The sequence below is a fragment of the Paraglaciecola sp. genome (assembly GCF_051252315.1).
Lineage (GTDB): Bacteria > Pseudomonadota > Gammaproteobacteria > Enterobacterales > Alteromonadaceae > Paraglaciecola.
The window spans coordinates 1-57,671 of record NZ_JBPOFP010000002.1 but is presented as its reverse complement, the minus strand read 5'-3'; the positions used below and the strand labels follow the sequence as shown (position 1 = coordinate 57,671).

General features: G+C 39.1%; 48 protein-coding genes (1 of these 48 running past the window's edge). 27 read left to right on the top strand and 21 right to left on the bottom strand.

The genetic code is table 11. The features are described 5' to 3' along the window. On the bottom strand, nucleotides 1-2,246 hold the 5' portion of the coding sequence (locus ACSHXM_RS00695) for a CRTAC1 family protein (RefSeq protein ID WP_435686781.1). The gene continues 49 nt to the left of window position 1, outside the view; 2,246 of the gene's 2,295 nt are visible here — the first part of the coding sequence; its start codon is at nucleotides 2,244-2,246; its stop codon lies beyond the left edge, outside the window. 172 nt (nucleotides 2,247-2,418) lie between these two features. Here ACSHXM_RS00695 and ACSHXM_RS00690 point away from each other — a divergent pair, with 172 nt between their 5' ends. From ACSHXM_RS00690 to ACSHXM_RS00680, 3 genes are all read left to right on the top strand, one after another. Next, nucleotides 2,419-4,287 (top strand): sulfatase-like hydrolase/transferase, encoded by a 1,869-nt coding sequence (locus ACSHXM_RS00690; protein ID WP_435686780.1) that lies wholly within the window; start codon nucleotides 2,419-2,421, stop codon nucleotides 4,285-4,287. Between the two features lie 15 nt (nucleotides 4,288-4,302). Then, a complete protein-coding gene (locus ACSHXM_RS00685; RefSeq protein ID WP_435686779.1) occupies nucleotides 4,303-5,007 on the top strand; it encodes an SDR family NAD(P)-dependent oxidoreductase in 705 nt (234 codons plus the stop codon). A gap of 307 nt (nucleotides 5,008-5,314) precedes the next feature. Next, a complete protein-coding gene (locus tag ACSHXM_RS00680) occupies nucleotides 5,315-7,132 on the top strand; it encodes a putative bifunctional diguanylate cyclase/phosphodiesterase (protein WP_435686778.1) in 1,818 nt (605 codons plus the stop codon). Nucleotides 7,133-7,327: 195 nt separating this feature from the next. Here ACSHXM_RS00680 and ACSHXM_RS00675 read toward each other — a convergent pair whose 3' ends face one another. Next, complete coding sequence (locus ACSHXM_RS00675) at nucleotides 7,328-10,219, bottom strand: TonB-dependent receptor (RefSeq protein ID WP_435686777.1); 2,892 nt, start codon at nucleotides 10,217-10,219, stop codon at nucleotides 7,328-7,330. 334 nt (nucleotides 10,220-10,553) lie between these two features. On the opposite strand from ACSHXM_RS00675, the gene ACSHXM_RS00670 reads away from it, so the two are divergent. Then, nucleotides 10,554-11,429, top strand: a complete 876-nt coding sequence (locus ACSHXM_RS00670) for an EamA family transporter (RefSeq protein ID WP_435686776.1) — start codon at nucleotides 10,554-10,556, stop codon at nucleotides 11,427-11,429. Between the two features lie 59 nt (nucleotides 11,430-11,488). After that, complete coding sequence (locus ACSHXM_RS00665; protein ID WP_435686774.1) at nucleotides 11,489-12,124, top strand: YigZ family protein; 636 nt, start codon at nucleotides 11,489-11,491, stop codon at nucleotides 12,122-12,124. Nucleotides 12,125-12,204: 80 nt separating this feature from the next. Here the strand turns inward: ACSHXM_RS00665 and ACSHXM_RS00660 are convergent, their stop codons facing one another. Continuing rightward, nucleotides 12,205-15,393 (bottom strand): efflux RND transporter permease subunit, encoded by a 3,189-nt coding sequence (locus tag ACSHXM_RS00660; protein ID WP_435686773.1) that lies wholly within the window; start codon nucleotides 15,391-15,393, stop codon nucleotides 12,205-12,207. A 15-nt stretch (nucleotides 15,394-15,408) separates the two neighbouring features. After that, a complete protein-coding gene (locus ACSHXM_RS00655; protein ID WP_435686772.1) occupies nucleotides 15,409-16,560 on the bottom strand; it encodes an efflux RND transporter periplasmic adaptor subunit in 1,152 nt (383 codons plus the stop codon). Between the two features lie 176 nt (nucleotides 16,561-16,736). On the opposite strand from ACSHXM_RS00655, the gene ACSHXM_RS00650 reads away from it, so the two are divergent. From ACSHXM_RS00650 to ACSHXM_RS00640, 3 genes are all read left to right on the top strand, one after another. Beyond that, complete coding sequence (locus ACSHXM_RS00650; RefSeq protein ID WP_435686771.1) at nucleotides 16,737-17,606, top strand: ATP-grasp domain-containing protein; 870 nt, start codon at nucleotides 16,737-16,739, stop codon at nucleotides 17,604-17,606. 166 nt (nucleotides 17,607-17,772) lie between these two features. Further along, nucleotides 17,773-21,303: an Ig-like domain-containing protein gene (locus ACSHXM_RS00645; RefSeq protein ID WP_435686770.1), complete on the top strand. Its 3,531-nt coding sequence runs from the start codon at nucleotides 17,773-17,775 to the stop codon at nucleotides 21,301-21,303. Nucleotides 21,304-21,321: 18 nt separating this feature from the next. Then, on the top strand, nucleotides 21,322-21,840 hold the full coding sequence (locus tag ACSHXM_RS00640) for a cohesin domain-containing protein (RefSeq protein ID WP_435686769.1): 519 nt from the start codon (nucleotides 21,322-21,324) through the stop codon (nucleotides 21,838-21,840). A gap of 63 nt (nucleotides 21,841-21,903) precedes the next feature. On the opposite strand, the gene ACSHXM_RS00635 is transcribed toward ACSHXM_RS00640, so the two are convergent. The 7 genes from ACSHXM_RS00635 to ACSHXM_RS00605 form a co-directional block, all read right to left on the bottom strand. Continuing rightward, entirely contained in the window at nucleotides 21,904-22,221 is a 318-nt protein-coding gene (locus ACSHXM_RS00635; protein WP_435686768.1) for a DUF4870 domain-containing protein, read from the bottom strand. A gap of 60 nt (nucleotides 22,222-22,281) precedes the next feature. Continuing rightward, nucleotides 22,282-23,010, bottom strand: coding sequence for a GGDEF domain-containing protein (locus ACSHXM_RS00630; RefSeq protein ID WP_435686767.1), 729 nt, complete (start codon nucleotides 23,008-23,010; stop codon nucleotides 22,282-22,284). A gap of 73 nt (nucleotides 23,011-23,083) precedes the next feature. Then, on the bottom strand, nucleotides 23,084-24,472 hold the full coding sequence (cysG, locus tag ACSHXM_RS00625) for a siroheme synthase CysG (protein ID WP_435686766.1): 1,389 nt from the start codon (nucleotides 24,470-24,472) through the stop codon (nucleotides 23,084-23,086). A gap of 163 nt (nucleotides 24,473-24,635) precedes the next feature. Then, nucleotides 24,636-25,349, bottom strand: a complete 714-nt coding sequence (locus ACSHXM_RS00620; RefSeq protein ID WP_435686765.1) for a LytR/AlgR family response regulator transcription factor — start codon at nucleotides 25,347-25,349, stop codon at nucleotides 24,636-24,638. A gap of 2 nt (nucleotides 25,350-25,351) precedes the next feature. Continuing rightward, nucleotides 25,352-26,395: a sensor histidine kinase gene (locus tag ACSHXM_RS00615; protein ID WP_435686764.1), complete on the bottom strand. Its 1,044-nt coding sequence runs from the start codon at nucleotides 26,393-26,395 to the stop codon at nucleotides 25,352-25,354. 4 nt (nucleotides 26,396-26,399) lie between these two features. Continuing rightward, nucleotides 26,400-27,797 (bottom strand): alpha/beta hydrolase family protein, encoded by a 1,398-nt coding sequence (locus ACSHXM_RS00610; protein WP_435686762.1) that lies wholly within the window; start codon nucleotides 27,795-27,797, stop codon nucleotides 26,400-26,402. Nucleotides 27,798-27,965: 168 nt separating this feature from the next. Continuing rightward, the gene (locus ACSHXM_RS00605; protein ID WP_435686761.1) at nucleotides 27,966-29,702 is read right to left on the bottom strand and encodes a DEAD/DEAH box helicase; all 1,737 of its coding nucleotides are present in this window, start codon (nucleotides 29,700-29,702) and stop codon (nucleotides 27,966-27,968) included. Nucleotides 29,703-30,027: 325 nt separating this feature from the next. Between ACSHXM_RS00605 and ACSHXM_RS00600 the strand changes: the two genes are divergently transcribed. The 3 genes from ACSHXM_RS00600 (at nucleotide 30,028) to ACSHXM_RS00590 (ending at nucleotide 34,890) form a co-directional block, all read left to right on the top strand. Beyond that, entirely contained in the window at nucleotides 30,028-31,278 is a 1,251-nt protein-coding gene (locus tag ACSHXM_RS00600) for a TMEM143 family protein (RefSeq protein ID WP_435686759.1), read from the top strand. Nucleotides 31,279-31,320: 42 nt separating this feature from the next. Next, on the top strand, nucleotides 31,321-34,089 hold the full coding sequence (gene prsT, locus ACSHXM_RS00595; protein WP_435686758.1) for an XrtA/PEP-CTERM system TPR-repeat protein PrsT: 2,769 nt from the start codon (nucleotides 31,321-31,323) through the stop codon (nucleotides 34,087-34,089). Nucleotides 34,090-34,212: 123 nt separating this feature from the next. Continuing rightward, nucleotides 34,213-34,890, top strand: a complete 678-nt coding sequence (locus ACSHXM_RS00590) for a hypothetical protein (protein ID WP_435686757.1) — start codon at nucleotides 34,213-34,215, stop codon at nucleotides 34,888-34,890. Between the two features lie 41 nt (nucleotides 34,891-34,931). Here ACSHXM_RS00590 and ACSHXM_RS00585 read toward each other — a convergent pair whose 3' ends face one another. Both ACSHXM_RS00585 and tolC read right to left on the bottom strand, forming a co-directional pair. Continuing rightward, complete coding sequence (locus ACSHXM_RS00585; protein WP_435686756.1) at nucleotides 34,932-35,741, bottom strand: ion transporter; 810 nt, start codon at nucleotides 35,739-35,741, stop codon at nucleotides 34,932-34,934. Between the two features lie 124 nt (nucleotides 35,742-35,865). Next, entirely contained in the window at nucleotides 35,866-37,143 is a 1,278-nt protein-coding gene (gene tolC / locus ACSHXM_RS00580) for an outer membrane channel protein TolC (RefSeq protein WP_435686755.1), read from the bottom strand. A gap of 276 nt (nucleotides 37,144-37,419) precedes the next feature. Here tolC and nudF point away from each other — a divergent pair, with 276 nt between their 5' ends. From nudF to ACSHXM_RS00540, 8 genes are all read left to right on the top strand, one after another. Beyond that, the gene (gene nudF / locus ACSHXM_RS00575) at nucleotides 37,420-38,055 is read left to right on the top strand and encodes an ADP-ribose diphosphatase (protein WP_435686754.1); all 636 of its coding nucleotides are present in this window, start codon (nucleotides 37,420-37,422) and stop codon (nucleotides 38,053-38,055) included. After that, entirely contained in the window at nucleotides 38,048-38,491 is a 444-nt protein-coding gene (locus ACSHXM_RS00570; protein ID WP_435686752.1) for a DUF1249 domain-containing protein, read from the top strand. The genes nudF and ACSHXM_RS00570 overlap by 8 nt, the downstream gene beginning before the upstream one ends. 5 nt (nucleotides 38,492-38,496) lie before the next feature. Further along, nucleotides 38,497-39,240, top strand: a complete 744-nt coding sequence (locus ACSHXM_RS00565) for a metallophosphoesterase family protein (protein ID WP_435686751.1) — start codon at nucleotides 38,497-38,499, stop codon at nucleotides 39,238-39,240. 7 nt (nucleotides 39,241-39,247) lie between these two features. After that, on the top strand, nucleotides 39,248-39,829 hold the full coding sequence (locus ACSHXM_RS00560; protein ID WP_435686825.1) for a YqiA/YcfP family alpha/beta fold hydrolase: 582 nt from the start codon (nucleotides 39,248-39,250) through the stop codon (nucleotides 39,827-39,829). Between the two features lie 92 nt (nucleotides 39,830-39,921). Further along, entirely contained in the window at nucleotides 39,922-41,811 is a 1,890-nt protein-coding gene (gene parE, locus ACSHXM_RS00555; protein WP_435686750.1) for a DNA topoisomerase IV subunit B, read from the top strand. A gap of 43 nt (nucleotides 41,812-41,854) precedes the next feature. Then, a complete protein-coding gene (locus tag ACSHXM_RS00550; RefSeq protein ID WP_435686749.1) occupies nucleotides 41,855-42,109 on the top strand; it encodes a hypothetical protein in 255 nt (84 codons plus the stop codon). A 96-nt stretch (nucleotides 42,110-42,205) separates the two neighbouring features. Then, a complete protein-coding gene (locus tag ACSHXM_RS00545) occupies nucleotides 42,206-42,346 on the top strand; it encodes a hypothetical protein (RefSeq protein WP_435686748.1) in 141 nt (46 codons plus the stop codon). A gap of 149 nt (nucleotides 42,347-42,495) precedes the next feature. Next, nucleotides 42,496-43,788 carry a hypothetical protein gene (locus ACSHXM_RS00540; protein WP_435686747.1) on the top strand — a complete coding sequence of 431 codons (1,293 nt, stop codon included), beginning with the start codon at nucleotides 42,496-42,498 and terminating at the stop codon, nucleotides 43,786-43,788. Nucleotides 43,789-43,800: 12 nt separating this feature from the next. Here the strand turns inward: ACSHXM_RS00540 and ACSHXM_RS00535 are convergent, their stop codons facing one another. Continuing rightward, complete coding sequence (locus tag ACSHXM_RS00535; RefSeq protein ID WP_435686746.1) at nucleotides 43,801-44,112, bottom strand: hypothetical protein; 312 nt, start codon at nucleotides 44,110-44,112, stop codon at nucleotides 43,801-43,803. Nucleotides 44,113-44,197: 85 nt separating this feature from the next. On the opposite strand from ACSHXM_RS00535, the gene ACSHXM_RS00530 reads away from it, so the two are divergent. Beyond that, complete coding sequence (locus tag ACSHXM_RS00530) at nucleotides 44,198-44,389, top strand: hypothetical protein (RefSeq protein ID WP_435686745.1); 192 nt, start codon at nucleotides 44,198-44,200, stop codon at nucleotides 44,387-44,389. A gap of 166 nt (nucleotides 44,390-44,555) precedes the next feature. On the opposite strand, the gene epmB is transcribed toward ACSHXM_RS00530, so the two are convergent. After that, complete coding sequence (gene epmB, locus ACSHXM_RS00525; RefSeq protein ID WP_435686743.1) at nucleotides 44,556-45,581, bottom strand: EF-P beta-lysylation protein EpmB; 1,026 nt, start codon at nucleotides 45,579-45,581, stop codon at nucleotides 44,556-44,558. Nucleotides 45,582-45,616: 35 nt separating this feature from the next. On the opposite strand from epmB, the gene efp reads away from it, so the two are divergent. The 7 genes from efp to ACSHXM_RS00490 all read left to right on the top strand — a co-directional run bounded on the left by efp (nucleotide 45,617) and on the right by ACSHXM_RS00490 (nucleotide 52,571). Then, the gene (efp, locus tag ACSHXM_RS00520) at nucleotides 45,617-46,186 is read left to right on the top strand and encodes an elongation factor P (protein WP_435686742.1); all 570 of its coding nucleotides are present in this window, start codon (nucleotides 45,617-45,619) and stop codon (nucleotides 46,184-46,186) included. A gap of 82 nt (nucleotides 46,187-46,268) precedes the next feature. Beyond that, nucleotides 46,269-47,243 (top strand): elongation factor P--(R)-beta-lysine ligase, encoded by a 975-nt coding sequence (gene epmA / locus ACSHXM_RS00515; protein ID WP_435686741.1) that lies wholly within the window; start codon nucleotides 46,269-46,271, stop codon nucleotides 47,241-47,243. Nucleotides 47,244-47,377: 134 nt separating this feature from the next. Continuing rightward, on the top strand, nucleotides 47,378-48,520 hold the full coding sequence (locus ACSHXM_RS00510) for a tyrosine-type recombinase/integrase (protein WP_435686740.1): 1,143 nt from the start codon (nucleotides 47,378-47,380) through the stop codon (nucleotides 48,518-48,520). A 78-nt stretch (nucleotides 48,521-48,598) separates the two neighbouring features. Further along, nucleotides 48,599-50,170 carry a hypothetical protein gene (locus ACSHXM_RS00505; protein WP_435686739.1) on the top strand — a complete coding sequence of 524 codons (1,572 nt, stop codon included), beginning with the start codon at nucleotides 48,599-48,601 and terminating at the stop codon, nucleotides 50,168-50,170. Beyond that, the gene (locus ACSHXM_RS00500; protein ID WP_435686738.1) at nucleotides 50,167-51,954 is read left to right on the top strand and encodes a site-specific integrase; all 1,788 of its coding nucleotides are present in this window, start codon (nucleotides 50,167-50,169) and stop codon (nucleotides 51,952-51,954) included. The genes ACSHXM_RS00505 and ACSHXM_RS00500 overlap by 4 nt, the downstream gene beginning before the upstream one ends. 12 nt (nucleotides 51,955-51,966) lie before the next feature. After that, nucleotides 51,967-52,173: a hypothetical protein gene (locus tag ACSHXM_RS00495; RefSeq protein WP_435686737.1), complete on the top strand. Its 207-nt coding sequence runs from the start codon at nucleotides 51,967-51,969 to the stop codon at nucleotides 52,171-52,173. Next, nucleotides 52,170-52,571, top strand: coding sequence for a TetR family transcriptional regulator (locus ACSHXM_RS00490; protein WP_435686736.1), 402 nt, complete (start codon nucleotides 52,170-52,172; stop codon nucleotides 52,569-52,571). Before ACSHXM_RS00495 ends, ACSHXM_RS00490 begins: the two co-directional genes overlap by 4 nt. A 298-nt stretch (nucleotides 52,572-52,869) precedes the next feature. On the opposite strand, the gene ACSHXM_RS00485 is transcribed toward ACSHXM_RS00490, so the two are convergent. The 6 genes from ACSHXM_RS00485 to ACSHXM_RS00460 all read right to left on the bottom strand — a co-directional run. Beyond that, the gene (locus ACSHXM_RS00485; protein ID WP_435686734.1) at nucleotides 52,870-53,223 is read right to left on the bottom strand and encodes a cupredoxin domain-containing protein; all 354 of its coding nucleotides are present in this window, start codon (nucleotides 53,221-53,223) and stop codon (nucleotides 52,870-52,872) included. A gap of 11 nt (nucleotides 53,224-53,234) precedes the next feature. After that, nucleotides 53,235-55,478, bottom strand: coding sequence for a heavy metal translocating P-type ATPase (locus tag ACSHXM_RS00480; protein WP_435686733.1), 2,244 nt, complete (start codon nucleotides 55,476-55,478; stop codon nucleotides 53,235-53,237). Beyond that, a complete protein-coding gene (locus tag ACSHXM_RS00475) occupies nucleotides 55,471-55,899 on the bottom strand; it encodes a MerR family transcriptional regulator (protein ID WP_235312859.1) in 429 nt (142 codons plus the stop codon). Before ACSHXM_RS00475 ends, ACSHXM_RS00480 begins: the two co-directional genes overlap by 8 nt. A gap of 290 nt (nucleotides 55,900-56,189) precedes the next feature. Continuing rightward, nucleotides 56,190-56,420 carry a hypothetical protein gene (locus tag ACSHXM_RS00470; RefSeq protein WP_435686732.1) on the bottom strand — a complete coding sequence of 77 codons (231 nt, stop codon included), beginning with the start codon at nucleotides 56,418-56,420 and terminating at the stop codon, nucleotides 56,190-56,192. A gap of 53 nt (nucleotides 56,421-56,473) precedes the next feature. Then, on the bottom strand, nucleotides 56,474-57,256 hold the full coding sequence (locus ACSHXM_RS00465; RefSeq protein ID WP_435686731.1) for a copper resistance D family protein: 783 nt from the start codon (nucleotides 57,254-57,256) through the stop codon (nucleotides 56,474-56,476). Between the two features lie 128 nt (nucleotides 57,257-57,384). Next, a partial coding sequence (locus tag ACSHXM_RS00460; RefSeq protein ID WP_435686730.1) for a copper resistance CopC family protein occupies nucleotides 57,385-57,671 on the bottom strand: 287 nt, incomplete at its 5' end.

Below are 57,671 nucleotides of genomic sequence, written 5' to 3'. Positions count from 1 at the left end.
ATGGTTTCACCGTTACGCCACTGTACATCGATGTTGTCTATTTTTGTTTCATCACCCAAACCAAAGTGCACAATACTCAGTTGTGATTGGGCATGAATTGCCCCTGCTGAACTCACATGTTTCAAGTACTGCTTGCCAGATTTAGTGGTGACTTTTACTTTGGCAAAGTAGGAATCAATCCCTTGTTTAGGACTGTAACCCACATCAATCAACACATAATTCCCTGTTGATTGGTTGGTATTCTTGAAGAGATACCAATGACCTTCTTCTTCACTACCATTTAACATGTCTACACGACCATCTAAATCAAAATCAAATGCTTGGCCCATGTCGCCATGACCTGGATCAGCTGCAACTCTGGCTCCATGCTCAGTGCTGATTTCAAAACTTCCGTTGCCTGTATTCATAAGTAACAAGTCATTGACTCGCTCTTTTAAAAAGCCATAACGATAAACGAAAAGATCTGTCCAACCATCATTGTTAAAGTCACCGTGTGTAACACCCGCATGGTTGCCACCTTGTGGAATGTTCCAGTCTTTCGATACGTCTATATAATGATCGCCTTGATTCAACAATAGTACGTCTTGTTCGTTACGATTGTTGGGTATCCAGTCATAGTTTAGGGTATTGACGCCGGTTAATGAAAAGGTCACTTGCCAATAGATATTGCCATTTCGTACCCATTCTGCTCGCCAGTGGTCATCGCTAATATGTCCAATATAAAGGCCATTAACATCACGTTTTTCTGGCCAACCTTGTGCCTCTTGTTTATTGATATCTAAAAAGTCTGCCGCAGTTTTCATTTCTTCGGGTAACTGAGTAACTTGGAAACCTTTTGCTTTTACGATCTTTCTAGTTTTTTGTTCACCTAAAAATACCGCAAACCCGTCCCAGTATTGTCTGAAGGTTAACTCCATATGGGATAAACGAACGGTATCTTGTGCAGTAAAATCGATAGCCGTTGTACCTTTTTCACCGTCGTCTCGTACATCAATCCGCTTGGTTTGTGGGTTAAAGTCGATACTTTTACGAGACAGCTGGTAAGCCGTTTTTCCTCGGGCGAAGTATAAATCTTGTAAGCCATCATTGTTGATATCTACATCAGTTGCTCCAACCACATTAGATAAATCTTGGACCGACTCTGGGAACATATCTGTGACATTAGTGAATTTAAAATCTCCATCGTTACGCCACAACGACACTGGAAAATATAACAATATGTCTGTTTTACCATCGTTGTTAAAGTCATGTAGCGCTACTCTTTCTCCGGGAGCATGGCCTAAATCAGGAATGTCTACTAACTCAAAGGTACCATCACCTTTGTTACGGAAAAACACCTGTTGAGCACCGTCATAATTAGGACGTTTGGCATTGAAAAAGCCAATATCTAAATCACCATCTTGATCAAAATCAATCCAGCGAGGTGATCGGCCGCGAGTAGGAATATTGATACCTACTTCACTGGTCACGTTAGTTAATTGACCATCATTGTTTTGCATCAACGCATAAGAGGTTGGGTTGGTGCCATTGCCACCACCAAAGGCCACCATTAAATCTAAGTCGCCATCTAAATCATAATCACCAAAAGACGAACCGTGATAATCCATTGGGCCGGGAAACAACTTAGTGATGGAAACTTTTTTTCCATCAAAATTTTCTACCAACTGGGTAGGAATAAAATTATGGTTATTTAAAGCAAAATCATAGTCGCCATCATTACCAAAATCAGCAATAGCTGGGCCGCCGTATTTATAAGTTTCTTCAGTGACTAGGCCTATTTCCGCTGAAATATCTTTGAATTGACTAATCTCAATATTACTTGGAAGTAACTCTGCTGAAAGTAAGTTTATCGTGGCGCCTCTGGCAATAAGGGATAGGGTCTGTTTTCCTATTTTCTCAAATTCTAAAATAAGGTTAAGTGTGTTCACTCCTTCACTAGCAATATTGATGTTATTCGCCAACATCTTGTTGCCGCTCAATATGCTCAGTGTTGCGTAAGGGGCGTCTAATTTAACCACAAATTTAAATTTTTGGCTTAGGCTGCTTGGGTTGACTTCCACTTTTATTGGGCTACCTACTCTAATTTCAGAAGAAGGAAGTGATAGTCTGTGCTCTATACTTGCGGCAAGCTGTCTATCATGACTGTTATTTGATGTGGAATGTTTGTCTGCACACCCAGAAACGCTAATTAGTAGGCAGCTTAAAAGAGCGGATAGCGCTCTAGATTGACTTGGCATTAATTTCATTAGTAACCCATTGTTCATGGTTTATTGTTGACAATATTCTACACTAAGTCGGCATATTATCAATTTCCCCTATATACAAAATTTCCATATGAATACTGTTAATTGTATACAAAGTGGTCTGGCGTGGACTATTATATCGCTGTCAGATGATAGAGAGATAGAAATAACAACCATGAGAGTATTTTTAAAATTCGGCTATGCAAGTCTAATTCTTTGCCTGTTTGCGGTAATAGACGTTCCTAAGGTGGTTGCTAAAACTAAACAACCTAATGTGCTTTGGATAATTACTGATGATCAACGGCCAGATTCTGTGTCTGCTTATAATCAGGCTGTTTATGGCACAAAACATAGCCCTCTTGGATATGTAGAATCGCCTAACGTTGATAAGTTAGCGGCTGAAGGCGTGTTGTTTACTAAGGCATTTAACAACTCTCCAGTGTGCGGGCCTTCAAGGGGCTCAATGCACTCTGGTCGTTATCCTTTTAGAAACGGTCATTATGCTTTCGAATTAACTCATCAAGAGCCTGATTTTATTAAACCGACTGTATCGCAAACCATGCGAGATAATGGTTATGCTACTTCTTCTTATGGGAAAGTAGATAGCTACATATATAAGTGGGGGCCAGGGCAAGGTTTCCATGATTCGAAATTGTTTGATTATAAGGTTCACTTTAAACATGACATTCAGAAAAATGGTTTAGGCGATATTTTTACTAAAGCTGGCTACGACAGCAATAACGCGATGGTTGGTTTAACTGAACATGTTTTATATCCGAATGGTACAAAAAGAAAGTATTACTTAAAGCGTAACGGCGAACCACTAACCCAAGATGATATTGCAGCTAAAGCCTATACAGATAAAGAGTTTGATATTATCCGTTCATATACGCGAGGTGGAAATAAAAACTTAATTCTGTCTGGCGTTAACCCAAAACCTGTAGGTGAAACTGTTGACGATTATATTGTCAAAGAGATGAAAAATTATCTACAAAGTCCAAATAAAGACTTTAAAACAAGTTGGGGGCAAGCGGCCCAAGGTGCAGATACCTCAAAACCACAGTTTATCAATTTAGGTTTTCGTTTACCTCACACGCCAGTGTTACCGCCCAAATCATTTCGCGACCGTTTTAAAGATAAAGTCTATGATATTCCTGACTTTGATAAAAAAGCAGAGCTAGGAAAACTCCCTGCACAGTTAGTTAAGTTGTATAACGTAATGAAAGTGGATACATATACCCATGAAGAAAAGCAGCAAGCAATCCGAGATTATTATGCTTTTTGTGCATATGGAGACCACTTAATTGGTGATGCTGTTCAAGCGTTTAAAAAATATAGTGCTGAAAATAATCAAGAGTACTTAATTATCTTTACGGTTGGCGATCATGGTTGGCATTTGGGCGAACAAGGTATAGAAGCTAAATTTGGCCCTTGGCAACAATCCGTTAATAATGCGGCTATCGTAGTTTCTTCTGATAAAAAACGTATTCCAGAAAACAAGATTAATCATGACTTAGTAGAGTTTGTTGATTTTTCACCAACGATTTTAAATGCTGCCGGCGTCGATATCGATGATAAACAGTTCGATTATTTAGACGGTGTCGACCTAGTTGAGGTTATGAATGGCAAAGTGAAAAGAGACTATATTTTAGGTGAGATCAATCTTGTTTATGGCCCTAGAGCATACCTTCACACTGAGCGTTTCCGTTTCTCTATGCGCACACGTCCGTTTAGTAATAACCTGCTTAAACCAGACCAATTAGGTCAAGATATTAAATGGGGCTTAACCGCGCCAGTAGAGAATGTTGAATTGGTTTTATACGATTTGAAACATGACCCACTAGAGCGAAACAATGTAGCTAACGCTCCAAAGTATGTGGCTTTAGCTGAGTGGTTTAGGCAAAAACTAGGCAATATTGTATTAGGTGACAAACGAGTTGAGGTAGATTGGAGCAAAGCAAACACTTACTATCAAAGTGATTTTGCTTTAGGAGCCGACGATAAAAAATTAGATATCCCAACAAAATTCATTCCAAATACTTAAGTGAGTCAGTTATATATGAACAATACACAGTTAGTGGTTGTAACAGGCGCCAATCGCGGCATAGGTTTAGGGTTATGCCAGCGCTACTTGCAGTTAGGTTGGCAAGTCATCGCGACACATAGATTGGGAGCTGATGTTACTCAGTTAAAAAACTTGTCTGTTCAATATGTTGGTCAACTTACTTTAGCTGAGTTAGATGTATGTGATGAACAATCTATTCAAGGTTTTGCACAGTTCCTCATTAATAAAGTCGATCATATTTCGGTGTTGATAAACAATGCCGGCGTATCGATAGATAGTCAATTTGGAGAATGGAGCCAGCAGGTTTTTGTTAAGAATTTCAATGCTAATTTAGTTGGGCCGGCTTTGGTTATTCAAGCTTTATCAGGCTTATTTAATGAGCATACTAAGGTTATTCAAATATCTACAGGGCTTGCTTCTTTGCAAGAGAACATAGGTTCAAACGAACCATTTGATGCTTATGCGGTAAGTAAGATAGCGCTTAATCTATTAACCAATAGATTAGCTAACAAGAAGCAAACGGATTCTTCTGTATTTTGTGCCATTAGCCCAGGTTGGGTAAATACTGACATGGGGGGAGCTGAAGCACCAACAAGTGTGGCAGAAGTGGCAGAACAAATTAGCCAAACTATAGACAATTTAACACACAAAAATTCCGGATCTTTTGTTGATAGCCTTGGTGTGCCCATTGCGTGGTAAAAAATATCTAAAGTTGGATTTACAATTGCCTTGTTCTTTATTTATGATTAATGTGGTTGATAGTTGGAACACAATATTCACTTTGAATTCTTTGAAATTTATTACGCACCGCTGAAACAATAAGTAGGGACAAATTATTAAGGATATTTTATCCACATCCGAGCAGAGCATTAAACGAGATTCACTTGAACTTCTTCATGGGAATAACCCAGGTAGTTTACTCGTTAGTTTGTGCGTTTGTTTAGCCTTAGTTTTTTGTTTTCCTGACAACCCAGATAAAACGCTTAAAATATACTGGTTGATGTTTATGTGCGTCTTGCTGGTTTGTCGCTTAGTCGATATGTTTTACTGGCAAGCTAAGTTGAGAGGAAGGCAATATGACGTAGATGGGCCTTTGTTCAGGTTTGTTATTGTTCGGTTTTTAACGGCAATTTCGTTAGGGGTCTATTCGGTTTTATTTTTTAGCTCGATGGATATTGTCGAGCTGGCTGCCACCATAGTGATCATGTCAGCAATGGCTGGTGGTTCTGCCACTATCTTAGCTGCAAACAAGGCTTTGTCGCTAAGTTACGCTGCAATATTATTGGTTCCCTTATCCTTAATGTGTTTGGTATCTACTGAATATTATCAAAATGTATTTGGTGTATTAGGCCTCATCTTTGTATTTGTCATGTTTTCCTCTGCAAAAGTATCCTCTCAATTTGTTCTTGATTCTATTTTTATCAAGAACCAACATGCAGATTTATTAGATGAATTAGAAAAAAAGAATGCTGAAATAGCCGCTTCTAATGTGAATTTAGAAGAAAAAGTGAAGCGACGCACTCAAGAAATACTAACCATTTCTCGGTTAGATCCATTGACCAAATTATTTAATCGTAATGCATTTTCAGAAAGTTTGAAAAGCTTGATTGCGACAGCCGAAAAAGAACAAAAGCCACTTGCTTTGTTGTTTATTGACTTAGATGGTTTTAAAGGAATAAATGATGCGCATGGTCATGCAACCGGTGATGATGTATTAACTTCTGTTGCCCATAGGTTGTATGTACAAGCACAAAATCATGAATATTTGTGCCGTTGGGGTGGAGATGAATTTTTAATTGCCTTGCATCATAGAACTGCGATTGAAGCCAAAGAGTTTGCTACTAAATTGATTCACTTATTGTCACAGCCAATTAGAGTGAATACAAATTCATTGCAAGTGGGGGCTACTGTTGGTATCGCAATGTATCCGCAACATTCAACCAATGAGCGAGAATTAATTGAACTGGCAGATACCGCTATGTACGCCCAAAAACAAACTGCTAAGTCTGATGTATGTATTTTTAACCAACAAATGCGAGAGTCAATTCTTCGGGAGCAAAGGTTAAAAGATGGTTTGTCTCACGCACTTGAGAATAAAGAAATGTTTGTTACGTACCAACCTGTTATTGACAGCCAAACAGGCAAAGTGTGTTTCTGTGAGGCATTGTTGCGCTGGAATTTAGACGGCGAACTGATTTCTCCTGAAGAGTTTATTCCCATTGCAGAACAAAATGGTTATATCCACTCCATCGGCAGCTGGGTATTACAACAAGCTTGTAAAGAAGCCACTCATTGGACGTTTGATAGTACGGTGAATTTGTCGGTGAATGTTTCGGTAGCACAACTAATGCATAATAATATGGTAGGAGTTGTCGAATCTGTATTGAAGGAATCACAGTTTCCTGCAGAAAACCTACACTTAGAAATTACAGAGTCCATATTTGTCGAAGATATTGACCTCGCTATTCAAAAGATAAAGGCACTACAAAAATTAAATATTAAAGTGTCGGTGGATGATTTTGGTACAGGTTTTTCTTCTCTTTCATTACTGCAATTAATTGCTGCAGATGTCGTCAAAATTGATAAAAACTTTATTGCTACTATGGATAAAGGTGGTGAAGCCATTATTCAAGCGACACAACATATGGCGAAAGAGTTAGGTTATAGCGTAGTGGCTGAAGGTGTTGAGACTAAAGTTCAAGCTGATGCTTTAACTTCAATGGGTATTCAAAGTCTGCAGGGATTCTATTTTAGCAAACCTATGCCACAAGAAGAGTTAGTGCAATGGCATCAAACTTATTTACAATTACATAAGACAGGTTAACGGTTTTATTTTTAAGTATGTACATTTATGTGCTAAGACTCGAACGCAGGAATGCACACTTGTTTAACGTTTGGGGTTCTCCACAATCACCATTTCTACTTTACTCGATACAAAAAACTCGCAGTTAGGGTGCGGCCTAACCACGAGCTCCTGGTACCTAGCTATCCCAATTAGGGTTAACTAAATTTTCGAAAGTTACATGCGATACTTTAAGCCTAAGAAGAAACGAGGTCCTGAATGTTCTATACGGTTGTACGCTTCGTGTGCTACACGTTGTTCAACATAAGGTTCGCCAGTTAAATTAAGGATCTGAAAACGAGCGGTAACGTTTTTGTTGATATCGTACTTAAAATCAACATCAAACGATGAGGTGTCATCAACAAATCGATTGGTTTGGGCTAAGCTGCTACCAAAAGGTTTTAAATATTCAGAGCGATACTTGTAGGAAAGACGCGCTGAAAAGTCGTCATTTTCCCAGTAAATTTGTCCGCTAAAAGTATTCTTTGATAAACCTGCGATATCAGATGGCGTTACCATATCACGGACGTCTTGTGTGATGCTTCCACCATTTTCTGGTGTCTCAAAGTCAGAGTCAGCATAGTTATAGTTAAGTGATGTACCTAAACCATTAAAAGGTGCCGGTAAGCTCGAAAACTGATGCATGACAGTTAATTCTACACCTTGAATTTTTGAGTCTTCATCAACAATTGTCGGTCGACCTTGCACTTCAACATTGTAGGCAACACCGTCTACGACCACATCTTCAAATCCACTCAGTGAATCAAATCGAGCGTTAAACGTTTTGTAATATAAGGCTGCGGATAACATAGTGTCTGTGCCTAGGTAGTAGCTTAGACTGACATCGTAGTTATTGGATTCAAGCGCTTCCAAATATGGATTTCCGCGAGCAGTCACGTTGCCATTTAGAGCTGCTTCAACACTGGTGAATTCATCTTCTTCTGAGGCTCCTCTAATGTTTCGAGCCGATCCGTAATACCACATGTCTGGTCTAGAAAGACCACCGTAGGCCGCCAATCTTAGTTGCAATTCATCAGTTAAACCAAAAGACAAGTTGAGACTGGGCAAAACATTGTTGTAACTATTTTCTAAATTACTGAATTCGTTTATGCCAGTGTTTTCAGTAAAAGAGATGAAGCCACTGTCATTAGTGTTTACTGAGTAAGATGTACGAATACCAAGAGATGATATATCGGTTGTAACATGGCGAAGACCCAGATTACCATCAACTGAAATATCTCCCCACTCTGTAGAAAAATCAAGCATGGCATAGAATGACGTTATGTCTTCACTCATACGCACATCATTTTCACTTGGAGACATTGGGTCGACACTCATGTCGGTATCACCTACCAACACGTCGTATCCGCATTGAGTATTAAAAGTTCCCCAACTATTCACCGGGAAGTTTGCATCTTCGCCAAAGTCTGACTGAGGGAAGTCAATCGCACAGCTACTCGCTGCAGCGGCAATTTTTTCAGGTCTTAAACTTGAAGGCGTAGATAGACTTTTTCTTTCTTCACCAAAGTTATCATGATCATGAAACGACATAGCGCTACCAAATCTCACGGCATAGAAAATATCGCCATCTAACGCATATTCAAAGTCTAGGCGGTAACTTTTAATGGTGTCTTCGATATCAAATCGGTAGTTTCTTGCTTCGCTGTCTGCATCAAAGTAAGCAAGATCTTGGATATCTTGTTGCCAATTCGATGCGCTTCCAGCGGGATCATTGAAATCAGTATAAACAGCATTGATTGTTGGGAAGTCTTCGCCGTTACTATTTTGCCAATCGTAAAAGCTTCTATCCCCTCTAAAACGAGCCCACGTGCGTGTTTGGTAACGTTCGGTGCCAGAATAAGCCGCATCAAAAGCCACATGTAAATCATTGGTAGCTTGCCAGTCAATATTTAAGCCTACGCCACTGTATTCTTCTTCACGTACTCGGTACTCGCCGTAAGAGCTGATCCTAGAATTTCCTGTGTATGACAGCAGAGCGTGTTCGTCATTGGTCGTCCAATTAGCAATACGTCTGCGGCCATCATCAAACATTAAATCATGACGGTCTTCGTAGTAGTGTCTATTTGACCATTGGCCATCTAAGTTAATATCTAGATCTGAATTGGGTTGCCATTGCAGGGCGTAAATCACCCCATCTCTTTCTTCTTCTGATTCCATTTGGCGGTAATAAAATTGATTCGGAATAAAGTAATAGTCGCCATCTTTCGCTGCTCCACCATTGGCTCCCGCTTTTGAATCGCTAAAACTACAATTGCTGCCGCCATCGACGCCATAGTCTGAATTACAGTTACGAAGTGTTGAACTGGTATTGTAACTTTCTTCTGGAGAGGAGATGCGTGCGCCAGCATAACCAATGGCAAACCCGAATTTACCACCGTCGTCTAAATCAAAGCTGTTGGTGTATGACGCTGATGGGCGATAGCCTAAACCATTGTCATCATTAAATTTAGCTTGGTAAGGGTTATAATTTAAGCGTACTTCTGTTTGAAAACGTTCTTTGCCGTAATCAACAGGCTTAATGGTTTTTAAGTCGATTAAACCCGATACCCCACCTTCTAACAGGTCAGCTTTTTGTGCTTTGAATACGGTTACGCCGTTAACTAATTCTGATGGAAATTGGCTGAAAGCAACAGAGCGGTTGCCACTGCCTGACGAAATTGCTCTGCCATTAACCGTAGAAAAACCTAGAAATGGCCCTAAACCGCGAATAGAAATTTCGCTGGCGTTGCCTTTAAAGCGGTCTCCACTTACACCAGTAATTCTTTCTAACGTTTCAGCAACTGACAGGTCGGGTAATGCGCCAATATCTGACGAAGACAAGGCATCGACTATGGTTGCCGAACTTCTTTTTTCCGCAATGGCGTTGCGGTAAGCGTCAGCAATACCGCGTACTTCAATTATTTCGGCAGTTTCTTCAGATGCTGCATCTGTCTCAGCTGATTGTGCAAACACGCTGGTGGTGTGTAATTGACAAGCGGCGATAACAGCTAGTGCTGTCAGGCTTTTTTTCATTCTCTGTTGAAAATCTATAGGCGAATTTAAGAGCATAGGTGCTTCCATTTTGTGTGTGTGAATACTTATATCTTGTCATCGTATAATATGTCCTGCAATTAGATTGTCAAGCGGCCTTACCAATTTATTTTTACAAGATGTTTACATAATCACAATCGTTAAGTAGCAATAATTCTGGAAGATAAGCACCAGCAAAGCGCTTCAGCCTGAAGCGAAGTGCCTGTATTTTATTTTGAAAAGGAAAGACAAAAAGATTAACGCATCGAAATTTATAGGCAGGCTGATTGCTATTTTAATAACCAAAAGGCTTAAAAAAGAGTAAAATGCCTTTTTATGTAATATGTCCAAGCTGGATCGTTAAGGTGTAATAGTGAGTTGGGTCTTTTTTACTTTAGGTGCTGTGATTATGCAGACCTTTCGCAATGCTTTACAAAGTCAATTGAGTGCGAGCGTTAATACGTCTGGCGTAACGCTGGCTCGATTCCTATTTGCCCCGCCTATTGCTCTTATTTATCTTGTTCTGCTTTATCAGTTTTCTGAACAAATTATTCCGCAATTTAGCGGCCACTTTATGTTTGTTATTTTTTTAGCTTCGGTATTACAGATTGCTGCCACCTCTTTGATGGTGGTGTTATTTAAGCAAAAGAATTTCGCCGTTGGTGCAGGTTTGGCAAAAAGCGAAGCGTTAGTAGCTGGGGTAGTGGGTACTCTGTTTTTTGGAAGTCAGTTAAGTTTATTCGGTTGGATAGGTATTTTTGTTGGTGCTGCAGCTGTTTTTGTATTGAGCGGAGGGGGCAAAAAAGGCGAATTAAGTTTTAAAACTGTGTTGATTGGTTTAGCTTGCGGAACGTGTTTTGCTCTTACCTCGTTATATGTTAGAGAGGCTGCCCACTTGTTAGATGTGCCTTTCCCCCATAGTGCGGCTTGGGTGTTGTTATGGGTGTTATGTATTCAAACAAGTTTACTGGTGATTTATATTGGTGTGAAAACGCCACAAACGTTTGGTTTGCTTAAACAAAACGCGAAAATGACCTTTAGTACCAGTCTAACCAGTTGTTTGGGATCGATTTGTTGGTTTAGTGCTATGGCATTACATCATGTGGCTTATGTGAAAACCTTAGGTCAAATTGAAGTGTTATTCACGATTTTGATTGCCGTATTTTGGTTAAAAAATGCAGTAAAAAAACACGAGATAATCGGTTTATTGTTAATCGCCTTTGCTGCCATACTAGTTATGTGGGCCTAAATTAGCATGCGGGCTTAATTTAGCTATGGGCACAATTTAGCATGTGGAATTAAAACAGTATGCCAAAAGAAGATGACTCAAATTCAGCAAGCTACCTAGTCCCAGCAGAGTTATGGCAGATAGAACTTGAGGTGAAGCGCAGCAAATTTTTAACTTTGGCTGATAACGCTAGTTCGAGACAAGAAGCTGATGGATTTGTTCGTGCCTTGCGTGCCCAACATCCCCAAGCTAACCATGTATGTTGGGCGTACATTGCAGGTGCACCCAATACCACGATTCGTTCCATGAGTGATGACGGTGAGCCAAGTGGCACTGCAGGTATGCCAATGCTAAAGGTACTGGAACACAGTGGTTACGGAGACATAGTGGTTGCTGTGGTGCGCTATTTTGGTGGCACTAAGTTAGGTACCGGAGGATTACAAAGAGCTTATTCAGATGCTGTTGCTCAAGTGCTTGCCGACCTACCCACTAAAATTAAGGTCAGTCGCTCTAAGCTTGATTTGAGTTATGAATATGAGTTTGAAGGTGCAGTGTCGAGGTTATTAGCGCGATACGATGTTGAAAATATCCAAGCAACTTATGCTGAAAATGTCATGACATATTTAGAGGTAGCATCGTCAGAGTTAATAGATCTGACAGCCGAACTTATTAATATTACTAGTGGCAAAATAACCATTGCTGATAATGACAACTAATTGTTTTAGTTTGATTCAATAGAATTGATATGAACCATTAAAAAAGCGCCTTTTGGCGCTTTTTTATTTTTAATTCTCAATTAAGAAGGTTTAGCAGATTTTCTACCGAAATAATTTATCGGCCACGCTAGCAGCTTAAATAATCCCCCAAAACGTTTCCTTAGGTCTTCCAATATCATGTATAAACATGGCACTAATATGAGTGTCACCATAGTGGCATATAACACTGCAAAGCCTAAACCTACAGCCATCGGGATTACAAATTGAGCTTGTAAACTCGTTTCGAACATAATGGGCAATACACCAGCAAAGGTAGTGATAGAAGTTAGCGTAATGGCCCTGAACCTTGCACAACCAGCTTCAGTTACAGCTTCAAGTACAGAGTATCCTTCTTTACGCCTTTGGTTGACAAAGTCAGTCATGACTAGGCTGTCGTTGATAACCACCCCAGCTGCGGCAATTAAGCCAAACGCTGACATCATGCTTAAATCTATACCAAACAAGTAATGGCCCCAAATTGCTCCGGTAAAACTAAATGGGATAACCGACATGATGATGATAGGTTGACCATAACTTTTAAGTGGTACGGCTAATAAAATGTATACCAATAACATACCAGCAATAAAGAATGCGACCTGTTCATCTTGTTGGGCTTGTTGCTCTTCGATTGCACCGCCTAATTCAGATTTCACTCCCGGGAAGTTTGATTGAAGTTTCGGTAGAAGGTTTTTCTTCACCTCTTTAATGACTTCGTTAGGTTCAACAACTTCTTCATCAATAGAGCCGTAAACATAAACGCTGCGATAACCGCCTTCTCTACGAATATGGTTAATACCTGGCTTTTCTGTCAGTGTTACTACGTCCCCTAACATTACTTCTTGGCCGCTCGGAGTTGTGATAACGGCATATTTTAATTCAGCAAAACGCTCACGGGTGAGTTTAGGGTAACGCACCATGACCCGCACTTCTTCTCCATCGCGAATAACGCGTTGGGCTTCACCACCAAAGAAACTGGCTCCAACTTGATTGGCTATCGAAGCTAAATCTAGGCCTAGGTCAAAAGCGACAGGTAACAAATCGATTTGAATTTCTTTACTTGCAGGGTCAATAGAAGAGCTAATATCAAATAAGCCCTTTTGTTGCTGTAACATGGCAATAAATTCGCGCCCAGCGGCATTTAACATGTCGATATCAGCACCAAACAACATGTAACCAAATTCGCCATTACCATTACCACCGCCATTAATGCTGTCTTGAATGGTGATAGATTTCATGCCAGGAATAATGGGTAAAGCTTCTCGCCATCTTCTGGCTAATTCTAGGGCATCAAAATGTCGCTCTTCTTCAATAACCAGTGGTGCAATAAGTCTGGCTCTAGTGCGCCCTTGGTTAAACACCATAGTGTCTTGTAACATAGGGCTACCGAACTCTTCGATGACTTTTTTCTCTATATCCAACACCATTTTTTCAATAGTTTTTACGGCTTCAATAGTGGTGTCATCAGCGACGTTATCGTTCATTTCAACAACGATAGCTGGGAAATCATGGGGTACTTTAGGGTTAGGCACAACCCGTACGTAGTTTGCCGAAATTAGCCCCCAACTGATCATCAGAACGGCAATAAAGGTCATCAGAACCACCCAGCGCCATTCGATGCAACGAATTACAAAGTTTTTGTAACGGCCATTTACAAAAGCAAAGAACTTTTTGTTGAACTTTGCCCGCCAACTTGTTTCTTTGACAGGAGTGAATTTCATGTGGGCTAAATGAGCGGGTAAAATCCATTTAGATTCAATTAAACTAAATACCAAACACAAGATCACAACAGTAGCGATATTGATAAAGAAAGCGCCTTCTGGACCTTTAGAAAATACAAAAGGTACAAATACGGCAATAGTGGTTAATACCCCAAATGTCGCTGGAGTTGCTACTTTTTTGGCGCCACGTACAACACTTTCAACACCTCCCCCTTTGGATTCTATTTCACTATAGGAGGCCTCACCAATGACAATGGCGTCGTCCACCACTATCCCTAGCACCATAATAAATGCGAACAAAGACAAGATATTTATAGTAATGCCAAATACTGGCATCATCATAACCGCACCTAAAAAACAAACCGGTAAACCAACCATTACCCAAAAGGCCAATCTGAAGCGCAAAAAGATAGTTAACATTATGGCTACAAGAAAAGCGCCCTGAGTTAAGTTTTTAAGCATCATGTCTAGGCGAGCATTGAGATAAAAAGTCATATCGACTAATACTTTCAACTCTAATCCATCAGGTAAGGTTTTGTTACGAGCTTCAATGTATTTATGCACTGATTCAGCAACGGGCACCATATTTTGGTCTTTAGTGGCTTTAACCGACATAAATAGGGCATTTTTACCAGAATATTTGAAGTAACGTTTACCTTCGGTGAAGCCATCTTTTATTTCCGCTACATCTTCTAAATAAACTTTAGCGCCATTCTTTCCAATTTTTACTGGTATATGACGGAATTCGTCACCATCGTAATATTGGTTTTCAACTCTAATCGCTACAATCCCTGACTCAGTGCGCAACTGGCCGGCTGAAATGTTGGCAGAGTGTTTGCGGATAGCTTGGGTAACATCAGCAATTGTTAAGTTGTATTTACGTAAAATGTCGGGGTTGATTTCGATGGCAATCTCATCAAGAGGTGAGTCTAATTCAACCAAAGATACGTTATTAAGTTGCAATAACTCGTCTTCAACCTGTTTTGCAATGGGTTTAAGCTCTGTGATTGGAATGTCGCCGACCAAGGACATCTCAATAACGTCTTGACGAAACTCTATTTGGGAAATAGTAGGAGGTTCCATGCCACCAGGAAAGGTAGCAATACTGTCAATTCTCGCTTTAACTTTGTCTAATACTTCAGTGAGCTCTTTGTCTTTGTGTATTTCTAAGGTAATCGAACCGCTACCTCGATAAGCGCGAGAAATCGCTTTTTTTATTTCTGTAATACCTTTTAGAGATTCTTCAATTTTAATCAGGATGCTTTCTTCAATTTCTTGAGGAGAGGCGCCACGATAAACAGCATTAACGCTAATGTAGTTAATTTCAACATTAGGAAACATTTGTCGCTGAATGGTTGAATAACTAAATAAGCCCATAATGACGATAAAGGCCATCATTAAATTGGCTGCCACTGAGTTATTGGCAAAAAATGCTATGAGACCAGTTTGTTTAGGTTCTTCAGCGCCGGTTTTTTCAACCATGGCATGAGTGTTTTCATTTTCACTGTTCATGATTTATGCCTTTGTTTATTGTTGAACGACTAAGTCTTGTTCTGGTTCTGCGATTTTAACTTTCATACCTTTTTGTGGGTATTCAGGTAAGGTCATAATTAATTTGTCTTGGTTTTCTAATCCTTCACTAATTAGAAAGTAAGCACCTTCTTCACGAAGTATTTCAACGCGTTTTGGTTGCATTTGTTCTTCTTCGTCAAGTACCCAAATTATGCGGTTAGTGACTAAAGATTGAGGTAAACGATACACTTGGCTAAGTGTTTTTCCTGCAAAGCTCACTTCTACGTAGTGGCCAAACTTAAGAGGGGGTAATGACGATTTTAAGCTGTATGGATCTTCTACTCTTACTACCAATTGGCTCATGCGAGTGTCTTGGTCAATAATGCCTAAGTCGCGGCTGATCGTCGCTTCACGGGAAATTTTATTGTAACCTTTGGTACTTACTGTGGCCGTTTGCTGTGCAATATCTACAGGTAAAAATTCACGATCAAATCCGGCAATTGGAAATGATATTTCTGCAGTTTCAATATTATAGATTTCAGCAATTTGAGCGCCTTTATTGACATACTGGCCTACACCTAAGTTACGTTTTATTACTAACGCATCGTAAGGTGCTTTCACTTCACAGTTTGCTAAATCTCGTTGAGCTATTTTTAGTCTTGCTTGAGCTGATTTTACTGATGCTTGAGCACTCAATAGCTGCGGCTTTCGTAAATAAAGGTCAGACACTTTACTTTTTGATAAACCTTTGGCTTCTCTTTTAGCAACATCTGCTCGAGCTTGCTCCTCGATAAGTTGAGACTTAGCTAGCGTGAGGTTAGCTTCTGCTTGTAAAAGTGCAGCTTCGTAAGTGTCTTTTTCAATATTAAAAAGCACATCACCACGCAACACCAAACCACCTGCCACAAAATTAGGATGCCAACTCGTCACCTCGCCTGATACTTGCGCTGACAGCATAGTATTTTCTAGCGGCGCCACTTCACCATAACTGGTAATTTTAACTTGGTAATCTTCGGCAATTGCAGTTTCTACTTTCACTGTAGGGCGCGTATCAACGGGTTCTTTATCTTCCTCTTTGTCAGCAGACGCGACAATAGCGCTCTTTCCGCCAAATCCGATAAGGAGTATTAACACCGGTAAAGCAATTTTCATCCATGTGGTTTTCATAGTGTGTGCCTGTATTTATAATTTTAACCACCATATAGTAACGTAGGATAAGTCACATACCTATTTGCATTTGTAAAAATGTGTGAAGTTATTTACATATTTTAATATTTGCTGAATATCAATTAGGTATACACCTATGATTTGGTTGTTTGGGAAGGTTAATTAAAGGTTTTATTATGAAAAGATGTGCGCTGTTAACGACTGATAATCTTGAAGAATTTTATGTGTATGACCAGATGTTGATTGAACCATTAAAGCAATATGGTTGGTTAACCGAAGAAGTGTCATGGAAAAATAAAGATGTAAATTGGAATGATTTTGACGTCGTTATTATACGTAGTACCTGGGATTATCAGCAATTTTGTGCCGAGTTTTTAGCGTGTTTACGTAAAATAGATGCCTCTTCCGCTACATTAGAAAACAGTTTGAAAGTAGTTGAATGGAATATCAGTAAGGCTTATTTAAAAGAGTTGCAAAATCAAGGTGTTGATATTGTGCCTTCTCTTTGGTTCGAAAAATTCGATTTAGCAGAAATTGAAAATTCGTTCTCACACTTTTCAGAGCAACAGATAGTGATAAAACCTTTAGTAAGTGCTAATTCCGACTTTACTTATAGATTAACACTTGGGCAGCTCATTGCTCAAAAAACGCAATTGATGGAAGTATTTTCAAATAGAGAGTTTATGGTTCAACCTTTCCTAAAAAGTATCGTTGAAGAGGGTGAGTACTCGCTATTCTATTTTTCTGGTGAATATAGTCATACTATTTTAAAGCAACCTAAAGCAGGTGATTTTAGGGTGCAGGAAGAACATGGAGGACAACTGTTAACCGTAGAACCAGATGAAAAAATGTTAACCGCAGCCAGACATAGTTTAGCGGCTTTGCCCGATGATGTGTTGTATGCCCGAATTGACTTAGTGAAATTTAAAGGAGAGTTTGTTGTTATGGAGATTGAATTGATAGAGCCCTCATTATATTTCAATATGGATCCTGCTTCCCCCCAGCGTTTTGTAGACGCTTTTGTTCAACGATTTGGCAAGAATTAAGTGTAATCATTCATAGGTAAAATACATTGTTCACAAATACAATAAATTGTTAACAATTTATTGTATTTGTTGTATCCTCTTTTCGTTTTCACGTTGAATTAACATTGGTTTAACAAAAACAGACCTGTGTTTACGTGATCTAATTTAAAGAATAGAGGTACTTCCCATGTTGAAGAGATTTCCAGTTTTGCTAGTTAGCGCAGGGTTAGCAGTGCTTCCCCTTGACTTATTCGCAAAAACCGAAGCAGTTATTAATTTAAATGTTAAACATTCTGTTGGCGGCAAAAATACATTTGAACGTTCAAGACACATAAAACTACATTCAACCGTTTATGACAATGACTGGAACGGTGATGAAGATAAACTGAAATATATGATGGAAGATCTAGATGTGTATTTTGGCCGTGATAACGGCGGTACTGTTTGGAACTTTAATCAGGCGAAGCAAGATGAAGAAAGGCCTGGGTATGCAGAGTCAGCTGATATTGCTGCTCGCGGTAAGGATAATAGGGAAAGAGCGTACGGTGTAAATAAAGCGACTGTTCATCAGTATGATGAACGTGGTGATTTAATGGTCGGTGGTCAACCTCGCCAACACTTTTTAGGGAAAACCTCTCCTTGTTGTGGTAATGGCGAAGGCTGGCAAGCCAATGGCGGAGATGCCGTTGGTGAGTTTTTAGGACAATATGTTAATGAATTTTTCCGCGCAGATGGTCTAACTGGAGTTGATGGTCATCCTAGTCCAAAATATTTAGAAATTCTTAATGAACCTTTATACCAAGTGACCGATGCGCCACATGAATTAGGGTTAGAAGAGCCTATTGATCCAATTAAAGTATTTGAATTTCATAATGACGCTGCCGAAGGTGTACGCAAATTTAATACAGATGTAAAAATTGGTGGATTTACCGTTGCCTTCCCAATTTTTGAAGAAAGAAATTTTGCCCGCTGGGAAGAGAGAATGAAGTTATTCATTGATACCAGCGGTGAATATATGGATGTGTATTCTACTCATTTTTATGATTTAGAAGACGATAATCGCTTTAAAGGTAGTCGTATAGAAGCAACCCTAGATATGATCGACCATTACTCAATGGTTAAGTTAGGGCATACCAAAGAACACCTTATTTCAGAATATGGTGGGCGTAATAGACCAATGGAAAAAGCCCCTTGGACACCTCTTCGTGATTGGTGGTTCTTAAAAACAGCTAGCCCAATGTTGCTACAGTTTTTAGATCGCCCTGATTCTGTTGAGACCTCTATTCCATTTGTACCTATCAAGGCGTTATGGGGAACCGTCGATGACATTCCTTATAACTGGCGCCTATTGCGTCAAGCTAAAGAAGGTGCTGGCGAAGAAGGTGAAAACTGGGTATTCACAGAAATGGTTAAGTTTTATGAACTGTGGTCTGACGTAAATGGGACTCGGGTTGATTCGCTTTCGACCAACGCTGATATCTTAGTTGATAGCTATGTTGATGAAGATAAAGTCTATGTCATTATTAGTAACTTAACAGAGTTATCTGAAAAAGTGTTGCTGCATAAATTTGGTGCCAATGAAGCACAAATACAATCAGTCAAAATAAAACACTTATATTTAGATGGTGATAAGCCAAAACTAGAAGTGATCAATGCAGATGTAGACGTTGATAACTTTGACCTAGCTCCAGAAGCCACCATCATAGTTGAATATACTTATACTGCTGATATTAAAATTGATGGCCTTTCTGAAGAGAAAAAATATTTTGCTACTGAGTACTTTAAAGAAATTACACAAGATGTCGTAAATAACTTTGAAATCAATGAGGTAGTAACTAATACCTTTGGTGAAGCAATATTACGTATTGCAGTGGGCCGTGACTTAGGGGCTTCTTTAAATCCTTCTGTTACTTTTAATGGCCAGCTACTCACAGCCACTGCAAGTATATCGGGCGATGAACAAGGTGGTCGCTCTAGGTTCTTTGGTTTGCTTGAAATTCCAGTTCCCTACGATTTAGTGAAAGCTAACAATAAAATTGATATTAGTTTTATTGACGCAGGTGGACATATTGCTAGTGTGAATATGAAAGTCTTTAATTTTGACAGCGATATTCGTCCAGATGGTGGTGCGGTGTCTGGTATGTTTATCTCCTCACCAGTAGCGATTTTATCTGTGGGTGAAACGTTACAATTGTCTGCATCTGTGACTCCATTTTTTGCAACTGATAAGACCTTCAGTTTGCAATCTAGCAAACCGTCAGTGGCATCTGTAGACAGCACCGGTTTAGTGGCTGGATTGTCAGCTGGTGAAGTAACAATTACTGGTACTTCTAACGATGGTGAATTTACCGCCCAAACAACTATTACTGTTGAAGAGCCGGTAGCAGCCTCATTTACATTTAATGATAGAAATATCTATACATCGACTGCCTATAAGGTAGGTGGTGTGATGTCAGTTACCACTAATTTTGAAGCTGGCACTGGTTCCGAAGTGAATAATGCTTTTGGAGGAATAGAATATTTTCTTCGTCATATAAAAGTGGTTAATGGCAATTGGACAGTAGTGAAGGACATTAAAGAATATGATGCTAGTGCTATTGGTAAGCAGCGCGGTACGTCAGTAGCTAATATTCCTTTAACTGGTGTTACGGCTACTGCTGATTTACCTAGCGATGAATTCTATTTCTTATTTGTACGTTTTCAAAATTCTGAAAATGTCGTGAAAAACATCAATGTATTTCCGATTAATGTAGAAGAAAATGAAGTAATTATTGAACCGGGTTTACAACTTGATAATGACAGCAAATATCAATCAACCACTTATACCACTGACAGTACTTTAGATGTTATCGCCAATTTTGAAGCGGGTGACGAACAAACCGTGACTAATGAATTAGGCGGAGTGAGGTTTTTCTTACGAGAAATGGATTTAAGCTTTTCACAATCTTTTGGTGATGTAATTGTATCAGACGCAAGTGTGGTGGGAGAGCAAACTGGGACAGCGAATGTATCTATTCCTCTAGCTGGCTTAACACCTACAGTTGACTTGCCTGAAGGACATTTTTACTTCTTGTTTGCCCAGTTTAAATCTTCTGATGGCACAACCTACAACATTCCTGGCGTGGCACCAATTAACATTGAGCAAGGCTTGGTTCTATCATCATTTGGCCTAGATGATGTGAATAAATATCGGACCACTGAATACGAAGTAGGTAGCTCGATGGATGTAACGGTTAACTATGAAATGGGAACAGGTAACACAGTCGGCACTAAATTTAATGGTATTCGTTATTTCTTAAGGCATATAAAAGCCGGTTGGGCTGGCATAGTTAAAGATATTGTCATTGAAGACAGTAGTGTTATTGGTAATCAATCTGGCGTGTCTAACGTATCCATTCCATTAACAGATGCAACACCAACTGCAGACTTACCAGCAGGGGATTTCTATTTCTTGTATGTATTAGTGCAATCGTCTGATGGGACGGAGCTAGATATACCTGTGGCAAATATCAATCTAGTTAAGCCAGCAAGTGTTGCTGGTGATTGGGATGGGGATGGAGACGTTGATAGCCTTGATATTCGTGGATTAATGACGGCTGTATTAGGGCGTCAAACGATTGATATGGTATTTGACGTAAATAATGATGGAATAGTCAATATGTTAGACGTAAGAGGCTTAGCCTCACTTTGTACTCGCACACGTTGCGCTGTTAATTAAGTTTTTGGAGTAGTAAAAATGAAAATATTTAAAATGATGATGGTGGCGGCCTTACTAATTGGCTTTAAAGCGCAAGCTAATTTGATCACTATTGATATGGATGACACAGATGTAGCGGTAGGTGAAACGGTAAACGTAAGTTTGTTTGCTAGCTTTACCGATGCAGTCGACACCATTGACTTCAATTTCAACTTTGACAATAGCTTGTTTAGCTTTGTGACTGATTCAGAGTCAAGCGATTTATTTTTTGATGGGATATTTGGAGCGACACCTAACGCTGACGGATTAGGACTAGGTTTTATTTCGTTATTTGGCCCTATTAGTGGTGAGTTCTTATTTGCATCATTCCAATTAGAGCGCACTCAAGCTGGTGATTCAGAGTTTTCATTGGAAACTAGAACTTTGGCCAATGTGTTCGATAATGGCAATACTGCACCGAACTTTGATTTGCAAGTATCGGTGGTATCTGCTCCAGCTACTTTGGGTTTATTTGCCTTAGCGGGTTTAGCTATGATGCGTTTACGCCGTAATGGCTAACTTTTTAATAGCAATAAAAAATGGCGCGAAAATTCGCGCCATTTTTGTATCTATAGGTTTTAATTATTTAATTAAGCGAATTGCAAAAGGTACTTTGAAATCATCACCTTTAGAGGCAGCCAAGGCGCCCATAATGCAAAATATTAAATGACAAATACCTATGACTGGAAACAAGAAGGCACCAATCACAATAATGGTGAGGACTGTAGCAATAGCGTACCCAATAATAGCGGTGATAGACCAGTTTAGGGCTTCAATGGCATGACCTTTTATATAAGCATCGTCTGTTTTAACGAGATACAAGACTAAGCCTGGTATAAAGCCAAAAAAGATAGTGAGAACCCAGTTTAGTATTGCTATGTTTTTCGAATCTTGATCCATGATTTTTCCTTTTTAAAAATACAATTTGTACGTTTGTGTGTCAGGCTATAGGAATCTGAATTAGTTATCTAGGATAACTTTATTTCTACCATCATCTTTAGCTTGTTGTAACGCTAAATCGGCTCTGTTCAAAGTGAGCTCAATATCTGGTTCGTGACTTTTCCATGCGCTTACTCCACCACTAATACTCACTTCTAAGATTAACTTTTCGGTAGTAAGGGGAGCTGATAATACCTTTTGATTGATTTTTTTGGCAAGCGTTAAGGCTTGGTCTTGATTTGTTTGAGGTAACAATACTACAAACTCTTCCCCATCAAATCGAAATATATTGTCTGACTCTCGGCAATTTTCTTTTATGGTTGTGGCTACATGTTTTATGACTTCATCGCCTGTTTTATTGCCATATTCGCTATTAATGGATTTAAAGTGGTCTATATCAAATCGAATCACAGATAAAGACCATTTATACCGCAGGCTTAATGCTAAAGCCTGGTTAACGAGTGGCGTAAAAGTATGCCTTTGATTGAGAGCAGTGAGAGCATCGTGAGTGTTTGCTTGTTTCACTTGTTCGGTTAAATCGTCAACTTGATAAAACAACGGAATAATCACAGCAATTGCTTGAATAACTAACAGCAACAATATCAAACCTAGCAGTACACTTTGTATTGAATTAGCCAGAGTCACAATTTGGAAAGTATCTAAAAGCAGAAAAATGGTAGAACTCATTAAACCAATAAAACTAAACAGACTTACTGGTTTTATGACTTTTGCCTTCAAATAGTCAGTCAACTTAATGTTTCCCTACAGTGAAATAAACTTAGATTATCCAACTATAGTAGACACTTACTTCAACTTAAAGACCTTATTTAGCTTCGTCATACCAGTTTAATTTTTTATGTAAACTGACGACCGAGCCCACAATGATCAATGTTGGCGGTCGAATGCCAGCTTCTTCTGCGATTTTTTGAATATTACTTAATGTACCTGTGACGACTTTTTGTCTTGGTGTGGTGGCTGATTGCACCATTGCCGCTGGGGTGTCAGAGGATAAACCGTGCTCGACAAGTTTTTCGCATATGATTGGCAAACCGGTTAGTCCCATATAAAAGACTATTGTTTGATCTTGTTGAGCCAATCCCTGCCAATTTAAATTGATACTGTTGTCTTTGAGGTGGCCAGTGGCAAAAACCACTGATTTAGAATGATCTCTATGGGTAAGCGGAATGCCACAATAACTCGCGGCTCCACTCGCAGCGGTTATGGCTGGTACCACTTGGAAGTTTACACCTTGATCAATCAGGGTTTCAATTTCTTCTCCCCCGCGACCAAAAATAAACGGATCGCCCCCTTTAAGCCGGACTACTCGATTACCTTCAAGTGCTTTTCTAGCAAGTAAGTCATTAATTTGTTCTTGTGGCACGGCATGGTCACTTTTGGCTTTGCCTACATATATTTTTTCGGCATCTCGGCGGACCATTTCTAGAATCTCAGGGGATACCAGTCTGTCATATACAACCACATCGGCTTTTTGCATTAATCTTAGAGCTTTAAAAGTCAATAACTCTGGATCTCCAGGGCCTGCGCCAACTAAGTAAACTTCACCTTGGGTTAGTTCAGCATCTGGATTTTCTAACTTCTCTAGAAATTTTTGTTCTGCTTGTTCGACTTTTCCTTGATAGATATTTTCTGCAATGTCTCCGTCTAATACATCTTCCCAAAAGTAGCGTCTTTGGGTCACAGTGCCCAGTTTTTGTTTAACTAGCTCACGGAATTTTTCTGAAAACTGTCCCAGTAAGCTAACTTTATGAGGGATGACAGTTTCAAGCTTTTGGCGTAAATAACGCAATAACACGGGAGCCACACCACCGCTGCTAATGGCGATAGTGATAGGAGATCGATCGACAATAGAAGGTGTAATAAATTGGCATAAAGGTGTGTTATCTACCACGTTTACTAAGATTTTTTTGGCGGTGGCATGAGCATGTACTTGTATATTGGTTTCACTATTATTGGTTGCTACAAACACCATTTGGATATTGTCTAAATCAGATTCTTGATAGGATTTTTCGTGGAATGTGATTTTATTTTCACTGGCTAAGCCTTGCACAGTGTCACATGCCCAAGGTGCCACAACCGTAATATTGGCTTTACTTTTCAAAAGTAATTCGACTTTTCTAGCGGCTACTTCCCCAGCCCCCACCACTAAGCAAGATAGGTTGGTAGTATCTAAAAATATTGGAAAGTATTGCATAGGGCCGCTCTGATCATAATAAGCAAAAATACATTTTGCCTTTTAATGCCTTTTGAATAAACAGTCTAGAGATACAAATTTATGTTTTTTGGTTATTAGCCAAAGCTGAATAAATGGTATTGGGCCAGTGTTTGAATAGGTTTCATCATTTTGTAATAAGGTTTTACAAAGACATTTGTTTTTTAAATTCAGTCGCTTGTCGGCGAGATAGTTCTATGATTTTGCCATTTTTTAAACTTATCAATAACTGGCCATTCAACGCCATTTCAACATTATTGACGTATTGTATATTGATTAATTCTGTTCGATTAGCTCGAAAAAAACGACCAGTGGGAAGGCGTAATTCAATTTGGCTTAAAGATTTATAAATCATGGGTTTATGTTGTTCAAAATATAAACGAGTATAATTTCCAATTGATTCAAATAGTTGTACTTGTTGTAGTTCAACTAGCCAGCACTGCTCTTTTTCTTTGACAAAAAATCGGCTGTTAGCATCTAATGCTTCATTGCCTTTGTCGTCACTAGGTTTAATCAGTTGCCTTGCTTTTTCTATTGCACCTTTTAATCGATCGTTAGTGATGGGTTTTAATAAATAGTCTAAAGCGTTAACTTCGAACGATTTGACAGCATATTCGTCGAAGGCTGTGGTGAAAATAACGTGGGGTATAAAGTTTAATTTTTCTAACATAGAAAAACCGTCTAGCCCAGGTAAATGAATATCAAGAAATAATAAATCTGGTTGATTTTGTTCTATCAATTCAATGCCTATTTCAGCGTTTTCAGCTTCCCCAATGATTTCAATATCTGTGAATTTAGACAGTTGTTCTTTTAGCTCTACTCTAGCCAAGCGGCTATCTTCTACAATAATGGCTCGCATCTTTATTCCATTGGTATACGTGCTATAGCAAGCACTAACTCGCCACTTTGAATCATTTCAAAATGGGCTCTTTCTTGATACAACATGACTAACCTAGCTCTAATATTTTCAATACCTATACCCGTAGCTTTGTTATTTAACTTGGAATCTAAATTGGTCATCAATTGCCCGTGGTTTGTTACTTCTATGAGTAAGTTTTCTTCTTTGAGATGTATTTTTAGACTCACCTCTCCACCTTGCATACGTTTAGCAATACCGTGTTTAATGGCATTCTCTAATAACAATTGAATTAGCATTCGTGGTATTAAAATATTGTTATCGATGTCGCTATCAACCTTCTGGGTAAACGTTAACCTGTCTTCAAGCTGGATAGATGCTAGCGCCATAAATGCTTTGGCAACCTCTAGCTCTTTACCAAGTGTTTCTAGCGGTTTGTCTTGGTCTTTTAAGTTATAGCGCAACATATCTGCCATATGAGCTAACATGTCTCTAGCTTTGTGTTTATCTTCTAAAATAAGTGCTCGAATATTATTGATGCTATTGAACATAAAGTGCGGATTGAGTTGATTCATCAGAGCATGTAACTGTGATTGCTGCAGGTTTTCTTGCAGTGCTTTTTGCTGAATGTTCAATACATCTACTTGACGTTGGCGAGTTACAAATAAATATAACCCAGTCCAAATTGACAGAAACAACCACATTAGAAATAGGTTGTAGTTGAATATTTGTACGGGATCTATTGATTCATCATTAAAGGCTTTATGACCACTTAAATACAATATTAACATTAGGCCTGAAGATGCTAAAAACGCCCCAATTAAGCTGATAAATAAAGCCATGGGTATGAGTTTAGGAATAGAAAGGTTTTTACAATATTGTTTTATTACATAACGAATGCCGTGACTGGCGAACAAACCAAAAAAGTACAATACCACTACTGCTAACAGTAGCGATGGTGCCATCATGTTCGCTACATACTTACCAGTAAAATCAAAAAGTAATAAAGTAGCCCAGCCAATTGTTTGATAACGCCAGTAATGTGACATTTGTTTAAAACCTATTTGTTAACCATTGACCAATTAATTTTAAGGTGTTGGGATCCATGGTCTCAGTAATCTTTGCATATTCATTGATATACCCTGTCTTAGCTCGTTGAAATAGATGATTTAGACCAGGTAACGATGAGATAGTAACATCCTTATTTTTCGTTTGAAGCATGATTTTACGAAGGCTGTCTAAGTTGTCTTTCGCTTTTACTTGGATATCTAAGTCTCCGTTAATGGCTAATAATGGCATTTTTAACTTACTCAAAACATTTTTTGGTTGATAAGCCATAAATGAGTGACCCCAAGGACTGCTTAACATTTTTGCCATAGTGTCTATGAGTGCTTTGTTTGCATTGGGTATGGTATTAAACAATGCGACGAGTTCATCAAAGCTGGCTTTGTTTTTAGACATTTGCGCAGCCTTGAGTTGCATATCATATATAGCTTTACCATCACTTAATCCAGCCGCTAGCCCTAATTCTTTTTGTTGAGTCGCCCATAATTCAGTACCAGGTACACCTAACCCTGCCAACATAATGACAAATGCCACTTTGGGTTGTCGTGCAGCGAACAGTGGTGCTGTTATGCCACCTTCACTGTGGCCAATTAAGCCAATATGACTGGGGTTAATGTCGCTTCTTGTAGAAAGGTAGTTAAATGCTGATTCAACATCATAAGAAAACTCATTGATAGTTGTCCCGCTAAATGTACCTTTTGATTGGCCTGTTCCCCTATCGTCAGAGCGTAACACTGCAAAACCCAAGCGAGTTAAATGATCTGCCAGTAACTTAAAAGGTTTGTGGTTCATAATATTTGAATCACGATCTTGAGGGCCAGAACCAGAAACCAGAATAGCTGCCGCAAATGGGCCTTCTCCTTTGGGTTTAGTTAGGGTGCCTGCAAACGTAAATTTTTGTTCTACATGTGAATAGTTTACTTCCTCTTCCAAATAAGGATATGGCGCCTTAGGCTCTTGGGGACGCGAACTTGTTTTTGATATTTGCTGTTTTAACTCTTGAGAAATAGGAGCAAAAGATAAAGGAAATTTTTGGCCTCCTTGATGAAATGTTCCATTTATTTTAGTGCCAGAATGTTCTCCTTTAAACTGCGCGCCTATATTAGAAAACTCTAAAACGAGATCGTTGTTTTCTATTTTGACTTTACTGGCAGGAATACCCATTGCGCCTTGGTCAACACTATCTAAACTGGCAAGATATTGGCCTTCTTTTTGTTTTATATGTAAAACTAAGGTTAAGCTCATCTCTGATGAGATATTCAGTTTACCAGACCAATCTTGGGTCCAATTAGTTTGAGCTTTAGCATCACTCACCCACAAGATTAATAAAACGATAAATAACCAAGTTGGCGTACCTTTGTGTTTGCACATTGATTTATTAAACATGAAAAATTCTCCTAATTGATTTCGAGAATAACCATATCAAGGGAAATGACAGTTGAATGCTTTTTATGACGAACGTACCAAATTGCGGATAACTGGTAGGCGAGCTTAAATTTGGTGTAAAAAAAAGGACTAATAAAAATTAGTCCTTTTGGTTTAAATATTAATTACTTATTTGCGATTGCCTGGATTACCACGCTTTTTAGGTGGTTGATCTGACCATTCGCGCATACCTAAACTACGGCCGGCTACACGGGTTTTTTGCAAAACGTCTTGTGTTGCACGTGGCATATCTTTAGGTAAATCTACTGTGCTGAAATTGTCATAAATTTCGATAGCACCAATATTTTTACTGCTGATATTCGCTTCGTTAGCGATTGCACCAACGATATTGCCAGGTTTAGCGCCATGAGTATGACCAACTTCTATGCGATAACGTTTCATGCCTTCGCTAGGAGGACCTGATTTACGTTCGCGCTTAGGTCTGTCTCCGCCACGTCCGCGGTCTCTTCCGCCACGATCATTTCTGTCACCACGATCATTGCGGTCGTTTCTTGGTGGACGTGAATTTAAGTCTGGGCGGTCACTTTCTTTAAGGATAAGTGGCTCGTCACCTTGAGCGATTTTAGCTAATGCAGCCATAATCACTTCAGGCGCGGCTTCGCTTTCTTCTTGAATTGACTCAATAATTGGAATTAATGTTTCAATTGAAGAGTCACTCATCGCTTCGATTACGCTATTTTTGAATCTGCTTAAACGTGTTTCGTTCAATTGAGAAATTGAAGGGATAGTCATAGCATCGATTGATTGTTTGGTGGCACGTTCGATAGAGAACAACATACGTTTTTCACGATGTGAAATAAATAGTATTGCATCACCTTCACGGCCAGCACGACCTGTACGACCAATTCTGTGTACGTATGATTCTGTATCGTATGGCACATCAAAGTTAATAACGTGACTTACACGTTCAACGTCTAGTCCACGGGCTACAACATCTGTTGCCACTAATATGTCGATCTTGCCTTTCTTCAAGCGATCAACAGTTCGTTCACGTGAGTTTTGTGGAATGTCACCATTTAATGGTTCAACCGCATATCCGCGAGCAGATAATTTTTCGGCGAGTTCCATGGTCGCAGTTTTAGTACGTACAAAAATAATGGCGCCGTCAAAATTTTCAACTTCCATGATACGGGTTAATGCTTCCATCTTATGATGGCCCGCTACTTGGCAATAACGCTGGCGAATGGTGCTAGCAGTTGTGACCTTAGACTCAATTTTAACTTGTTTAGGATCGTTTAAGTAACGTTTGGTAATTTTACGAATTGGATCTGGCATAGTCGCTGAAAATAACGCGGTTTGGCGTTCTTTTGGTGCGTGGCTCAAAATCCATTCTACGTCGTCGATGAAACCCATACGTAACATTTCGTCAGCTTCATCAAGTACTAAGAATTTTAGTTTATCGAGTTTTAACGTGTTCTTTTTAATATGGTCAATCACACGACCAGGCGTACCAACAACAACTTGTGCGCCACGTCTAAGTTGACGAATTTGGTTTTCGTAAGAAGAACCACCATAAACAGGCAATACGTTAATTTTCTTAGAAAAGCTTGCGTAAACTTGGAAAGCTTCTGCTACTTGAATAGCAAGCTCCCTTGTAGGTGCAAGTACTAAAAGTTGGGTGTTTTTGTCGTTTGCATCAACATTAGCCAACATAGGCAAAGCAAATGCAGCGGTTTTACCCGTTCCAGTTTGAGCCGTTCCTAATAAGTCGTGGCCTTCTAAAATAATTGGAATACTTTCAGCTTGAATAGGAGTTGGTTTTTCATAACCGACTTTTTCTAATGCTTGCAGCAGTTCTTCGGGTAGGTTTAAATCTCTAAATGTAATATCAGATGTGGTAGTCATCAAAGTTCCCAGGGTACAGGCAGGCACAGCATTATTTGAATCGGTAATACAATTTCTAAAATCGGTAATACAATTATTTAAGGCGAAGCCGGCACGGTTTCAAAGGTCAAATTATATTCGATTTTGAAGATTTACTCCATGTAATGCTTTGTTTAATTGCATTATTTTTCAGAAATGTGTTTTTATAATGCTTAACTTTGTAGTTTATTGTCAGAAATGTTGTGAAAGTGTCTAGTAAAAGATCATTTAATTAACAAGTGTAATAATTAATATACAAACTACATAATTGCTTGTTGAATGACTACATATTGTTTTTAGGAAAAATATGCAAAATAGTGTCTCAAAAGATAGGTTTATTCCTTTACGTAAAACTGATCTGATACAAGCTTGTATTGATGATGATCGATTGCCCAAAATACAAAATTCAGATTTCATCAGTTTTTGTCAACTATTAATGAGCACTTTGCATTTTGAATACCATCAAAAGCTTGAAACATTAAAAGACAATTACGCGCCGTTTGACCCTAATAGCGATACTATCGATTTTCAGTTAGATAACCCTCTCACACTGCAAAAGAAACAGCAGGTATTTGCTCAAACATTTACCCAGATCCTAAATGCGGCTAATTTTGAAAAAATCACCGAGTCAGATTTACAAGATGCCTTAAACGAGGAGTCGTTATTTAAAGTGCGATTAGCTGTGGAGTTCGATGATTTTGAGGAAGTGGTGTTTTATCGCAGAGGAGAGCAGCAGAAAACAGAAACTTTACGTAAATTTGGGGGATTGAAAAAACAAAATATTAGATTTACCAATTACGACAAAGTGGCGGTGTATATAAAATTTAAAAATACAGAGCATTTTAGAATCAGTAAGAAAAAGACACAAAATTTCGAACCGGGTTCTACTGTGATTAAGTTATTTCAAAATATCCCCAAAGCAGATTTAGAAATGTTATTTCCGAATAGCGAAGTTCGAATGCGGCCTATAGATAAAGCCATCATTGGTGGGTCGGCTATAGTTGGCGGAGGCATAGTACTTGTGACTAAATTAGGAGCGTCTTTGGTTTTACTAGCTGCATTAACTAGTTACTACTTAGGATTAAGTCATAAAGAAGTGACCATAGGTAGTCAGCAATTACTGGTTTTGGGTGCGGGTTTAGGTGTGTTAGGAGGCTTCATTTTTAAAGAGTGGAATAAGTTTAAAAATAGAAAATTAAGCTTTATGAAAACGCTGACAGACAATTTGTATTTTAAAAACCTTGATAATAATAGTGGTGTATTACATCACCTAATTGATGCCGCAGAAGAAGAAGAGTGCAAAGAAGCCATACTTGCTTATTATTTTTTACTGATTGAGCAAACGTCTATGACCAGCCAAGATTTAGATAAAAAAATAGAAACCTGGTTTAAAGCGAAATTTGATGTGAATTTGGATTTTGAAATTGACGATGCGTTAGCTAAGTTATTACGACTCAATTTGGTGATAAAAAATCAAGATAAATACTCGGCAGTGCCATTGGCACAAGGATTAATTAATTTGGATAATAATTGGGACCAAGTGTTTAAGTTTAATTAACACAGGTTATGATAGCCATATTGAAGTTATAGGGAAAAATTGATGAAAGCAATTTGTAAGACTGGTTTAAATTTAGTGATGGTTGGTTTGTTAGTTGGTGGCTTATCAGCTTGTGGTAAAAAAACCAGTGAAGAATATATCCAAGAAGCGAAACAGTTTTCCGTTGAAAACAACGCCAATGCCGCTATTTTATCGCTTAAAAATGCGATACAACTCGATCCTAAATCGGCTATTGCAAGATTCGAACTTGGTCAATTGTACATTCAACAAAAACAATTCGAGAGTGCTGAGAAAGAATTAAATCGCGCATTAGAATATGGTTACGATGCATCGAAAGTCATTCCCCTTTTAACCCAGGCTTATCATCAAACGGGCGCTTACTCTGCCATTAGTAAAATAGAACATGAAAATGCAGGCTTAACTTCGGTTGAACGAGCAGAGATTGGTTATTTTAAAGTACTGTCTTTAGTACGTTTAAATAAACTAGATGAAGCAAAAGTATTAATTGAAGAACTAGCGAGTATTGATACAAGTTCAATTTATAAACCCTTAACCTCCGCTTATATGTTTGTTGTTGAACGAGATTATGAGCAGGCGCTTGCTGTAGTTGTAGAACTACGAGAGCAAGCACCACAAAATGCTGAATTGCTCAAATTATTGGCGCAGCTACATTTATCTCTAAGACAGCCGAATGAGGCCATTGACGTCTTTACTGAATATGTAAGTTTATTTCCAGAAGATAGTCAAACCATGTTTGTATTGGCCAAACTAATGGTGGATGCGGGTAAAGCAGAGTTAGCCGATACCTATATAGATAAACTATTATTGATTAACGATAAAAACCCGTTACTAAATCAATTAAAAGCAGCTACGAGTGCCGCAAAAAAGGATTTCGCCAGCGCCTTAAAGTATGCTCAGAAAGCAATTAATGCAGGGATCAATGAAACCTCATTAGCGTTAATCGCAGGGTATTCAGCGTATCAAATTCAAGATTATTCTAGTGCCAATAGCCATTTGTCATATGTGGCAAGTGTACTGCCAGATAATCATCCTGGGCTTAAGCTCCTTGCCGCTAGCCAACTTCAACTTGGCTTAACATCAGAAGTCGGTGATGTATTAGGTCGGCTTGACCAGCTTTCTGAACAAGATGCGCCTTTGTTTTCTAAAGCAAGTTATGAGTTATTAAAAGATGGTTTTCAAAAAGAAGCTGAAGGGCTTGTAAACCGTTCTTCAGGACTCAGTAGTACCGCTGAAGATTTAACTCGCTTAGGTTTATTACAACTGTCTTTGAATAATCTTGATGGTATTGTCAATTTAGAAGAAGCGGTGGCTAAGTCTCCTAATTTGGAGGCCGCACAAACCACTTTAGGCAAAGCGTATTTAGCTACGCAACAATATGATAAAGCCTTAGCTTTAGCAAATGACTGGAAAGCAAGTGCTCCGAATGACATAAAACCATTTATGTTAGCAGGTGAAATTTACACTAAACAACAAAAATACCCTCAAGCGAAAGCAGAGTTTGAGCAAGCCTTAGGTAAACAGCCTAATTCAGTGTCTCCTCAGTTAGCTTTGGTAAATCTTGAGCTAGCCCAAAAAAATGTATCTCAAGCCCGTCAATTGTTAGATGACATTTTAGTCGAATTTCCTACTAATGTGCCTGCCTTAGCAACGCAATACCTAATTGCGAAACAGCAAGGTGATACTGCTACTGCAATTAACAAAATTCAAACTGCTTTTAATGGTGAGCAGAGTAATATGGGTTTACGCTTGTTGTTGGCTAGAGTCAGTTCAGCAGAATTAAAATATGCAGAATCTATAGAGTTATTAACGCCCATAAAGGGACAGGAAAACCTACCTACTGGGTATTGGAAAATCTTGGGGCAAAGTTACATTCGTACCAATCAGGCCGGCGAAGCGAATAGGCATTATGATGATTGGCTGAATATCCAACCTAATAATAAAGATGCAAACGTAGGTAAGTTGTTATTGTTAGATAACAGAAATAAATTTGAAGATGCACTCAAAATCACCTCAGGGTTCTTAAAAAATCGTGATGACTTACAAATGCAATTATTACATGTGCACTTTTTATTAATGAATGCTGACTATAAACAAGCCCAAATTAGTTATGATGCATTACCAGCAACCACACTCGAAAGACCACTAGTTAAAGGGTTTTTGTCTCGTTTACAGCTAAACGCTAAGCAACCAGAATTAGCAGTTGAAAATGCTTTAACTGCTTACAATGCAGCGCCTTCTACTCGGAATTTATTGGTCATGATTGCCAGTTATGAGCAACTTAAACAAAGTGAAAAGGGAACGGATTTACTTCAAGAGCATGTAGCCAAACAGCCCAATGATCAAACTGCTCGAATGTTATTGGCAGAAAGACAACTTGGGTCGGATGTATCTTCCGCAATGTCTTCATATGAAATGGCGATTGAACAAAATCCACAAAACTATGTGGCTAGGAATAACTTAGCGTATTTATATTTACAAGCTGGACAAATAGATAAAGCGAAAGAGCACGGTTCAGAAGCGGTTGCAATTAAACCTAATAATGCTGCAGCACTCGATACCCTTGCACAAATATTAATAGCTGAAAAAGATTTTTCAGGAGCAGTGAAGCTTTATGAACGAGCCATATCAGATGAAATGAAGAATGAAGAAATTTATCTAAATTATGTCGAAGCCTTATTTGCCATTGATAATGCGTTTTTGGCAGAACGAACATTAAAAAAGCGTGAATACCAAGATCCAGTTTCGATACAACGTGTTACTGAACTGAAGGCTAAACATAAAATTAATTAGCCATGTCGATACCAAGAGTTTTATGCAAAGCTCTTGGTGATCTACAGAGTTTAACCTTTGACATGTAAGTTGAGAGAACCAATTGGTTTTTAAATGGAATAAATGTAAAGCTCAGGAGGGCATATGTTTTTTGTTAATATAAAAAATGATTACGTACTTGGTGACAAATATAGTGAATCTTCTACATGTGAATGCAAAACACAACCCACACGAAAAACCTTAATTATTCGTTATCTCACCTTTGCGGACTTACCTATCTTTCCAATCAATTTTAAAAGTACACACCTTTGTACATCCTGCGGGTGTGTGTATTCTCCTATTCCTAAAATTAACTCGAATGACTGGAGAAATAATAAGTTTAATTTAGCATCAAAATTTTCGGGCTGGCTTATTATTTTGTTAGCCATGTATATTGTGGGCAATTTTATAGCTGAGATTAACCCCGATGATACAGGCTTCAGGCATGAACCTAGGGTGGGAGATTTAGTTTTTATTAATTATCATTTGATGTCTAGAAAGGATAGATATTTTAGTCATCCTTATATCATCGCTAAAATCACAGGGCTAGATGCAGAAAATAATGAAGTCAATGCGACTTTGTTAAAATGGAGTAATTCAACCGAATCAGGGGTTATTAAGGACTATTTAAGCCAGCAAGATAAGTATGACAGTAACTTTAGTTTTCCCATTACATTTGATTCCAGCGCCCTAGACAATAAAAGTTTAGTGTTTGGCATGCGTAGGCGGAATTTTGATGGTGAGTTTAACTCCCTTCAAAAACGGTTGAAGTTTACGGATTAAACGTTTCGAATTTGTAGTGTTCGAGAATAAGCCCGTTGGGCTTATTCTGGCTTTTTAAAAGTATCCAGTTGTATTTGTAGAGCTGATATTTGTTTAGAAATATCTTTTAAGCTAGGCTCTCCTTCTTCTTCCATTTTTTCAGCGCGAGCTTTAGCGTTTTCTTGTTCCATCACACCGACCACTATGCCTATCACCATATTTAAAAATGCAAAGGCAGTGAAAAAGATAAAGGTTAAATAGAAGATCCAACTATAGGTGTATACCTCCATGGTTTCGTACATCACATCTGTCCAGTCTTCAAATGTCATGACCCTAAATAGGGTTAATAACGAAATAGTGATATCTCCCCACAAATCAGGATTGATCTCTTCAAATAAAGTACTGCCTATCGCTGCATAAATATAAAAGATAATAAACATCAGCAACATCACGTAGCCCAATTGGGGAAGTGCTTTGATTAATGATACTAGTAAAATTCGTAACTCAGGAATGATGGAAATCATTCTTAGTACTCTAAATACGCGGACTAACCTAGCAATGACTGCCATTTCAGCATCATCCGCTGGGATTAGGCTGATAATGACAATGACAGTGTCAAAGATATTCCAAAAACTCTTAAAGAAGTTTCGCTTTTTGTGTTCGGCAAAAAATCGTATGGTTATTTCAGTCAGAAAAAATGCACTAATAAACCAATCTAAAAATTTTGTTATTAATACCATGGTATCCGACATATCGTAGGTTTTAGCCCCGACAAGTAAAGCGGAAAAAATGATCACGGTTACCACAAACAATTCAAACAGTTTGTTACTACGAATATTAATAAAGGTATTTTTTAAAGTTGATGCTTTCATAAGTGTATTGGCTGACAAAATAACCGCGATAGAGTAGTGGTTTAGACGTAAGAGTCAATCTCAGATTGAATTAAATGCATAAAAAAGGCAGCCTGAGCTGCCTTTATAGGTAAAATTTTCTTTTTTATTGCGCAATTAAGGCTGAATCAATGTCTCTTACATCTTGCTCTGACAGTTTTCCAGCAGCTAATTTTAAGTCCATTACGCTAGTTACATAGCCGTATCTGACTCTTGATAGGTTACGTTTAGCGTTAAATAAATTACGCGTACTATTTAACACGTCAACTATGGTACGAGTACCTACTTCAAACCCTGCTTCGGTAGCTTTTAAAGCACTTTCGGCAGAAACCACTGACTGCTCAAACGCTTTAATTCTTGCAATAGAAGCTTTTACGTCATTGTAGTTTGAACGCACACTACGTACTACTTCACGGTGAGTGCGTTCACGCTCTTCACTGTCAGCAATAAAGTTAAATTTAGCAGAGTCGACATTCGCTGTTGTGCGCCCGCCGCTATAAATAGGCACTGATACTGAAACACCTACGCCATATGTGTTGAAACGACTATCTTCGTCACTATCGCTAGAATTAGCATTCGCTGTAAAATTAACTGTTGGCATATGGCCTGAACGGGCACTTTTTATATCGAATTTTGAAATATCAACACTGGTATTTGCGGCAACAAGTTGCAAATTAAATTCCTCTGCTAACTTTAACCAGTCTTCAATATTAGCTGGAGATGGCATAGATGCAGCGAATGACTCAGTGTTTAAAACGTTTAACGACGAATAGTAACGACCCGTTATTTCCCGTAACGCTTCTAAATTTGTTTCAACTGCATTTTCTGCACTGATTTCAGAGGCCACCGATGTATCATATTGGGCTTGTGCTTCATGCACATCTGTAATGGCCGTTAAACCAACTTCAAATCTTTGTTTGGTTTGTTCTAATTGGCGTTCAATGGCCCGTTTTTCGGCCTTAGCAAATTCTAGGTCGTCTTTTGCTTGAAGCGTGTTGAAGTAGTTATTGACGGTTCTAACAATAAGGTTTTGCATTGATTGTGCGTAAATGGTGTCAGCACGACTCGCTACTAACTCAGCACGGTCAACCGCTATCCAATTAGATTGGTCATATATGCTCTGGCTTAAACTGACGCCCAGGCCATTAGATGAATCTTCTCTATCGCCATAAGTTTTGCTGGCTGATAAAGAGGCTGAAATTTGGGGTAATAAATTAGCACGGCTTCTATCGATACCAATAAATGCGGCTTCCTTATTCGCTTTAGATTGCAATGTGCTTGGGTCACTTTGCAAAGCTTGCTGATAAACTTCAAATAGTGAGTCAGCATAAGCAGAAGATGTCATGCCTACACTTATCAAAAGTGATAAAAGTGTTTTTTTCATTTGTCGTCCTATTGGTTCGCTATTTATTGTCCAGCCCGATCTTGCCAGAATACTGTATGTATAGCTAAAGTCTATGCAAATCAAGACCTAACTAACAACCCTTTGTGGTAACACAGCGTATCCAAGTGTAACAGAATGTGTGTTTGATGATGTATTTTACTTGTGCGCAGTGAGAATTACTCAATTAACAAAAAGACAAATAATATTTTCATGATTAAAGCATTACCTGATTGGGTTACAATAAATCAAAGATACAATAATATGTGAGAAATTGCTTTGGCTAAGAACAGTCGTCAGATTCAACGTTATGGACAGCAAGATCTGCAAATATTAAAAAAAGAACCTTTATATAGTGGCTTTTTTAATATGGTGAAGTACGCATTCAAACATAGATTGTATCAAGGTGGTTGGAGTGATGTGATTGAAAGAGAAGTGTTTGAGAGAGGGCATGCCATTGCCGTTTTGCTTTACGATCCAAAACTAGATGAATTTGTACTGATTGAGCAGTTTCGTATTGGCGCTTTGCCAACGTCTGAATCGCCTTGGTTATTGGAGGTGGTAGCTGGAATAATCGATGAGGGTGAAACGCCAGAAAATGTATGCCGTAGAGAGGCTGCAGAAGAAGCCGGCGTCACAATAAAGAAGCTAACCAAAGCTTTAAGTTATTTGTCGAGTCCCGGAGGCACCACTGAAAGGTTACATATTTACGTTGGTGAAGTTGATGCAACACAAGCCCAAGGAGTGCATGGTCTAGACTATGAAGGTGAAGATATTTTAGTTCATAGGGTAGATGCTAGTCTGGCAAATGAATGGATAGATCAAGGTAAGGTCGATAACGCGGCAACACTCATTGCATTACAATGGTTTGCTATGAATAAACAAAATATATTGGATAATTGGTTGAATGAGTAGGGTGGTCGGTAAAAAGTATGTGCCTAAGTTAGCGAATATGCATCAAGTATGTGAGCTAAATTATGGGCGATTATTAAGGCTGTTACCTGACTGTGATACTGAAGATTTAACCTATCAATTTGATATCAATACCTCTTTGCAATATACCATTAAAATTATTGAATGTAGTCGATATACCAGTACCTTAGAAATGTCACAAAAAAGCCATTTAGGTTTTGAATTTTTACGGCCAATCGTGCAAGTAAGGTTATATCACGATGCTCAGATGGCAGAAGTATTAAGCGCGCAAAATATTGGCTCGCTCAAGCCTAGTTATAAATACCCTAATATCAAAATGTATCAAAAAAATGAAAAAGAGATGGTGAATTTGTTTTTGGCGGAATGGTTACAATTCTGTTTGAGTCAGCATCACCAAACTCAATCACAGGTCAATTGAGGTAGATGCAACTCGTTCAAATTTCAGATTGCCATTTATTTGCTGACATTAACAAGGTGGGATATCAGCAGATTAACCCCTATCAAAGTTTAAAAAGGATTTTATCCCAAATTAGTCATCATACTGTTGACTTGTTATTGGTAACTGGTGATGTAAGTGGGGATGGTTCGGCTGAGAGTTATCAACATTTTAAGCGTTTAATTACTGAAATGAATTTGAGTTGTGATATATCGATCATACCTGGCAATCACGATACCCCCCATGCATTAAAGTCTGAATTCCCCGAACATTGCTTGTGGAATCGCTCCCCATTAGAGGTTGATCAACATGAGTGGCAAATTCATTTAATAAATACTCATCATCAAGGAACGTTAGGTCAAGTATCGGCCGAAGATTTGGCGAGACTTGATAACCAATTACGCCAATATCCAGATAAGTACCATTTAATTGCAACCCATCATCACCCAATAGAATGCAATAGTTGGATGGACAAACATGCTTGGCTCAATCGTTCTGAGTTTATGGATTTAGTAACAAAACACAAAGGCGTTAAAGCTGTTATTTATGGTCATATTCATTCTGATAATGCAAACAAGCAAAACGGAATACATTTTATGGCTTGTCCTTCAACTTGCTGGCAATGGGAAAATAGTAAATCGTTTGCGGTGAGTCATTTAATGCCGGGATTTAGGGTGATTAACTTGTTAGAAAATGGTCAAATAAGCACATCTGTTAATCGTCTCACTTAGAGTGTACATATTGGATTATTTAATCGTATATCTTCATGGCTTTTTAAGTTCTCCTCAATCTCATAAAGCTCAACAGACGATTGAGTTTGTTAAAGGTCATTATCCACAATTGACCATAGAAGTTCCAAAACTCGCAAACTATCCTCAACAAGCGGTAGAGGTAATTGAAAATTTAATTGCTCAATACCCCAATAAAAAGTTACGTTTTATTGGCAGCTCTTTGGGTGGATATTTGTCAACTTATATGCGCGAAAAATATAGCGGTAAAGCGGTGTTAATTAACCCTGCGGTTAGACCTTACGAATTACTAGTCGATTATCTTGGTGAACATGTTAATCCCTATACCGATGAAAAATTTTTTCTGGAACAAAAGCATATTGCAGAACTGACCAATGTTGATACGCCACAAGTTTCAGAATTATCCGAGTATTGGGTACTGCTGCAAGCTGCAGATGAAACACTCGATTATCGTCAAGCGGAACAAAAGTATCAAGGCAGTAAAATGACCATAGAAGCAGGTGGAGATCACAGTTTTCAACATTTTGAACGATTCTTGCCAGATATTTTTAGGTTTCTACTGCAAGACTAAATGAAGCTTGGTATAACATAACCTTAGTGATAGAAATTTATCAGTTAATTTACGTTTAGCTAATTCGAACAATAAGAACTCTAAATAAAACTATGTCAAATCAATATAATGCAGATGCAATAGAAGTCTTAAATGGTTTAGAACCCGTACAAAGACGTCCTGGTATGTATACCGATACCACTCGCCCTAATCATTTGAGCCAAGAGGTCATCGATAACAGTGTCGACGAGGCGTTGGGCGGATTTGCCAGCTCAATTCGAGTGGTGTTACATGCTGATCAATCTTTAGAAGTGACAGATGATGGTCGAGGCATGCCGGTAGACATTCATCCCGAAGAAGGTATTTCGGGCGTTGAATTGATTATGACTAAATTACATGCGGGTGGTAAGTTTTCTAACAAAAACTATCAATTTTCCGGTGGTTTACATGGTGTAGGTATATCCGTTGTTAATGCATTGTCGAAACGAGTTGAAGTGAATATTCGTAGAGACGGCAGTGTTTATCAAATCGCATTTGAAAACGGTGACAAAGTTCAAGAATTAGAAGTGGTTGATACCTGCGGTAAACGTAATACAGGCACTAAAGTGCATTTTTGGCCTGATGAAAAATATTTTGATTCAGGTAAGTTTTCGGTAACTAAGTTATTACATGTGTTACGGGCTAAAGCGGTTTTATGTCCAGGTTTGCGTATTCGATTCGACAATAAAATTAATAACGAAACCACTGAGTGGTATTTTGAAGATGGTTTACGAGATTATTTATACCAGTCAGTTAAAGAATATGTCACCTTGCCAGAAGATGCGCCTTTTGTAGGAGTATTTTCAGGCAACACAGAAGCAGCCGATTGGGCGGTAATGTGGTTGCCAGAAGGTGGCGAAATGATTACCGAAAGTTACGTTAACCTCATTCCAACTGCACAAGGTGGTACTCACGTTAACGGTTTACGCCAAGGGTTATTAGAGTCCATGCGTGAATTTTGTGAATTTAGAAACTTAATGCCACGTGGGGTGAAATTAACCCCAGAAGATATTTGGGATCGATGTACCTATATTTTATCCACTAAAATGCAAGACCCTCAATTTGCTGGGCAAATTAAAGAGCGTTTGTCGTCTCGCCAAGCCGCGGTTTTTGTATCAGGTGTGGTTAAAGATGCCTTTAGTCTTTGGCTAAATCAGCACACAGACGTAGCTGAACTGTTAGCAGAAATGTGCATCAATAATGCACAATCTCGATTACGTCAAAGTAAAAAAGTGGCACGAAAAAAGATAACGCAAGGCCCGGCGTTACCTGGAAAATTGACTGATTGTTCTACACAGGACACTTCAAGATCAGAATTATTTTTAGTGGAAGGAGATTCTGCTGGTGGTTCTGCAAAACAAGCCAGAGATAGAGATTTTCAGGCTATTATGCCGCTAAGGGGGAAAATCCTAAATAGTTGGGAAGTAGACTCTTCGCAAGTATTAGCATCAAACGAAATACATGATATATCCGTTGCTTTAGGGATTGATCCTGACTCAGAAGATTTATCTGGCCTGCGATATGACAAAATTTGTATCTTAGCTGATGCAGATTCTGATGGGTTGCATATTGCGACGCTTTTATGTGCTTTGTTTGTCAAACACTTCCGTACATTAGTCAACACTGGACATGTTTACGTGGCCATGCCGCCGTTGTTTAGGATTGATATTGGTAAAGAAGTATTTTATGCCTTAGATGAAGGTGAAAAAGAAGGTATTTTGGATCGTATCGTAGCTGAGAAAAAACGCGGTAAAGTTAACGTGCAACGTTTTAAAGGTTTGGGTGAAATGAACCCGATGCAATTACGTGAAACCACAATGGATCCCAACACTCGTAGATTAGTGCAATTAACGGTTGAAGATGATGAACACATGTTAGAAACCATGGATATGTTGTTGTCTAAAAAGCGCGCCCCAGACCGCAAAGAATGGCTCGAATCCAAAGGTAATATGGCGATTGTTTAAGTGATCTACTTGAATATAGCATGCCACATAGGTTGAGTGTTTCTTGAGCTCTGAAATTTTAAATACACTCACCCTAAAACCTGTAGGGCATTATCGTGGACTAGGTTTAGTTTTCGATGTTTTAATTGATGATGTGAGTTTACTCTCTAGCATTACCAAATTTGAAAAACGCTTTGACGATAAAATCAATGGCGCCTATACCGCGGCGTTAGGTTGTCGCGACGTGATGCAAAACTTAATTAAAATTGAGCCGTTAAGGCAGCATTTTATGCCTTATGCTTGTGATTGCGGCGAGTGAGAGTGTTGGATTTTTCTGGGTGTTGTCACGGCATATGATAACTTTGTTTTTTGGGGGCAATGGCGTAATCCTCATCGTGACGACAAAAGTAAAAAAGTGCAGGGTTTGTTCTGGAATTATGATGAATTTCCCACGTTATGTTTTGATAAAAACCAATATTTAAGTGAATTAGAAAAAGCTCAAGAACTTATTCGCAGTGATGCGATTTCTATGAAGTTATTAAGTTTGTATGACTAACTTACAGTTGTTAGCTATTTGCACAGTGGCGTTTTGCATCCATTCAAATATATGCTCTTTAAATACCTTTACGAGTTCCTCTTGGTCACGGCATCGTTTAATATTAAAAATTCTCCCACACAGCATATTTAGATTTAAAGGAATTGTTTTTGTTCAAGCTGTTTAAATATTTGGCACTGGTATTCGTAATCCTATTGGTAGCAATGTTAGGTTTATTGATAGTATCTATAGAATCTGAGCCCCAATTTCGTGCCAGCAGCTCTCAACAAGTGAATCATGCAGAATCTGTAAAAGCATTAATGCAGCAACTTAGAACAAGTGTGATACATCGTGAAGTCCAACAAAACATTTCTATTACCGAAAATCAGCTAAACAGCTTAGTGGGGTTTGCTCAAAGAGCACGAAAATCTTTGCAAGGACAGGTGCATATCACGCCCAAGTCTAGCAAAATTTTAGTCAGTTACACCCTGCCGCCTAACCCAATTGGCCGTTTTATCAATATTGAAATTTTGATGTTGCCAGGAGCCGGTATTCAATTTGACTACGTTAAAGTTGGACCTTTTCTCATACCAGGACAATATCTTCTTAAATCTGTCATTACTTTAGCAAACTGGTATACACGTAGTGATATCGCCACACAATTTGTTGAACAAGTTGAACATGTCACTATGCATTCACAAACTATGGTTTTGACAATGCGACCTTTAGAACAGTTTTTAAAGGACTTGAACGATGTTAAGCAAGGGTTAGGAGGTTCGGGAGACGAGGCGTTGCGACTCAGTACCGCTTATTATTTGAAAAACCTTGCTGAACTGGATGTGGGGAAAAAACCTAGGCCTCAATCTTTAGCAAAATTCATGGGGCCGTTGTTTCGTTGGGCGCGATATCGATCAACATACGAAACCGCCGCACAAGAAAATAAAGCCGCAATAATGGCCTTGGCTATTTTTGCAGGTCATCATAGGTTTGCAAATTTGGTGGGGGATGTGCAACCAGAAGACGGTAAGGTTGCCTTACCTTGGGTAAAACCAATGTTGCAATATCGTAGTGATTTAAATCAGCACTTTGTTTTTTCAGCGGCGATTAAAATATTGTCAGAGCAAGGTTTAAGTATCGCAATAGGTGAATTTAAAGAGTTAATGGATAGAAGCCAAGACGGCAGTGGATTTAGTTTTGTTGATTTAGCTGCAGACGTAGCTGGAGTAGAATTTGCTCGAGTGGCAACCGACCCAAATTCAGCGTGGTTTGTACAACAAAAATTAGCTGACAATTATAGTGAAAGTGTATTCTTCCCAATTATCAAAGGTTTACCAGAAGGACTTAGAAAAGCAGAATTTACTAAGCAATTTGGTGAGGTAGACAGCCCTGAATACACAAAAATGGTTATGGAAATTAATCACAGAGTGTCCGTTTTATCTATCCATAACCATGAAGTTAATTGAGTTCACTGTGGGTTATTTACGTACTGTTTGCTGAAAATTACTTAAGGTTTTGAGTAACAGTTCGATTTTGCTGACTAAGTTGGGTAATTCGCTTTTTAAATCTGACTCAGACTTTTCAGATAGTTCTACAACCGTTTTTGCTAATTCTTCTACGTAAGGTTTAAAAAACTTACTGTTGGCAATGAAGCCAGATTCCTTCGGAAAGATAGCTGTGAACTTTCCTTTACCATCATTTTGTAATTGACTAATGATTTGATCCGCATCGATTGCTTTTCGATAGATAAGTTGAACATTTTCACCAAGTTTTTGAATAATTTTTTGCATAGCTAAAGATCTGTTTATTATTGCCGATATATTGTCGAGGAGGGCAATTCTGCCTTCTTTTGTAATTTGCTACAAGGAATATGGTATGGATATTCAAGGTGCTAGTCACTCTGCTTCATCCGGTGCGACGCTAGAAATTAAGTCTCTGCAACTTGCTAAATCACAGCAAGAGACAGAGGGTAAAGCGACGCTTCAGCTGCTGGATTCAGCCGCTGACGTGCCAAAAACTTCGTCTGCTAATCCAGCAATAGGCTCTAACATAGATACTTTTGCCTAATTAGCTATAGAGTGTTCGCTCTATGGATGAAGCTGTAAATCAAGTGGCGTTTTGCCAGGTTATCTAACGCCTATTTCTCACACAGGTTTAGGGACAGGTAATCTGGTAGACGCCTTATTATTTGACTCGAGTTCGGGTTATTTAATTAAAACAAGTTCAATTAATTTCAAGGATGAAGCTGTAAATCAAGTGGGGTTTTGCCCGGATGGCCGCCTATTTCTCTTACGAGTTTAGGCACCAGGTAACCTGGCTGACGCTTTATTAATTCCGTTATTAATCTTTTTGCTTGTTGGTCAGGCACCTCAAAATGTTCTGCACCTTGTACTTTGTCTAACAAGTGTAAATAGTAAGGCATAATGCCCAATTCAAACACTCCTTCATTTAGCGCAATTTGTTGTGCAACAGTATCATTGACGCCTTTGAGTAATACAGCTTGATTAAGCAATGTCACCCCAGCGTTTTTTAATTTTTGTATTGAACTTGCCAAAGCCTTATTAATTTCGTTTACGTGGTTAATATGTAATACCAATATAGGTTTTAATCTAGAGTGGGTGAACCAAGAAACAAACTCGGTTGTTATCCTAGACGGTATAACCACAGGTAACCGAGTGTGAATGCGCAATCTTTTGACATGTTTAATTTTAACTATTTGTTGAGTTAACCAATCTAAAAATTCATCTTTAGCCATTAGCGGGTCGCCACCCGAATAAATTACTTCGTCTATTTGTGGATTATCAGCAATATAACTTATGGCTTGTTGCCATTCTTGTTTGTTTAGATGATTGTCGCTATAGGGAAAATGACGGCGAAAACAATAACGACAATTTACAGCGCAGCCACCACGGACTAATAACAGAAGCCTATTTTGATATTTATGCAAAATGCCAGGCTGTTGATTATTCTGCTCATCAAGGGGATCTTTACTGAAACCTTTTGCAGCAAGAAACTCAGATTTGCTAGTGAACACTTGCAAAAACAAAGGATCTTTAGGATTCCCTTTTTCCATTCTCGCGGCAAAAGAACGAGGCACTCGCATTGGAAAAAGCGCTCTAGCTTTAATGTCTTCAAAGAAGTTTTGTACCGGTAACTCTAGGTAATTTAACAATGATTCTGGGTCAGAAAAACTCGTGGCAATTTCTTTTTGCCAGTTACTCTCTACAGACAGCAGTTTTTTAGGTATTATTTGTGACAATTATTTTCTCAGCATAGTTATATTTACGGGGACACATGGCAAATTTCAGTACAAATGAGTTTAAAGCGGGCTTAAAGATAATGCTCGACGGCGAACCTTGCAACATTCTTGAAAATGAATTTGTTAAACCAGGAAAAGGCCAAGCCTTTAGTCGCGTTAAAATTCGCAAATTGATTTCAGGTAAAGTGTTAGAAAAAACCTTTAAATCTGGTGAGTCTGTTGAAGGTGCTGACGTATTGGATACTGATTTGGCCTATTTGTACACAGATGGTGAATTTTGGCATTTTATGAATAACGATACATTTGAGCAAATTGCCGCTGACGAAAGTGCAGTAGGTGAAAATGTTAAATGGTTAGTAGAAAATGATGTGTGCACGATCACTCTTTGGAATGGCTCACCTATTGTTGTACAACCAGCAAACTTTGTTGAATTGGAAGTAACAGAAACAGATCCTGGTTTAAAAGGAGATACTGCGGGTACAGGTGGTAAACCTGCCACTTTATCTACTGGGGCAGTTGTTCGTGTGCCTTTGTTCATTCAAATAGGTGAAGTTGTACGCGTCGATACCCGAACTGCAGAATACGTGGGTAGAGCACAAAAATAACATTTGTAAAATGTGTAATTGAAGGCTCATCTTTGATGGGCTTTTTTATTTTTGGTTTCTTAAAACTAGTGGCATTTTAATTATGACGGTGACAAGTTGGCAACCTAGTGCTGCTATTTCAACGCTGAAAAAGCGAGCCAATATTTTACAAAAAATTAGACAGTTTTTTGCTGACAGAAATGTATTGGAAGTTGACACGCCGGCTTTAAGTCAACATACAGTCACAGATGAACACCTGCATTCCTTCAGCACTTCGTTTCAAAGCCCTTTTAAAGCAAACTCCCAAACTTTGTATTTACAAACTTCTCCTGAATTTGCAATGAAACGACTGCTATGTGCAGGCAGTGGAGCGATTTATCAGATTTGTAAATCTTTTCGTAATGAGGAAGCGGGGCGTTTTCATAATCCAGAATTTACTATGCTTGAATGGTATCGTCCTGATTTTGATCATCATCAACTAATGGCAGAAATGAATGAGTTGATCCAGCTTATCCTAAATTGTGGTAGTGCTGAAAAACTGACATATCAAGAAGCGTTTGAACAACACCTAGCCTGTGATCCAATCTCAGCAAGTTTAGCTGATTTGCAGTCGTTAGCCGGACAACATGGTTTTCAGCACCTTGCTGAAAATGAAACGAATAAAGATACCTTACTGATGTTGTTATTTAGTCAAAAAGTGGAGCCTAAGATTGGGCAAGAGCGCCCTTGTTTTGTGTATGACTTTCCAGCGTCACAAGCGGCATTAGCAAAAATCAACCCTCTTAATACAAAGGTCGCAGAGCGTTTTGAGCTGTATTTTAAAGGTGTAGAGTTAGCTAATGGTTTTCATGAATTAGATGACGCTACTGAGCAGTTAGTTAGGTTTGAGGCCGACAACAAAAAACGTAAACAGCAGGGATTAGCAGAAATGCCTATCGACCAAAACCTTATCGAAGCGCTTAAATCTGGTTTACCAGCCTGTGCGGGTGTGGCTTTAGGTATCGATAGATTAGTGATGTTAGCATTACAAGTTACCAGCATTGACCAAGTTCTCGCTTTTGAACATGGCAGAGCGTAATGGGTATTCGTGCAACTAAGTTTAATTTAAAAAGGAATAAACATGTTAAGTATCCTATAAAGTGTAACTAGTACTTGCATTTCCCTTTCTGATTATTACACTGGTTGTCTATACAGTAATAATGATGATTGGTTATGATAGTTCTTAATAGCACGGTAGATTACATAGTTAGGGGGTTTTCTTACCCAGACTTTCCACTTTTGACTTGGACTAAGACTGATGAAGCTCTAGAGATTGAAACAGGGATGCTGTTTGAGGAAGGTCATGAGTTTCTAAATTATTTCCTACTTAAGCGTGGAAGGGTAGCAAGCAAGAAGACATGGAGTACCTACGCAAATCACATGTCTAGTTTTTTCTCATTCTGTGAAGATAATGATCAGAATTGGAAAGAGATTAGTGATGATGGTGAAAATGAAATGCTACTGTCTGTTTACCGAGATGTGTGTATTACAGACTTTAAGTTGTCAGTTAACTCAACTAATCAATACCTTCGAACCATCATTAAGTTTTATCAGTATGCCGTTGGACAAGGTTGGGTTATGGCACTACCGTATGCTCTAGAATCAGTAAGGGCAAGTTCAGACAAACACGCTTTTCTAGCTCATGCAGTAAGTGGTACTAACGAGGCTTATAGCCCCGACATAATGATGACCACGACTAAAATACCCATTAAGTTTTTACAAACTGAAGAGATTCAAACACTACTTGAAGCAATAAAAAAACCAACCTTAAAACTCATGGTTCGCCTTTGCTTACAAACAGGAATTCGTAAAAAGGAGTTGTTGTTATTTCCCCTTAATGCCATTCGAAAGACAAGGCAGAACGAAAAGACTTGCAGTGTAGATATCAATCGGACAAAGGGTGAGGATGAACGCTCTATTGATATACCAGTTAGGCTCATGAATGACCTTTGGGATTACGTAAACGAACTAAGGTTTCAACAACAAGAAGCATCAGGTGTTGTTTCTAATTATCTATTCCTGACCACAGAAGGTAATGAGTGGTGTGAAGGCGCTGGCTTTAATAATGCACTGAACAAGTTAAATCTGCCATTTAAAGTCAACCCTCATAAGCTAAGACATACCTACGCCACCCACATGTTGAAAGGGCTGCAAAAGAGTAAGAGTACGAAATTTGAACCTCTCATGTATCTCCAACGTCGATTGGGGCACTCCAGCATCACAACCACCATGCGATACCTGCATGTAATCAATGACCTGTTGGATGATGTGAGTCTTGAATATCAAGATTCCATTAATGCCATTGACGAACTTTAGGGGTAAAGGACTATAACAAAAAGAAAAGACAGGCAAGTCAGTGCCGACCGATTTAAGAAAAAATCGGTTACCACGCCCATGATAAGCATTGAAAATCAAAGTGCATTGCGCCCTACCAATCCCGTTATCAACTTCCCAAACCTAGGCTCAAAAACAAGCAAGGGAAATAATTACGATATGGGAAAACATTACGGCAAAGGCTTTGATGATATTACCAATCGCGTTTTTTACACAGTGCAAACCTTACTCAAAAACAGCAAGAATGGCTCAGAGAAATCAAAGCTTAGCTATCTAAATACAGGATTTATATATCTCGCTGAGTATCTAGAAATTTGGCATCACGCCAAAGGTTACGAGCTGACGCATGAAGATATTTCGCCTGAGTTGATTGCAGGGTTTAAGGGGCACCTACTAGGGCTGGGCTTGGGGTATACATCCCAAAAAAGCTTTTACACAATGGTTAAATCCTTACTGACTGCAATGCACAAACATAACTACTGGGTCGTTGATAAAGACATTTACGCTATCACTTTTCCGAGTAACCCCTACCCAAAATCCAACAGGCGTGCAAAGGGAGCGAAGCCATTTAGTGAACATGAGAAACGCCAGGTAGTGGTGGCATTAAAACAAGCGTTGACAGGTATTTACGCGCAGTCTCGCACTGAGCCCTTAACAAGCTATGAGCTAACCGTATGTGTGCTTGGTATCGCCATGCAAACGGGCATTAACACCTCACCACTGCTAGAGATGGCAACGGACTCCTTGAGTGACCACCCTTTAAAGAAAAACCGCAAATTGCTCACGGTGTTTAAAAGGCGAGGGAATGCGACGCAGCTTCAAAACTTGAGAAAGTCTGAGGAGTTATCCTTAGTCCAAGGCGTAAAACTTGACGTGGCGTACACGATTGAGCGGATAACAACCCTTAATAAACCCTTGCGAGACACGCTAAATAGTGACCATCTTTTGTTATTTACTTCGCGTAGGGGGGGGAATAGTGGCGAAATAACCTCTTTGACAGACGCAGTTTTGAGCTTAGGAATTAAAACCCTCGCTAAGCATTATGAGCTTAAGGACGAGGACGGCAAAGCGATAGTCATCAACCTCAGTCGCATTCGAAAAACATTCATCAATGGTATCTATGAACTTTCGGGTGAGAATATCTTAGTGGCGGCCAGCGCAGCAAAACACAAAGGCACAGAGACCATCGACCATTACCTTGAAGCACCTGAACAGGTGAAACGAAATTTGGGTTTGATGGGAGAGGTTCGAGTCAAAGAGCTAACGTCTGACGCTAAGGTTACGCCAACAGCTCACTGTAAAGACCCCATAAATGGTGATAAAGCGCCTAAAAACGGAAAAACCTGCGCGGATTTTCTGGCGTGCTTTAGATGTAAAAGCTGTGTAATAACAGGGGATGATTTATATCGCCTCTATAGCCTCTATTGGGCGATTGTACGTAATCGGGACTCCTTTGGTCGCAAGGATTGGAAGCGCCATCTACGCAATGTTTTAAATATCATTGATACCGAAGTGGAGCCAGCTTTTATAGCCCAAGGCATGTTATCGCATCTTCAAGCTGAGCGTGAAAGAGCCAAACATAATCCCCACCCATACTGGATTAACCTAGACATGTTGAGAGTAGGTCAATGAAAATTAGACAAGCAGAGCTTTCCGAAATCGAATTTAGACAGCAGAAATGCCTTGAGCCCAACCGCAACAGCGAAGCGTTAAGGAAAGCCCTTCAAGGCTCGCTATCCGGTATCGCAACCTTCATTAAGTTGTCAAATGGGAAATATCATGTCTTATCCCGTTATGAAGACGATAATTGGTATTTCCGCGCCGACGAGGGAGCAAGTGACACAGTAGCCAATAAGCTGAAATTGGACTTTACGAGAATCCATGATGCCAACGCAAAGGCTATGGCAAAGTGGATAATATGGAATCAAAAGTTGAAAGGGAATGCCGTTGGCTCACTACGCAATAGTCTGAATAAGTTAGTATCTTTTTTTTCGTGGCTGAGTAAGTCGGATACGCTTGCAGTACAAGGGCTTAACGCCTTTTCTGCGCAGCAGTATGTGTTACATGTCAACGCCATGAAAACAAAGCGTAAGGGGCAATGGAAGCCCTTAGTACCTGGCACTAAAACCATGAAATTCTTAGCGCTAGAAAACATACATCAATATTGTCATCCGTTTGAATTTGTTGAAGAGCATCCGTGGCCTGAAAGTAGCGCTTCTGAGCAGGCAGGACTTGTAGGCGCTGCTCTTGCAGAATCGCAAAACAAACCCAAAACATTGATTATCCCCGATGACACACTGAAAGCGCTTTGCAGCTTCACGAAAGGCTTTCTTGACCGAGCTGACGAGCTACTTGATTTAAACGAGGCGCTTTTGTTGCTGCGTGATAGCTGTCTATTTTGGATATTACTCACCACCGGAATGCGTATTCACGAAGTGTTAGGCATCAAGCGCGGTGCGTATCGCAAAGAAACCAAAGATGACGAAACGTACTACTACATCGAAACGGTTTCTAAGAAAACCTACACAGGGTTAGCGGAGTGGATTGCGCCTAAAATCGCCATCGATGCCATTAAAATATTAGAGCGCTATTCCAGTGATTTACAGACCCGCGTAGAAGCCGATTTAGCCTCTGCCAGAGCACGGAACGACCACGAAGAAGTCAACCGCCTCGAAAATATTACTAACAAGGTATGCTTAAGTCACACCAAGGCAGGCTCCTCGGTCACCGTGCTTAGTGGTGATTTCGTTACAGAGGGTAGGCTTCCGAACCTCTGTGCTAAAATAGGCTCTGACTGGAACTTGTCATCACATCAATTTAGGCGCACGTTCGCTAACTATGTCGTGCACAGTCAGCTAGGGGATATCAGGGCGCTCAAAGACCACTTCAAGCACTGGTCGATTCAAATGACTGCGCTTTATGCATACAACGATAAGTTAGACCAAGAATTATTTGAAGAATTGCTCAGAGAGCAGTATTGGCTGGAAGAGCAGATTAAATTTGATTGGTTTGGCCTAGATTCTCCGCTCGCGGGAGGTGCTATTGCTGAACGGATCATGAAAGTGCGAGGCGATGAAGAGCATATCAAGACGTTTAAAACCAGAGAAGATATGGTTCGAGCTTACTCCGGCAATATACCCATTCGCGCCACTGGCATTGCATGGTGCACCAACGATGATGATGGCTGCATGGGAGGTAAGTGCGACGAATGCGATCACGGCATCATCGACAAGAACAATCAAAAACATTGGGAGGGAATGCTCATTCAACAGTTTGATTTGTCACAAATGGACGACATTGGTGAAGCGGGTCAGGCCGCAGTAGCAAATGGGATGGCGCGATGTGAAAATGTATTAACATCACTTGGAATAGACGTTGATAAAATGAAAGTTGATATTGGTAACAACAATCAATGACAAGGTGTTTACATGACTAAAAAAATCAAGAAAACAGATAAATCAGACCAAATGAGTTTTGTAGATGAACATGATTGGAGGCTTGGTCATGGTGGCAAACGCAATGGCGCTGGAAGACCAAAGAGCAAAACGTTAACCAAAGTCATGCGCGTACCCGAAGAGCTTGTTGAGCAAGTGCAGAAGATGATAGATAGCTATAAGGAAAGAGGTGCCCTATGAGCAAACCAGTAAATGAAACAGCAATGCACAAAAACATTCGGCAAGCCATCATTAGAATTGAAAAAGGCAGACCGAAGATAGTCGACTCTGATCGTAAAATGAGTGTTATGGCTGTCGCTGAGGAAGCTGGTGTGAGTAGAGCGCTTATTGTCCGAGACTACCACCTTCTCTATGAAAGAATACTCGGTGGAAAAGGCAAGGCAAGGCAGCAGCAGATTGACGAAAAGCAGCAACAACTTAATAAATCCAGAGATCGAAGCAAAGAGTTAAGGGGTGAGCTTGAAGAGCTAAAGGCAATGAACGCTTACTTGCAGTCTAAGAATGCGACCTTGATTATGGAGAATAAACGCCTACTTGCACAAGCAGTGAATCCCAGTAATGTCGTGCCGCTAAAGTAGCGGTTAATCTTATTAGCCCTAATTAAAGATGGCTTGGGATGATAGGTTTTGACCTAACCAGGGCGAAAAGTAGTGGCTAAATTTAACTTGGCCGATCGTCTCCTTTGCCCAAGTTAGCGGACGGTCAGATTTTGTTCGTTTTAATGTAATACATAGCTATCTTTAAGATCGTACTAATTTATATGCAGGCACGATACTATGATCCCGCATTGTTTTTGCCTAACTTCTATTTTGATCTCACCTTGAATGAATGCAGGTATTGGGGATATTTTGTTCATGAAGGAACTAATACGTGTAATCAAATTACCTTTAAAACCCCGTGATACATTTTCATCTGGCAATGAAACTCATATTCACCGGGTATTAGTGCTTTAATATTCACTTGAGTTATTTCATTTAATTTGAGCTGTTCGCTTATTTCCAAGGACGGAAATAATAATGTTTCAGAGCAAGGAGTCTGATCATTACGAAAAAACTTCAATAAAATAGGTCTGTCTGCTGCCACTTGAATTAAGGCTGGCGAATAAACTCCATTTTTTACTTCAATCATAATTTCATTATTTTCGACAACAGTTTCTTGTGGCTTATATAGCCAAAACCACCAAACTATTATTGCGATCAAAACTAGTCCAATTATATTGATTACAATCATGTCTATTATCCTTAGTGCTCTTGATCTTTAAACAAACGGAGTCGATTAGCGTTAGACACTACTGTCAACGATGAAAGTGCCATCGCAGCGCCAGCTATTACAGGGCTTAGCAAGATACCGAATAATGGATACATCACTCCTGCTGCTAATGGGACACCAGCTACGTTGTAAATAAACGCCCCAAATAGATTTTGCTTAATATTGCGAAGGGTTGCCTTACTTACTGCGATTGCATCTGCCAAACCATTCAGAGAGCTTTTCATCAAGGTAATATCTGCACTTTCAATAGCTACATCTGTACCTGTACCTATAGCAAATCCAACATCAGCTAATGCAAGCGCTGGCGCGTCATTTATTCCATCTCCTGTCATGCCAACAATTTCACCATTGCGTTGTAGCTTTTGAACCTTGTTGGCTTTATCTTCTGGCAAAACTTCAGCTAGAAATTCAGTAATTCCTACTTTCGCAGCAACTGCGGTGGCAGTTTCCTTATTATCGCCAGTTAGCATAATTACGCGTATGTTATTCGCTTGAAGTCGCTTGATAGCTGAAATGGAATCAGGTTTTATTGGGTCAGCCACTGCAATAAGAGCAGCAAGGTGTCCATCAATAGCAAAGTACATTGGTGTTTTTGCTTCTTTAGCTAAGGTTTGAGCTTGCTCAATATGACCAGTTACATCGACACCTTTTATTTTCATCAGCTTTTCGTTGCCGAAAAGTAAAACGCGATTTTCACAGTTTGCCTCTACACCAAATCCTGTGATGGCTTTAAAAGAATCGATTTTTAAAAGTTTAATGTCTCTTTCCAAAGCACTCTCTACAATGGCTTGTGCTAAGGGATGCTCTGAACCACTCTCTAGACTAGCGGCAAGCTGTAATACTTTTTTATCGTCCTTTGAATGTGCCAAAACGATATCTGTTACCTTAGGTGCCCCTTCGGTAATTGTGCCTGTTTTATCTAATATCATTGCTGTGATTTTGGAGGCTGTTTGTAATGCTTCTCCATTTCGAATAAGTACACCTGCTTCGGCTGCCTTGCCCACCCCAACCATAACCGACATAGGCGTTGCCAAACCTAATGCACAAGGGCAAGCGATAATTAACACCGTAGTTGCAGAAACGATTGCAAATGCTATCGCAGGAGCTGGCCCAAAGTTAAGCCATGCTAATGCGCTTAAAACCGAAATAATCATCACCACAGGAACAAAGTAGCCTGAAATCACGTCAGCAAGACGACCTATTGGTGGTTTAGAGTTTTGTGCTCTTTTCACCATATTGATGATCTGTGCTAGCGCAGTATCTTTCCCTACTCGTGTTGCCTTAAAGAAAATCATACCTGACTTGTTTAAAGTGCCCGCAACAACTTCATCTCCTTCAGTTTTCTCCACAGGCATTGGCTCACCAGTAAGCATTGATTCATCAATAGATGTGTGACCTTCAATGACAACACCATCAACAGGCATTTTTTCACCGGGCTTTACTTTAACCACATCTTTCAAAAGGACTTGCTCAATACCAATTTGAACTTCTTTTTTATCGCGAATCACCGTTGCTGTTTTAGCTTGCAGCCCAATGAGACGCTTTATCGCTTCCGATGTTTTTCCTCTGGCTTTCAGTTCAAGTGCTAAACCCAAATTAATCAAACCAATGATCATAGCGGTTGCTTCAAAATACACATGCCTAGCCATCATCGGGATAGCATCAGGCACAAAGACAACAACCATTGAGTAAATCCACGCTGTACCAGTTCCTAATGCAATCAGAGTGTCCATATTGGCAGAATGGTTTTTAAAGCTCTTCCAAGCACCAACATAAAAATGCTTACCTGAAAAGTACATAACGCCAAAAGTTAAAACACCAACCATGAACCACGACATTCGTTCAGCGTTTGTTTCTACTGTCATTTCGCCAATAACAATACTGTAGATCATAAGGGGTATGCCTAATGAAAGTGCAATAAACGTATCTCTCATCAGCTTTTTGTAATAAGCCCAATCAGCCGCTTCTTTTTCATCTAGTACATCATTTTCCGAGCTATCATCAATTGGTTTAGCGTTATAACCCACAGACTCAACAGCTTTGATCAATTCTTCGGTTTTAGCTGTCCCTGATACTATTACAGTCCTATCAGCAAAATTCATTTCCGCACTGACTACACCAAGAGTTGCCTTTAACGCCCCTTCAATTTTGCCTACACAGCTAGCACACCCAGCTCCTTCAATAATGAGATGAATATCGGATTTAGTATTAGTCATGGGAACCACCATATTCCTTTGTAGGTTCAAAACTATCTATGAGGTGACATACCATAGTTGACGTTGGAGTTTTATCTTCCTTGACATCCCATTGTGCTAGCGCATCGTTCATATTTTTACGCAACGCTAACATTGCCTGAAATTGTTTTTCGGTGTCAGCTAACCTTTCTTTAATAAGAGATCTAACTAAAGGGCATGCTGATTTTCCGAGACTTGCCTCATCAATAATATGTCGTATATCCGACACTGAAAATCCGAGATGTCTTGCACTTAAAATAAACTTCAGTCGAGAGATTTCTGTTAAAGGGTAATACTTATATCCGTTTTCTGACTTAGCTGGGTTAAGTAACTTTAAGCGAGTATAGTACCTGACAGTATCGGGTGTTGTTCCAAACTCTTTGGCTAATTCGGTAACTTTCATAAACAATCCTAACTCAATAAATTGATTAACTAAGCTCAGTTTAAACCTGTGTGTAAGACACAGGTCAAGCCTAATATAATAATTTCTAATTTAATGTGACCAGTGGATGTGTTTGATTTTCCATTCACCGTTTTGTTTTTCCAGCACCATTGTTTCCATACCTTGGTAATCGCGCTATTTACGCTTGTGAATACCTATGGAGTGTCTACGCGAGGCTGATATTGGGTATTATCAAATACCATCACTTGGTGCTCTAGTGATTAGCTCTTCATAGCCGCGAAGCACTCATATCAGACAACATATGATGATGAGCGTATTCGTCTGCACTTCTTTGTTTCGACATGACCCTCATAAATGGTGACATCATAAGCTAATTGAGCACGCGCAAGCTCTTTGTTACTTGGTTTTAACGCTTCATTAAAAGCTAATACAACCATTGCGGCAGGGGTATCTAGTCCTTTGAATATTCTTTTATCTTTTTGTTTGTCACCATGAGCGTGAACTCCAAAGTTAAACGTCATTAATAGAACGAGTAGTATATTTATTTTTTTATATTTTCATTATCTTTTTAGGTTTAATTTACAGGGCCGACAATACTAGTAAGCACTGCTGTTACAGATAAAATGGCAATAGCTACAAACATTTCAATTGAGATTGATTTGGATAATGCTTTTCTGCCATCGTTGCTTTTGAGTTGTGGAACTAATTTCAATTTGTGTGTAGCGGCTATCGTCAATATGCTAGTCACTAGTAACAATTTAACTAATATGGTTTGTCCATAATTACTAGTAAGAAGAGCCTCTATTCCGCCAACCAACTGAATTACCAATAATAAGCCTGCGATTAAAAGTAAGCTCACCATGACGCTAGCTTGTTTTCCAAACCTTTCCATTATTTGATAGAGCTTTTCAAGTTCCAACATATCGCAGGCTTTTTTAAGAGGATAAAGGGCACCAAACCACCATGCCATAACTATGACATGTATCATTAATAGCCCTTTTTCAAATACTCCCATTTCGGAAACATGCCCAACCAACGTATAAGAGTAAGAAAAAACAAGTAGACATATGACTAGCAAGAGTTGTAGGACATTTAAACTTCGATTTCTTACTGTCATTTGAGAAGAAAAAACTACTAACATCATTGCCCCAATCAAACCAATCGAGCGCCAAATTGCAGTATCGCCTATGGATGAATCCCACATGATAATAATCATATCTAGGTCTAAAACCCCACCAATTCCTTCTTCAGCTATTGCACCCGTATTAGCAAAAAACCAGACAGTATTTGCTATAAAAGCGATTAAGGCGGTCATAAAGGTAATTTGACTAAACGACCTTTTATCTTCAGTTTTCATCGTATTGCCGCTATACGATCCTCCCCAAAATGTATATCCAGCTATGCAAGCAAAGCCCACGTAAAACAAAATTTTTGACAAAACTATGATTGCATTCCAGATATACATTTCCATAATGATTACTCTAATTAATGAACCATGAATCCAAAGCTATTCTTCATTTTATGACCGTCATTACCTAAGAAAGTCACACCCACGATATAATTGGCGGGAGCCAATTTAGGTAATTTCCACGAAAATGTGCCGTTTGCTTCTTTTGAAGGTATAAAACCAAATTTTACTTTTTCCCCTTGCTTATTTTTTAACGATACTTTGACTAAACGCACTTCTTTACTGAACTTAAGTTTAAGTTCTTCCGGTGTTTTCATTAACATTGCATTATCAGCAGGCACGGTTTTTTCAAGATGCACATGCG

Coding starts and splice junctions, on each gene's coding strand:
- ACSHXM_RS00475 (WP_235312859.1), bottom strand. CDS start 55,899: ATGAAAGTTACCGAATTAGCCAAAGAGTTTGGAACAACACCCGATACT.
- ACSHXM_RS00530 (WP_435686745.1), top strand. CDS start 44,198: ATGGATATTCAAGGTGCTAGTCACTCTGCTTCATCCGGTGCGACGCTA.
- ACSHXM_RS00535 (WP_435686746.1), bottom strand. CDS start 44,112: ATGCAAAAAATTATTCAAAAACTTGGTGAAAATGTTCAACTTATCTAT.
- ACSHXM_RS00645 (WP_435686770.1), top strand. CDS start 17,773: ATGTTGAAGAGATTTCCAGTTTTGCTAGTTAGCGCAGGGTTAGCAGTG.
- ACSHXM_RS00510 (WP_435686740.1), top strand. CDS start 47,378: ATGATAGTTCTTAATAGCACGGTAGATTACATAGTTAGGGGGTTTTCT.
- ACSHXM_RS00615 (WP_435686764.1), bottom strand. CDS start 26,395: ATGTCACATTACTGGCGTTATCAAACAATTGGCTGGGCTACTTTATTA.
- ACSHXM_RS00505 (WP_435686739.1), top strand. CDS start 48,599: ATGATAAGCATTGAAAATCAAAGTGCATTGCGCCCTACCAATCCCGTT.
- ACSHXM_RS00600 (WP_435686759.1), top strand. CDS start 30,028: ATGCAAAATAGTGTCTCAAAAGATAGGTTTATTCCTTTACGTAAAACT.
- ACSHXM_RS00565 (WP_435686751.1), top strand. CDS start 38,497: ATGCAACTCGTTCAAATTTCAGATTGCCATTTATTTGCTGACATTAAC.
- ACSHXM_RS00685 (WP_435686779.1), top strand. CDS start 4,303: ATGAACAATACACAGTTAGTGGTTGTAACAGGCGCCAATCGCGGCATA.
- ACSHXM_RS00655 (WP_435686772.1), bottom strand. CDS start 16,560: ATGAAAACCACATGGATGAAAATTGCTTTACCGGTGTTAATACTCCTT.
- ACSHXM_RS00620 (WP_435686765.1), bottom strand. CDS start 25,349: ATGCGAGCCATTATTGTAGAAGATAGCCGCTTGGCTAGAGTAGAGCTA.
- ACSHXM_RS00490 (WP_435686736.1), top strand. CDS start 52,170: ATGAGCAAACCAGTAAATGAAACAGCAATGCACAAAAACATTCGGCAA.
- ACSHXM_RS00465 (WP_435686731.1), bottom strand. CDS start 57,256: ATGAAAACTGAAGATAAAAGGTCGTTTAGTCAAATTACCTTTATGACC.
- prsT (WP_435686758.1), top strand. CDS start 31,321: ATGAAAGCAATTTGTAAGACTGGTTTAAATTTAGTGATGGTTGGTTTG.
- ACSHXM_RS00585 (WP_435686756.1), bottom strand. CDS start 35,741: ATGAAAGCATCAACTTTAAAAAATACCTTTATTAATATTCGTAGTAAC.
- ACSHXM_RS00680 (WP_435686778.1), top strand. CDS start 5,315: ATGTGCGTCTTGCTGGTTTGTCGCTTAGTCGATATGTTTTACTGGCAA.
- ACSHXM_RS00470 (WP_435686732.1), bottom strand. CDS start 56,420: ATGACGTTTAACTTTGGAGTTCACGCTCATGGTGACAAACAAAAAGAT.
- ACSHXM_RS00570 (WP_435686752.1), top strand. CDS start 38,048: ATGAGTAGGGTGGTCGGTAAAAAGTATGTGCCTAAGTTAGCGAATATG.
- ACSHXM_RS00635 (WP_435686768.1), bottom strand. CDS start 22,221: ATGGATCAAGATTCGAAAAACATAGCAATACTAAACTGGGTTCTCACT.
- ACSHXM_RS00495 (WP_435686737.1), top strand. CDS start 51,967: ATGACTAAAAAAATCAAGAAAACAGATAAATCAGACCAAATGAGTTTT.
- epmA (WP_435686741.1), top strand. CDS start 46,269: ATGACGGTGACAAGTTGGCAACCTAGTGCTGCTATTTCAACGCTGAAA.
- parE (WP_435686750.1), top strand. CDS start 39,922: ATGTCAAATCAATATAATGCAGATGCAATAGAAGTCTTAAATGGTTTA.
- tolC (WP_435686755.1), bottom strand. CDS start 37,143: ATGAAAAAAACACTTTTATCACTTTTGATAAGTGTAGGCATGACATCT.
- ACSHXM_RS00605 (WP_435686761.1), bottom strand. CDS start 29,702: ATGACTACCACATCTGATATTACATTTAGAGATTTAAACCTACCCGAA.
- ACSHXM_RS00640 (WP_435686769.1), top strand. CDS start 21,322: ATGAAAATATTTAAAATGATGATGGTGGCGGCCTTACTAATTGGCTTT.
- ACSHXM_RS00590 (WP_435686757.1), top strand. CDS start 34,213: ATGTTTTTTGTTAATATAAAAAATGATTACGTACTTGGTGACAAATAT.
- efp (WP_435686742.1), top strand. CDS start 45,617: ATGGCAAATTTCAGTACAAATGAGTTTAAAGCGGGCTTAAAGATAATG.
- ACSHXM_RS00650 (WP_435686771.1), top strand. CDS start 16,737: ATGAAAAGATGTGCGCTGTTAACGACTGATAATCTTGAAGAATTTTAT.
- ACSHXM_RS00485 (WP_435686734.1), bottom strand. CDS start 53,223: ATGATTGTAATCAATATAATTGGACTAGTTTTGATCGCAATAATAGTT.
- ACSHXM_RS00500 (WP_435686738.1), top strand. CDS start 50,167: ATGAAAATTAGACAAGCAGAGCTTTCCGAAATCGAATTTAGACAGCAG.
- ACSHXM_RS00660 (WP_435686773.1), bottom strand. CDS start 15,393: ATGAACAGTGAAAATGAAAACACTCATGCCATGGTTGAAAAAACCGGC.
- ACSHXM_RS00480 (WP_435686733.1), bottom strand. CDS start 55,478: ATGACTAATACTAAATCCGATATTCATCTCATTATTGAAGGAGCTGGG.
- cysG (WP_435686766.1), bottom strand. CDS start 24,472: ATGCAATACTTTCCAATATTTTTAGATACTACCAACCTATCTTGCTTA.
- ACSHXM_RS00675 (WP_435686777.1), bottom strand. CDS start 10,219: ATGCTCTTAAATTCGCCTATAGATTTTCAACAGAGAATGAAAAAAAGC.
- ACSHXM_RS00665 (WP_435686774.1), top strand. CDS start 11,489: ATGCCAAAAGAAGATGACTCAAATTCAGCAAGCTACCTAGTCCCAGCA.
- ACSHXM_RS00610 (WP_435686762.1), bottom strand. CDS start 27,797: ATGTTTAATAAATCAATGTGCAAACACAAAGGTACGCCAACTTGGTTA.
- ACSHXM_RS00690 (WP_435686780.1), top strand. CDS start 2,419: ATGAGAGTATTTTTAAAATTCGGCTATGCAAGTCTAATTCTTTGCCTG.